This window comes from Arenimonas oryziterrae DSM 21050 = YC6267, from assembly GCF_000420545.1.
In the GTDB taxonomy this organism is placed as follows: domain Bacteria; phylum Pseudomonadota; class Gammaproteobacteria; order Xanthomonadales; family Xanthomonadaceae; genus Arenimonas; species Arenimonas oryziterrae.
Map to the genome: position 1 here is coordinate 111,416 of NZ_ATVD01000005.1, position 56,345 is coordinate 167,760.

Genomic DNA, 56,345 nt, shown 5'->3' on the forward strand with positions numbered 1-56,345 from the left:
CACGATCACCGCTGCGCTCAGCAACAGCGCGCTCATGTTGGTGAAGCGACCGGCGGTGATGTAGGTGTAGGCGTAGTTGCCCAAGCCGAGCAGGGCGAACATCAACGAAGTCGGCAGGAACAGCTTCAAGGGCGAGTACAGCGTGGCGATCTTGAAGATGATCAGCAGAAAACGCAGGCCATCGCGCAAGGGACGGATATGGCTCTTGCCCAGGCGCTTGGCAACCGGAATCGGGTGATAGGCCACGCCATAGGCGCTACGGAAGAACGCCATCGTGATCGTCGTCGGATAGGAGAATCCGTTCGGCAGCAGATGCAGGAATTCCTTGAACTTGTCGGCACGCACGACCCGGAAGCCCGAGGTCAGGTCGGCGACCTGGAAGCCGGTCATCAGGCTGGCGATGCGGTTGTACAGTCCGTTCGCCAGGCCGCGGCCCACGCTGGCCTGACCGTCCCAGCCGCGGGCGCCGACGACCATGTCGTAGCCTTCCTCGAGGCGGGTGATCAGGGCCGGGATCAGGGCGGCATCATGTTGGCCGTCGGCGTCCATGAACATCAGGACGTCGCCGGACGCGGCGCGCGCGCCACGCTTGATGGCGGCGCCGTTTCCCATCGAATACGGCGAGCTGAGCACGGTCGCACCATGTTCGCGGGCCACGGTCGCGGTTTCGTCGGTGGACCCGTCGTCGACTACGATCAACTCGGCATCGGGCAGCAGCGCGCGGATCCCCGGGAGTGTCCGGCGCAGGCCCTCGGCCTCGTTTTTCGCTGGCAGAATCAATGATATGCGCATGGTCCCTCAGCCCCCTCGGCAAGCCACAGGGTATCCTGAACAGGGGGCGGGAGCCACGCCGGGCGGGGGTCGCCGGGTGGTGCTACGCCAGATTAGAAAATTGCGGTAAAGTCCGGGTGCTACTGGGGAAAAGTCCGCCATGAATGTTGCCACCGCAAACCTTGCAGGCATCACCGGCATCACCCGCCGGCTGGTGCTGGACGGCGCCCTGAGCGAGGCCGACGCCCGCAAGGCTCTCGACGAAGCCACCAAATCCAAGAAGCAGGCGCACGCCTACCTGCTTGAGCAACGCCTGGTCACCTCGGCGCAGATCGCTGCGGCCAATTCGGTCGAATTCGGCATGCCGCTGTTCGACCCCTCGGCCATGGACATGCGCTTCTCCGCGTCCAAGGTCGTCAGCGAGGAACTGGTGCACAAGCACCAGGCCCTGCCCCTGTTCAAGCGTGGCAGCCGCCTGTACGTGGGCATCGCCGACCCGACCAATACCCGGGCGCTGGACGAGATCAAGTTCGCAGCCAACCTCACGGTCGAACCGATCCTGGTCGACGAAGAGCGCCTGCGCAAAGCCATCGACGCGGCGCTGAACTCCAGCGACACGATGGATTCGGGCATGGACGACGACGAGGGGCTGGAGAACCTCGAATCGACCGGCGGCGAAGACGAACCCGACAACGCGATGGACACCAAGGGTGGCGACGACACCCCGGTGGTGCGTTTCGTCAACAAGGTGCTGCTCGACGCGATCAAGCGCGGCGCTTCGGACATCCACTTCGAACCCTACGAAAACGACTTCCGCGTCCGCCTGCGCATGGACGGCATCCTGCGCGGCGTCGCCAAGGCACCGGTCAAGCTGCATCCGCGCATTTCCGCGCGCCTGAAGGTCATGGCGCAGCTCGACATCGCCGAGCGCCGCGTGCCGCAGGACGGACGCATCAAGCTCAACATCTCCAAAACCAAGCAGATGGACTTCCGCGTCAGCACCTGTCCGACGCTGTTCGGCGAGAAGATCGTGCTGCGTCTGCTCGACGGCTCGGCCGCGAAACTGGGCATCGACAAGCTCGGTTACGAGGACGACCAGAAACAGCTGTACATGGACGCGCTCGCCAAGCCCTACGGCATGATCCTGGTGACGGGACCGACCGGCTCGGGCAAGACGGTGTCGCTGTACACGGGTCTGAACATCCTCAATACCGAAGAGCGCAACATTTCCACGGCCGAAGATCCGGTGGAAATCCGCGTGCCCGGCATCAACCAGGTGCAGATGAGCCAGAAGAAGGGCATGACCTTCGCGGTCGCCCTGCGCTCCTTCCTGCGTCAGGACCCGGACGTGATCATGGTCGGCGAAATCCGCGACCTCGAGACGGCGGAAATCGCCGTCAAGGCCGCGCAGACCGGCCACATGGTGCTCTCCACGCTGCACACCAACGATGCGCCGCAGACGATCTCGCGTCTGATGAACATGGGCATCGCGCCCTACAACATCACCAGCTCGGTCACCCTGGTCATCGCCCAGCGCCTCGCGCGCCGGCTGCACGATGCCTGCAAGAAGGAAACCCATCTGCCCGACGCCGCCCTGCGCGCGGAAGGCTACCGGGACGACGAAATCAAGGCCGGCATCACCCTGTACGAACCCGGGGGTTGCTCGGATTGCAACGAAGGCTACAAGGGCCGAACCGGTATCTACCAGGTCATGCCCATGTCCGAAGAAATCCAGAAGATCATCCTGGAGGGCGGCAACTCGATGCAGATTGCCGAAGCCGCATTGAGGTCGGGAGTGCGGGATCTCCGCCTCTCCGCCCTGCTCAAGGCCAAGAACGGCGTCACCAGCTTGGCCGAAATCAACCGCGTCACCAAGGACTAAGCCATGGCAACCACGAAAGCCGCCGCCGCGACCGCCCCCCGCGCCAACCCGTTCGAGGTCTTCGTCTGGGAGGGAACCGACAAACGCGGCGTCAAGCTCAAAGGTGAATCGCAATCCAAGAGCGCCAATCTGGTGCGCGCGGAACTGCGCAAACAGGGCATCAACCCGACCATCGTCAAGCCCAAGCCCAAGCCCCTGTTCGGCAAGGCCGGCAAGCGCATCAGCGCGCTCGACATCGCGGTGTTCAGCCGTCAGATCGCCACGATGCTGCAGTCGGGCGTACCGATGGTGCAGAGCTTCGAAATCCTCTCGGGCGGCCAGAAGAATCCGCGCATGAAGGACATGCTCGAGGACATCCGCAACAGCATCTCCGGCGGCTCCAGCCTGTTCGAGTCGCTGGGCCGGCATCCGGTGCAGTTCGACGAGCTCTATCGCAACCTGGTCCGCGCCGGTGAAGGCGCCGGTGTGCTCGACACCGTACTGGACACGCTGGCGACCTACAAGGAGCGCATCGAAGCGCTGAAGGGCAAGATCAAGAAAGCGCTGTTCTATCCGATCGGCGTCATGGTGATCGCCATCTTGGTGTCGGCGATCCTGCTGATCTTCGTGATCCCGCAGTTCGAAGAGGTCTTCAAGAACTTCGGTGCGGAGCTGCCCGCCTTCACCATGATGTACGTACATGCTTCGCGCTTCATGGTGTCCTACTGGTGGCTGGTGCTCGCCATCGTCGCCGGCGCCGGTTTCGCCTTCTTCACGATCTTCCAGCGCTCGGAAAAAGTGCAGCACATGGTCGATCGCATCATGTTGAAGCTGCCGATCATCGGCCAGATCCTGCATCAGTCGGCGATCGCGCGCTTCGCACGCACGCTCGCGCTGACGTTCAAGGCCGGTGTGCCCCTGGTGGAGGCGCTCGAGATCACCGGCGGCGCCACCGGCAGCATCGTCTACAACGAGGCGGTCAAACGCATCGGCAAGGACGTGGCCGTCGGCTACCAGCTCAACATGGCGATGAAGCAGGTCGACGTATTCCCGCACATGGTCACGCAGATGACCGCGATCGGCGAAGAATCCGGCGCGCTCGACACCATGCTGTTCAAGGTCGCGGAATTCTACGAACAGGAAGTCAACAACGCCGTCGACGCCCTCGCCAGCCTGTTGGAGCCCTTCATCATGGTGATCATCGGCGGCCTGGTCGGCTCGATGGTGCTCGCCATGTACCTGCCCATCTTCAAGCTCGCCGCGACGATCTGATCCCGGATGTTTGAATTTCTGTTGTCGAACCCGAAGGCGGCCATCTTGGCCGCCTTCGCTTTGGGCCTGCTGATCGGCAGCTTCCTGAACGTGGTGATCCTGCGCCTGCCCAAGCGGCTCGAATGGCAGTGGAAGCACGACAGCCGCGAGTTGCTGGAACTGACCGAACCTTACGATCCGGCACCGCCAGGCATCGTCATCGAGTCCTCGCACTGCCCGCATTGCGCCCACAAGCTCGCCGCCTGGGAGAACATCCCGCTGCTGAGCTTCCTGGCACTGCGCGGTCGCTGTCGCGCCTGCAAGACGCCGATCAGCTGGCAGTACCCGGCCGTGGAACTCATCACCGGTCTGTTGTTCGCCGCCTGCGTCTGGCGCTTCGGCGTCGGCTGGCCGGCCGGGCTGGGTCTGGTGTTCAGTGCCCTGCTGGTCGTGCTCGCGGGCATCGACCTGCGCACGACCCTGCTGCCCGATCAGCTGACCTATCCCCTGCTCTGGCTGGGCCTGCTGGCGAGCGTCGCCGGCATCTATGTCGATCCCACCGCCGCCCTGCTCGGCGCGGCGGCCGGCTACCTGAGTCTGTGGAGCGTGTATTGGCTGTTCAAGCTGATCACCGGCAAGGAAGGCATGGGCTATGGCGACTTCAAGTTGCTCGCCGCGCTCGGTGCCTGGTGCGGCATCAAGGCGGTGCTGCCGATCCTGCTGATGTCGTCGCTCGTGGGCGCGGTCATCGGTTCGGTCTGGCTGCTGATCAAAGGGCGCGATCGCGCGACGCCGATTCCGTTCGGTCCCTATCTGGCGATCGCCGGCTGGATCCATTTCATCCTTGCCACCGATCTGCTCGGCCTGTTCCTGAAATGGATCGCACCGCACTGACGATGGCGACCTTCGTGGTGGCCATCACCGGCGGCGTGGCATCGGGCAAGAGCGAGCTCGCGCGGCGCTTCGCCGATCTGGGCATTGCGATCGCCGACGCCGATGTCGTCGCACGACAGATCGTCGCGCCCGGGCAGGAAGCCTTGGCGTTGATCGCCGAACGATTTGGCGCCGGCATCCTGCGCGAGGACGGTGCGCTCGATCGCGGCCAGTTGCGCGAACGCATTTTCGCCGACCCGGCCGCACGTCGCGACCTCGAAACGATCACGCATCCGCGCATTCGCCGCGAACTGATGTCGCAATGCGCGGCGGCGACCGGCGTTTACGCGATGGTTGCGATTCCCCTGCTCACCGAGGCCGGTGGCAGAACCGGCTATCCCTGGCTGCAACGCATCCTCGTGGTGGATGCGCCGGAGCAGGTGCAGCGCGCGCGCCTGATGGCCCGCGACCAGGCCAGCCGCGAACTGGCCGAACGCATGATTCGGGCGCAGGCCGACCGGCAACAGCGGCTGGCGCTGGCGGACGACGTGGTCATCAACGATGCGGCGACGGCGGCTCTCGATGCCCCGGTCGCGCGACTGGATGCGCTCTACCGCCGTCTGGCGGCTGCACGCGGCGGCTGAGCGGGCCATAGGCCGCGAATCGCGGCGATGCCCTGGGCGCCGTGACGACGTGCCGTGGCGAGATCCGCCGGACCCAATCCGCCAATCGCATAAAGCGGCAGGGACGCACCTTCGCGCAGGCCCGAGAACGCGCGCCAACCCAGGGGCGACTGCTCCGGATGCGTCGCGGTTTTCGCGACCGGGCCAACAACGGCAAAGTCCAGATCCAGCGCCTGCGCCAATCGCAGTTCTTCCGCGTCGTGACACGAGGCGGCGACCGGCTGGCCGGCCGGCAGTGGCCGGGCCGTCAAGGTGCGCAGCTGCGCGGCGGGCAGATGCAGGCCGCAGTTCAATTCCAGCGCCAACGCCATCTCGCCGTTGATCAACATCTGTGCGCCCTGGCGGTCGCAGCGCTGCTTGACCGCGATCGCCAGCGCACGCAAGGACGCGGCATCGAGGCTGCGAACGCGCAACTGCACGCGCGTCACGCCCGCGGCGAGCGCCGCGTCGATCTGTCGCAGGAACACGTCGGGATCGGCACCGGGTTCCGGCTCGGGGGTAACCAGGCAGAGCGACGCCTGCGTCAGCGCGGCGACCACCGGCCGGTCGGCGGGGGGCATCGGATAAGTGGCCAGCTTGTCGGGCGGCGCCCAGGCCAAGGCCTGTTTCTCCAGGCCCTGGGCCTTGCCAGTGAAACTTCCCACCCGATACACGTCGAGCACGATGCGCTTGTCGGGATAGGCCTGGGGAACGGCGATCAGCGGCTCGGCGCGATCGATGCGGATACCCAGTTCTTCGTGCAGCTCGCGATCGAGCGCCTGCAGCGGCGTTTCGCCCGGCTCGACCTTGCCGCCGGGAAATTCCCAGGCACCGGCCAGGTCCCGCCCGGCAGTGCGCCGGGCCAGCAGAATGCGGCCGCGGGCATCGCTGAGGACACCCGCCACCACATGGATCGCACCATCAGCGGCTAGGCGATGGCGGTCGCCGCCCATCAGCCTTGGCTCAGGACAACTGGCCGTGGCACTGCTTGAACTTCTTGCCCGAACCGCAGGGGCAAGGATCGTTGCGGCCGACCTTGGCACCGCGCTGGGCGAGCACGCCCTCGCCGTCGCCGGCCTGGGCCAAGGCCTGTGCAGCTTCCTCTTCGGAACCGTAACCGCCGGTCTCCGGGTGCTGGAACTGCATGCGACCGGCCTGCGCTTCCAGGCGCTGGCGCTCGGCAGCTTCCATCGCCGCAACTTCTTCCTCGTTGCGGATGCGCACGCGCGCCAGCAGGATGATGACTTCGCGCTTCACGCGGTCGAGCATTTCCGAGAACAGCTCGAAGCTCTCGCGCTTGTATTCCTGCTTGGGCTGCTTCTGCGCGAAACCGCGCAGGTGGATGCCCTGGCGCAGGTAATCCATGCGCGCGAGATGTTCCTTCCAGCTCTGGTCGAGGACCTGCAACATCAGGTGCTTCTCGATCTGACGCATGATTTCCGGACCGATCTGCGCTTCCTTGTCGGCGAAATGCTTGTTCGCCGCTTCGATGACGTGACGGGTGATGCCGGCGTCGTCGAGCTCTTCGCTGGCGGCAACGAACTTCTTGAGTTCGACGTCGATGCCGAAATCGTCGGTGAGCGTGCGCTCAAGGCCGTCGAGATCCCACTGCTCGTCGATCGAGTTTTCCGGCACGTAACGGCGCGTATGCTCGGCGATCACGTCTTCGCGGATCGCGTCGATGGATTCCTGAACAGACTCCGATTCCAGCAGTTCGTTGCGCTGCTGGTAGATCACCTTGCGCTGGTCGTTGGCGACGTCGTCGAAATCGAGCAGATTCTTGCGGATGTCGAAGTTGTGCGCTTCGACCTTGCGCTGCGCGTTCTGGATCTGCTTGGTGACCATGCCGCTCTCGATCACCTCGTGTTCCTTCATGCCCATGCGGCGCATGGCCGTCTGCACCCATTCGGCGGCGAAGATGCGCATGAGGTTGTCTTCAAGCGACAGGTAGAAGCGCGAGGAACCCGCGTCGCCCTGACGGCCGGAGCGGCCGCGCAGCTGGTTGTCGATGCGGCGCGATTCGTGGCGTTCGGTACCGATGATGTGCAGGCCGCCGAGCGCGAGCACTTCGTCGTGATGTTTGTTCCACTCGGCCTTGACCCGCGCCTTGTCGATGTCGGAGGCCTCTTCGCCGAGCGCGTGCAGCTCCGCTTCCAGGCTGCCGCCGAGCACGATGTCGGTACCGCGACCGGCCATGTTGGTGGCGATGGTCACGCCCTTGGCACGACCGGCCTGGGCGACGATCTGCGCTTCGCGTTCGTGCTGCTTGGCGTTGAGCACTTCGTGCGGAATGCCGGACTCGGCCAGCTGGCTGGCCAGCAGCTCGGAGGTTTCGATCGACGTGGTGCCGACCAGCACGGGCTGGCCGCGCTGGTAGCAATCCTTGATGTCCTCGATGACCGCGGCGAACTTCGCCTGGCGGGTCAGATAGACGAGATCGGAATGATCCTTGCGCACCATCGGACGATGGGTCGGGATCACCACGACTTCCAGGCCGTAGATCTGCTGGAATTCGTAGGCTTCGGTATCGGCGGTGCCGGTCATGCCCGAGAGCTTGGAATAAAGACGGAAGTAGTTCTGGAACGTGATCGAGGCGAGCGTCTGGTTCTCGCGCTGGATCGGCACGCCTTCCTTCGCTTCGACCGCCTGGTGCAGACCGTCGGACCAGCGACGGCCGGCCAGGGTGCGACCGGTGAATTCGTCGACGATGATGACTTCGCCGTCGCGGACGATGTAGTCAACGTCGCGCTGGTACAGCGCATGCGCGCGCAGGGCGGCATTGAGATGGTGGACGACCGCCAGGTTGTGGCCGGCGTAGAGGCTGTCTTCGCCTTCGATGATGCCGTCCTTGCGCAGCAGCTGCTCGGCGTGTTCCATGCCGCCTTCCGACAGGTGCACCTGCTTCTGCTTCTCGTCGACCCAATAGTCGCCGTCGCCGTCTTCCTTGGTCTGCTTGATCAGGCGCGGCACGATGCGGTTGGTGCGCACGTACAGCTCGGGCGATTCGTCGGCGGGGCCGGAGATGATCAGCGGCGTGCGCGCTTCGTCGATGAGGATGGAGTCGACTTCGTCGACGATCGCGTAGAACTGGCCGCGCTGGAAACGGTCTTCCTTGGCCAGCGCCATGTTGTCGCGCAGGTAGTCGAAACCGTATTCGTTGTTGGTGCCGTAGGTGATGTCGGCGTCGTAGGCGGCTTTCTTGTCCGAATGCGGCATGCCCGGATACACCACGCCGACGGTCATGCCGAGGAACGCGTAGAGCTTGCCCATCCACGCCGAGTCGCGACGCGCCAGGTAATCGTTGACCGTGACCACGTGCACACCCTTGCCGGCGAGCGCGTTGAGGTACGTCGGCAGGGTCGCGACCAGCGTCTTGCCTTCACCGGTGCGCATTTCCGCGATGCGGCCCGAGTGCAGGACCATGCCGCCGATCATCTGTACGTCGTAATGGCGCAGACCGAGCGCGCGGCGCGAACCTTCGCGACAGACAGCAAACGCTTCGGGCAACAACTGGTCGAGAGTCTCACCGGCGGCAATGCGCTTCCTGAACTCGTCCGTCTTGGCACGCAGGGCGGCATCGTTGAGCTTTTCCAGCTCGGGTTCCAGCGCATTGATGCGGGCGACGTTCTTTTGGAACTGGCGCAGAAGGCGTTCGTTGCGGCTGCCGAAAAGGCGGGTGAGCAGACTGTTGAGCATGGATTCGCCGATGGGAAAGGTGCGGAGTACGCGCCACCCAAACCGGGCCGGCGCCAAATGAAAACGGCCACCCTCGCGGATGGCCGCCTAGTTTAACTTGGGGACGGGCCGGGGGATATCAACCGGACCTGCCGGCGGGCCGGATCAGCCGCCGATCTTGTCCAGGAACGGGCGCGGATTGACCTGAACGCCGTTGACGTGGACCTCGAAGTGCACGTGCGGGCCGGTCGAACGACCGGTCGAACCGGCCTTGGCCACTTCCTGACCCGCGCGGACGACATCGCCGACGCGAACCATCAGCTTGGAATTGTGGCCGTACAGGGTGGTGTAGCCATTGCCGTGGTCGATCTCGACCACATTGCCGTAACCGCTCTTGATGCCGGAGTAGCTGACCACGCCATCGGCGGCCGAACGGACCGGGTCGCCGGTATTGGCGTCGAAATCGATGCCCATGTGGTGGGCGCGGCCGCCGGAGAACGGGTCGGAACGCGTGCCGAAACCGGAGGTGATGAAGCCCGGCGAGGGACGGCTGGACGGCGTGCTCTTCAGCTGGACCTGCTGGTTGTACATCATCGCTTCGAGCACGGAGAGCTGGCGCCCGGAGTTGTCGAACTGCGCCTGCAACTGGTTGAGATCTTGAAGCAAGTCTCCGGCCGGTACATCGGAAACCGCTTCCGCACCACCCATGCCGGGGGTACGGTCGAAATTGAACTCGCCATCGGCCAGCTTGCCATCATGGGTCAAGCGCTCGCCAAGGGCATTCAGGCGGTTGGCCTGGGCCTGCAGCTCGCCGACGCGGGCGGCCACGGCATTGATCTCGCGCTGCGCATCTTCGCGTGCGGCCTTGAGGGCTTTTTCCTGCTGGTTCAGCTCGGTCTTGAGCTGGGCGATCTCGGAACGCGCCGCGCCATTGACGCCGCGGGTCGCGAAGCCGGCCGCGAACGCCAGGGCCAGGATGGTCAGGACGATGCCACCGGTGGTGGCCGCGACCTTGGGATTGTCGAACGCCAATTTCTGCGGCGCCCGGAAGAATTTGGATACGATGATCACATTCATCATGTCGAAACGTACTCACTCTCATGATCGTGGCGTCGCCGGGGCGGGTTCGCCGCCGCAAGCCGTGGAGGCTGCCTCGGCGGGACTCGGGTCCCTGATCGCGCGCGCCCAGTGGCTGGACGGGCTCGATCATTTGCTGCGCCAGAGCCTGCCCGCCGCGCTGGCCGGGCAATGTCGCCTGGCGAACGTGGATCAGGACAAACTCGTGTTTCTGGTCAACGCCCCGGTCTGGAAGAACAAGCTGCGGTTGAGCGAAGACGTCCTGTTGGACGCTGCCACCGCGGCCGGCCTTTCGGTCCGCACGCTGGTCGTCAAGGTAGTACCGCCGTCGACGCCGAGTTCCCCCGGACCTGTTTCTGGCAAACCCCTTTCCCAGGCAGTGCGCGAATCGTTGCGCACAACGGCCCAGTCGGTAGAGGACCCGGAGCTCCGGGCCCAACTTCTGAAACTGGCTTCCTTGCCTTGACCCTCACAATCGAGGGGGCATTCTGCCCCAGGAATGGGCCACGTCCGTTAAAAAGCAGTTAAATCAAAAGGATAACTGCGTGATCCGGGTTCCAGAATGGAAGCCGGGGGCCGGGCCGTTCAGGCACCGGCCGGCGCCATCAAAGCGCTTGCGCGGGATGGGCGTAGGAAATGGGCGCGGCCGCCGAGGCTTCTTCATCCTCGAAGGTGACCGCTTCCCAGGCCGACTGGTCGGCCAACAAGGCACGCAACAGCTGGTTGTTGAGGGCGTGGCCGGACTTGTAGCCGTAGAACGCGCCGATCAGGCTGAAGCCGAGCAGATACAGATCGCCGATCGCGTCGAGGATCTTATGCTTCACGAACTCGTCCTCGTAACGCAGGCCGTCTTCGTTCAGGACGCGGTAGTCATCAAGGACGATCGCGTTGTCCATGCTGCCGCCCAGCGCCAGGTTGCGCTCGCGCAGGTACTCGATGTCCTTCATGAAGCCGAAGGTGCGCGCCCGGCTGACTTCCTTGACGAAGGAGGTCGTCGAGAAATCGATCTCGGCGCTGGACGTCGCCTTGTTGAACTGCGGGTGGCTGAAATCGATGGTGAAGCCGACCTTGAAGCCGTCGAAAGGCTCGAAACGCGCCCATTTGTCGCCGGAATCAACCTGGACGGTCTTCTTGATGCGGATGAAACGCTTGGCTTTGTTCTGCTCTTCGATGCCCGCGGACTGCAGCAGGAATACGAAGGGGCCGGCGGAGCCGTCCATGATCGGCACTTCGGCCGTGGACAGGTCCACATACGCGTTATCGATGCCCAGGCCGGCGAAGGCCGAGAGCAGATGTTCGATGGTCTTGACCTGGACGTCGCCCTGGACGAGCGCCGTGCACAGGCTCGTGTCACCCACGAGTTCGGCCTTGGCCTTGATTTCGACCGGCTTCGCGAAGTCCGTACGGCGGAAGACAATGCCCGTATCCACGGCCGCAGGCCGCAGGGTCATGTATACCTTTTCACCGCTGTGCAGACCCACGCCAGTGGCGCGGATGACATTCTTTAATGTGCGCTGTTTGATCATTTTCTACGCGTTCTCCGGGCGGAGGACACAAAACGTTAACGAGGATAGCACAGGCAAACCTGAACACTCTTGAAAACCAGTGTTGCACAGGGTAAGGGAAAGCCGGCGTCTGGACTGTGACCCAGACCGGGGTTCGCGCCCTAAGTTCCTGAATCGGAAGAAAAACCCGCCGGAAGCCCCGGCGGGTTGAAATCACGAAGTCAAAAAGCCGACCACGCCGTCCTGGCATGGCGGGCGGACTGCCGACGCGGGCACACGCGCCGGCAGGGGGATAACACGGGGCTCAATCAGCCTGGCGACGCAGGAAGGCCGGGATGTCGAGGTAGCTGTGATCGGTCGGCAGGTCGCCCAGGGCGGTGGCCGGCGCGGGTTCGCCGCGGCTGGCACGCAGACCCAGGTTGTTGCCGGCGGACGGCGTCGCGACGGTGTTGGCCATCGCGTCGTAGTCCGGCAGACCGGTCGTGGCGTTGCGGACCAGCTTGACCTGCTGACGGACCGGTTCGCGCATCGTCTCGCGCTCGCCGGTGCGGATCGGCTGGCGCGCGGCGGTGCTGCGATTCAGGCCGGTGGCCACGACGGTCACGCGGACCTCGTCGGCCATGTCCGGATCGAGCACGGTGCCGATGACCACCGTCGCGTCCTCGGAAGCGAACTCCTCGATGATGCGGCCGACTTCGTCGAACTCGCGCATCGTGAAATCCGGACCGGCGGTGATGTTGACCAGCACACCGTTGGCGCCGGCGAGGTTGACCTCGTCGAGCAGCGGGTTGCTGATCGCCGATTCGGCGGCCGCCTGGGCGCGGTCGTCGCCGCGGGCGGTGCCGCTGCCCATCATTGCCAGGCCCATCTCGGACATGACAGTGCGGACGTCGGCGAAGTCGACGTTGATCAGACCCGGGCGGACGATCAGGTCCGCGATGCCCTGCACGGCGCCGAGCAGCACGTCGTTGGCGGCGCGGAAGGCCTGCATCATGGTCGCGTCGCGACCGAGCACGGTGATGAGTTTTTCGTTCGGGATGGTGATCAGGGAGTCGCAATGGTTGGCGAGTTCCTCGATGCCCTTGAGCGCCACCTGCATGCGGCGACGACCCTCGAACGGGAAGGGTTTGGTGACCACGGCGACGGTCAGGATGCCGCGCTCCTTGGCGAGCTGGGCCACGACCGGAGCCGCGCCCGTGCCGGTGCCGCCACCCATGCCGGCGGTGATGAACACCATGTCGGCGCCATCGAGCGCCTCGAGGATGCGCTCGCGATCTTCGAGCGCGGCCTGCCGGCCCACCTCGGGATTCGCGCCCGCACCCAGGCCCTTGGTGACGTTGCCGCCGAGCTGGAGCTGCTGTTTCGCGCCGCACTGCTTGATCGCCTGCGAGTCGGTGTTGGCCGTGATGAATTCCACGCCCTCGACGCCGGCGTTGACCATGTGCGCCACGGCGTTACCGCCGCCGCCGCCCACGCCAAACACCTTGATGACGGCGTTCGGAGCCAACTTTTCCACTAGTTCGAAATGTGCCATGTCCTTGTCCTCGTGTTTTTCAGATGGATTTTTTTATTGTTGTTGGGGGGATTGCCGCTAGAACTCACCGCGGTACCAATTCCGCAGCTTGCTGAAAAGGGTGCCGGCCTTGCCGGCGTTGATGCGCGGACGATGCGGATGCTCGACCTGGCTGCCCCAGAGCAGCAGACCGACGCCGGTCGCATGCACCGGGTTGCCGACGACTTCGCCCAGACCGGTGACGTGCTGCGGGATGCCCACGCGCACCGGCATGTGCAACATTTCCTCGGCCAGTTCGACCACGCCTTCCATGCGCGCGGCGCCGCCGGTGAGCACCAGGCCGGCGCGCACGAGCTCCTCGAAACCGGAGCGGCGCAGTTCGGCCTGCACCATCTCGAAGATTTCCTCGTAGCGGTTCTGCACGGCCTCGGCCAGCGCCTGGCGCGCCAGACGCCGCGGCGGACGATCGCCGACGCTCGGCACCTGGATGCTTTCTTCCGCCGTCGCCAGCTGCGCGAGCGCGCAGGCGTAGCGCACCTTGATCTGCTCGGCTTCCGGCGTTGGCGTGCGCAACAGATGCGCGATGTCGTTGGTGACCTGGTCGCCGGCGATCGGCAGGGACGAGGTGTGGCGCAGCGCGCCCTGCACGAAGACCGCGATGTCGGTGGTGCCGGCGCCGATGTCGACGAGTACGACGCCGAGCTCGCGCTCGTCGGCCGTGAGCACGGCCGTGCTCGAGGCGATCGAACTCAGGATCAGGTCGTCGACCTGCAGACCGCAGCGATTGACGCACTTGCTGACATTGGCCGCCGCCGACTGCGCGCCGGTGACGATGTGTGCGCGCACTTCCAGACGCACGCCGGACATGCCGACGGGATTGCGGATGCCTTCCTGGGAGTTGTCGACGATGTACTCCTGCGGGATCGCATGCAGGATCTTCTGGTCGGACGGAATCGCCACGGCGCGCGCGGCCTGCAGCACGTTGTCGAGGTCGCCGTAGGTCACCTCGCCGCTCGCGACCGGCACGATGCCGGGCGAATTGCGGCACTGCGTGTGGCTGCCCGAGATGCTGGCGTAGACGGAACGGATCTCGCAGCCGGCCATCAGCTCGGCCTCCTCGATCGCGCGCTGGATCGACTGCACGGTCGACTCGATGTCCACGACCACGCCGCGTTTCATGCCGCGCGATTCGTGCGAGCCGATGCCGATGACCTCGATCTCCTGCCCGGGCGAGTACTCGCCGACCAGTGCGGTGATCTTGGAAGTGCCGATGTCGAGTCCGACGATCAGCGATTTGTCGCCCTTGCGGTTCATATGCCTGCCTGTGCCTGCGTGTCCGTTGCACCCTGCCCTGCGCTTGCCGCCCGCCAGGTCAGTGCGAATCCATTGGTGTAGCGAAGATCGGCGCGATCGAGCACGCGCGCTTCCTTGTCGCGAAGGCGCGGCAGCATGCGCGCGAAACGCTGCAGCCGCTCCTGCGGGTCGCCGCGACCGACTTCGATGCGGGTACCGTTCGAAAGCACCAGGTTCCAGCTGCCGCGCGCCGTCAGCACGACGGTGTCGACGGTCAGACCGCTGCCCAGGAACAGCGGCCGCGCCTGGCTGTAGAACGACATCAGTTCGCTTGCGCGCGCCTCCGGACCGACGAACTGCGGCAGATCCGCATCAACCGTCGCCGGGGCCGGGAACAGCTCGCCGTGCTCGGAGAGCATTTGTTTTTCGCCCCAATGCGCCAGCGGCCGGAATTCGCTGATGGACACTTCCAGACGATCGGGCCAGCGCTTGCGCACTTCCACGTGCTTGACCCAGGGCAACTTCGCCAGCGCGCCGCGCACCTGCACGAGATCGACCGCGAAGAAGCCATTGCGCACATACGGGAGCACGGCTGCACGCACCTGGGCGTCGCTGACCTGGCCGAACTCGCCGGTCACCGACAGATGCCGCATCGGCCAGCGCGAACCGGCGATCCAGCCGTTCACGACGGCGATCGCCGGCAGCGCGACCAAAGCGATCGCGATGAGCCAGGCAACGATGCGCAGCGCGGCATTCACGAGCGGCCAGCCTCCTTGAACGAGGTTTCCAGGATCGTCCAGCACAAGGTTTCGAAGTCGATGCCGACTTCGCGCGCGGCCTTGGGTACCAGCGAATGACTGGTCATGCCCGGCGCGGTGTTGACCTCGAGCAGGAAGAACTTGCCGGCGCGGTCGCGCATCACGTCGACGCGGCTCCAGCCGCTGCAGCCGACCGCATGGAACGCGGCCAGCGCAAGCTTGCGGATTTCCGCTTCGGCCTCGCCGTCCAGGCCGGGGCAGATGTACTGCGTGTCCTCGGCCACGTATTTCGCGTGGTAGTCGTAATACTCGCCGGCCGGCACGATGCGGATCGACGGCAGCGCGCGATCGATCAGGATGCCGACCGTGAGCTCCTCGCCGACGATCATCTGTTCCATCAACAGCTCGCCGGGATAGCGTGCGGCCAGTTCGACCGCGGCATCGAGGTCGCCGTCATTGAACACGCGGCTCACACCGACGCTCGACCCTTCGCAAGCAGGCTTGACGATGACCGGCAGACCAAGTGCACGCGCTGCGGCATGCACATCGTCGCCCGGCGCCAGGCGCACATAGCGCGGCGTTGGCAGGCCGAGGGTCATCCAGACTTGCTTGGTGCGAATCTTGTCCATCGCCAGCGCCGTACCGAGCACGCCCGATCCGGTGCAGGGAATGCCGAGCGCTTCCAGCAGGCCCTGGAGCACGCCGTCTTCGCCGCCGCCCTTGTTGCCGTGCAGGATGTTGAACACGCGATCGAACTTCTTTTCCGCCAGCGCCGCGACCAGCGCCGGAATGCCGTCCACCGCCTGCGCATCGACGCCGCGCGCACGCAGCGCCTCGAGCACGTTCGCACCGGAATCGAGCGAGACCTCGCGCTCGGAACTGCTCCCGCCCATGAGGACCGCCACGCGGCCGAATTCGCTGGGGTGGACTACCTTCTTCATGCCTTGCTCGCTCCTTCGAAGCCATGCGTGGCGATGTCGCTGGCGACATGACCGATGTCGCCGGCACCCATCATCAAAAGCAGATCGCCGTCATGCAGCACATCGGGCAGCAAGCCCGCCAGTTCGCGCGCGCTGGCGACGACGACGGGGTCGATGCGTCCGCGCGCGCGGATCGCCCGCGCCAGCGACTTCGCATCGGCGCCGGCGATCGCCGTTTCGCCGGCGGCATAGACTTCGGTCAGCACCACGGCGTCGCAGCTCGACAGCACGGCGGCGAAATCGTCGAACAGGTCGCGCGTGCGGCTGTAGCGATGCGGCTGGAACGCCACGACCAGGCGGCGCTCCGGCCAACCGCCGCGGGCCGCGGCAAAAACGGCTTCGAGCTCGCGCGGGTGGTGGCCGTAGTCGTCGACCAGCAGCACCTTGCCCTTGCCGGTGTCGAACTCGCCCTTGAGATTGAAGCGGCGGCCGATGCCCTGGAACTTCTCCAGCGCATGCGCGATCGCCTGCGGATCCACGCCGAGCTGCCAGCCGATCGCGGCGGCGGCGAGCGCGTTTTGCACGTTGTGGCGGCCGGGCAGATTCAGGCTCACGCGCAGAGGCTCGCTTTCGGGCAAGTGCAGCGTGAAATGCATGCTGCCTGCGTCCTGGGTGACGTCGGTGGCGCGGACATCGGCCTGCTCGGCGAAACCGTAGCGCATGAGATGGCGTGGCATCTGTTCAGCCAGCGCCGCCACTTCCGCGTCGTCGATGCACAGCACGGCCAGACCGTAGAACGGCAGGCGATGCAGGAATTCGGAGAAGGCTTCCTTCACGCGATTGAAGTCGCCGCCGTAGTTTTCCAGGTGATCGGCGTCGATGTTGGTCACGACCGCGATCAGCGGATTGAGCCGCAAGAAACTGCCATCGCTCTCGTCGGCTTCCGCCACCAGCCACTGTCCGGTGCCCAGACGCGCGTTCGCTCCGGCCGACAGCAGTTGTCCGCCGATCACGAAGGTCGGATCCATGCCGCCTTCCGACAGCACGCTGGCCACCAGCGAGGTGGTTGTCGTCTTGCCATGGGTGCCGGCAATGGCGATGCCGCGCTTGAAGCGCATCAGTTCGGCGAGCATTTCGGCGCGCGGCACGACCGGGATGCGCTGTTCGCGCGCCGCCACGAGCTCGGGGTTGTCCTGCCGGATCGCGCTGGAGATCACCACGACGTCGACTTGATCGATGTTGCTCGCGGCATGGCCGCGATGCACCTTCGCGCCCATCTGGACCAGGCGCCGCGTGGTCGGCGAGTCGTTCTGGTCGGAACCGGAAATCGTGTAGCCCTGGGTGACCAGCACTTCGGCGATGCCGCTCATGCCCACACCGCCGATGCCGATGAAGTGCACACGACGAAACGCGCGTGCCAGGTCACCGCTGTCGCGAAGCCGACGCTGGATCATGCCCTTGCCTCCTGCATCACGATGTCAGCCACGGCGTCCGCCGCGCGGGGAAAGCTGGCCGCGCGCGCGGCCTCGGCCATGCGCAGCAGGTGCGCGCGATTGCCGGCGAACGCCTGCAGATGCGCGCGCAGTTCGACATCGAGATTGCCGTCCTGGCGCAGCCAGTCTCCGCCGCCGCGTTCCTTGAGATAGTCGGCATTGCGCGCCTGGTGGTCGTCGACCGCGCCCGGGAATGGCACCAGCACGCTGGCGACACCCGCAGCACACAATTCGGCGATGGTCAGCGCCCCGGCGCGACCGATCACGAGGTCGGCCCAGCCGTAGGCCGCGGCCATGTCGGTGATGAAGGTCTCGACACTCGCTTCCACACCGGCCGCGGCGTACGACTGCACGGCCTCGTCGCGCATTTTTTCGCCGCACTGATGACGAACCTCGAACGGCGTCGCCGCCTGCAGCGCCGCGATCACTTTCGGCACCGCGGTATTGAGCGCGCGCGCGCCTTGGCTGCCGCCGAGCACAAGCAGACGCAAGGGGCCGCTGCGACCGGCGAAGCGCTCTGCCGGCGGCGGCAGGGCCGCGATTTCCGGCCGCACGGGGTTGCCGACGGTTTCATTGACCACGCCCGCAAAGCTGTCCGGAAATCCGCAGAGCACGCGCCGCGCGAGACGCGCGAGCACGCGATTGGTCATGCCCGGTGCACGATTCTGTTCGTGCACGATCAACGGACGGCGCAGCAACCAGGCCGCCAGGCCGCCCGGACCGGCGGCGAATCCGCCGAAACTCACGACCGCGCGCGGCTGCGCGCGACGCAGCACAGAAAGCGCCTGCCACACCGAACGCAGGACGACGAACGGCGCCATCAACGTGCTCGCGAGATTCTTGCCGCGCAGACCGCGGACCGCGATCGTTTCGATCGGCACGTCGTTGGCGGGCACCAGGCGCGTTTCCATGCCGCCGTTCGCGCCGAGCCACAGCACCGGCACGTCGCGGGCGCGCAGGGCGCGCGCGACCGCGAGCCCCGGAAAGATGTGACCGCCGGTTCCGCCTGCGAGAATCATTACCGGCGATTTCGACACGACGGCGTTCATCGCTGCGCTCCGAGACGCGGTTCGATCCGCGCGCGATTGCCGCGCGTGGCCGGCATCGTCGTGGTCGGACCAAGCCGGGCTGCCGCCGCCGCGCCACGCGGGGCGGTTTCGTACAGCTCCTCGTCGGACACGGCGTCGCTCGCCGGCGCCTGCGCGCGAAGCTTGGCTTTCTGCCGCTCGGCGCGATCGAGCTCGTAGCTCACGCGCAACAGCAGACCCATCGCCACGCAGGTCATCAACACGCTAGAACCACCCGAAGACACCAGCGGCAGCGTCAGGCCCTTGGTCGGCAGGATGCCGAGATTCACGCCCATCGACACGAAAGCCTGAAGGCTGATCCACAGACCGATGCCGAAGGCGCAATAGCCGCTGAAATGACGGCGCATTTCGATGCAGCGCAGGCCCAGGCGCAGCGCACGCCAGGTGAACAGCGCGAACAGGCCGATGATGCAGCACACGCCGACGAAACCCAGCTCCTCGGCGGTGACCGAGAAGATGAAGTCGGTATGCGCTTCCGGCAGATAGTCGAGCTTGAGAATGCTGCCGCCTAGACCGACGCCGGTCAGGTCGCCGCGGCCGATCGCGATCAGCGCCTGCACGAGCTGGTAGCCGCTGTCCTGCGCATCCGCCCACGGATTGCTGAAGGAAGCCAGACGCTTCACACGATACGGTTCCAGCATCACGATAAAGGACATCGCGGCCAGGCCCGCCAAGGTCGGCAAGGCGAGATTGCGGATGCGCGCGCCGCCGAGCCAGACCATGCCGCCGGTGATCGCGAGGATCAACGAGGCCGAGCCGAAGTCCGGCTGCAGCAAAAGCAGACCGACCAGGGCGCCGGCAACGATCAGCGGCTTGAACAAAGCCTTCCAGCTGTTGCCGATCTCGTCGCGGAAACGCACGAGATAGCTGGCCAGCCAGACGATGAGCATCAGCTTCACTGCCTCGACGACCTGGAAATTGGAAATGCCCAGATTGATCCAGCGCCTGGCGCCGTTGACCGACTTGCCGATGCCCGGCACCAGCACCGCCAGCAACATCGCAAAGCACAGCAGCAGGATGATCTGGCTGTGCTGCTCGATGCGCTTTATTTCGGTCCGCATGACCGTCAACGCCAGCACACCGCCGAGTGCGAGGAAGACAAGGTGGCGATTGAGGTAGTAGAACGGCCCGACGCCATTGCTCATCGCGTAGGGCATCGAACTCGACGCGACCATGACCACGCCCAGACCGGCCAGCACCAGGGCAATGCCGATCAGCCAGGCGTCGAAACGACCTTCGAGGTCGTCGAAGCGCAGGGCTTGGCTGGCGCGGTCGCGCAGCGTGATCATCAGCGCACCTTCAAGGTCGCGAGACCCACGAGGACGAGCACGACGGAAATGATCCAGAAGCGCACGATCACGCGCGGTTCCGGCCAACCCTTGAGCTCGAAGTGGTGATGGATCGGCGCCATGCGGAACACCCGCTTGCCGGTGAGCTTGAAGCTGGCGACCTGGATCATCACCGACAGCGTTTCGATAACGAAGATGCCGCCCATGACCAGCAGGATCGCTTCCTGTCGAACGATGACTGCGATCGTGCCCAAGGCCGCGCCGAGTGCCAGCGCGCCGATGTCGCCCATGAACACCATCGCCGGATAGGTGTTGAACCACAGGAAGCCGAGACCGGCACCGGCGACCGCCGCGCAGAAGATCGTCAGCTCGCCCGCACCGCGTACCGCCGGGATACCGAGGTAGTCGGAGAACACGACATTGCCCGAGGCGTAGGCGAAGACACCCAGGGCCGCCGCCACCAGCACTGTCGGCATGATCGCCAGACCATCGAGACCATCGGTGAGATTGACCGCGTTGGAGAACCCGACGATCCAGAAATACGCCAGCACGATGAAGCCCAGACCCATCGGCCAGGCGAAGTTCTTCAGCAGCGGCAGATACAGCGTCGTCGCCGCCGGCACATCGGCCGTCGCGTACAGGAAGACCGCCGCAGCCAGACCGAACAAGGACTGCAAGGCGTACTTGTGCCGCGACTTGAGACCATTGGGATCGCGACGCACGATCTTGATCCAGTCGTCGAGCCAACCGATCGCGCCGAACGACACGAGCACGCCGAGCAGTACCCAGACGTAGCGGTTGCGCAGATCGCCCCAGAGCAAAGTCGACAGCGTGATCGTGAGCAGGATCAGCGCCCCGCCCATCGTCGGCGTACCGGCCTTGGAGAAATGGCTCTGCGGACCATCGCTGCGGATCGGCTGGCCGCCCTTGAGCGTGGCCAGACGCGCAATCACGCTCGGACCCAAGAGGAGCGACAAGGCGAGCGCGGTGAGCGCGCTGAGGATCGCGCGCATCGTGATGTAGTCGAACAGCGCGAAGAATCGCGCCAGTCCCTGCAGCCAGCGCGCCAGTTCAAGCAGCATGCCCGGTGTCTCCCCTGTCCTGCGCGAGCAGCGCATTGACGATGTTGTCCATCGCGCTCGAGCGCGACCCCTTGACCAGGCAGCGCACGCCGGCGCGCAGTTCGGTTTGCAGTGCGGCCACGAGGGCGCCCTGGTCAATGAAATGACGTCCGCCTTCCCCGAAGGCGACGCTGGCTTCGCGCGCAAGATCGCCGACCGACCACAGACGCTTGAGCCCCGCACGCTTGGCCTGAGCGCCGACCTCGGCATGCAATTGCGCCGAGGTTTCGCCGAGTTCGCCCATGTTGCCGAACACCAGCCACGCGTCCTCTCCCGCCTGCGCCAGCGTGGCAATGGCAGCAGCGACCGATCCGGGATTGGCGTTGTAGCTGTCGTCGATGAGCACGGCGCCGCTATGCAAACGGTGCGCGATCTGCCGGCCCTTCACCTGCTCGGCGTTCGCGAGGCCCTCGACGATCGCCTCGAACGGGGCACCGGCGGCGAGCGCCAGCGCCGTGGCGGCGAGCGCGTTCAGCACATTGTGGCGGCCAGGCAAGGGCAACACGATCTCGGCATTCCCCGCAGGGGTATGCAGATGGAAACGCGACCGCTCCGCGCCCGTCACGATGCGACTGGCGCGCACATCGGCATTGTTCTCGATGCCAAAGCGGAAACTGCGGCGAGCACCGACGATCTGGGCGAAGAAGGGCGCGAACGCGTCGTCGGCATTGATTACCGCCACGCCGTCGTCGGGCAAGGCTTCGTAGATCGCCGCCTTGGTCTCGGCGATGCCCAGCAGGCTGCCCATGCGCTCCATGTGCGCCGGCGCGATGTTGTTGACCAGGGCGACCTGCGGCGGCGCGATGCTGGCCAGATAGGCGATGTCGCCGGGCTTGCCCGCGCCCATCTCGTAGATCGCGAACTGCGCGTCTTCCGGCGCATCGAGCACCGCCAGCGGCAGGCCGATCTCGTTGTTGCGATTGCCCGGATTGAAATAGGTGCGGCCCGCGCGCGAAAGGATGCCCTGGATGAGCGTCTTTACCGAAGTCTTGCCATTGCTGCCGGTCAGCGCGACGACGACGGCCGGGCGTCCACGCTGGATGCCGGCGGCGAGTTCGCCGAGTGCTTCTTCGGTGTCCGCGCACAGCACCTGCGGCAGGGTCGAATCGACTTCGCGATGCACCAGCAGGGCGGCGGCGCCGCGATGCTGCGCCTCGGCAACCATGTCGTGCGCGTCGAAACGCTCGCCACGCAGGGCCACGAACAGCGCGCCGGGCGCGATCGTACGCGTATCGGTGCTGACCGCGCTGATCTCCACGTCGTCGCCGAGGTGACGGCCTTCGCACCAGCTGGCGATCTGCGACAGCATGACCGGCCTCATGCGCGTGCTCCCAGCAGGCGCTGCGCGACGGCGAGATCGTCGAACGGATGTTTGACCCCAGCGACTTCCTGGTAGGTCTCGTGACCCTTGCCGGCGATCAGGATGATGTCCTGCGCGGTCGCACCGGTCAGCGCCTGCGCGATCGCGCGTTCGCGATCACGCTCGAACTCGATGCGTTCCGGGTGACGGAAACCGGCGCGGATGTCGGCGACGATCGCGTCGCCGCTTTCGCTGCGCGGATTATCGTCGGTGACGATGACGCGGTCGGCGCGCTGTTCAGCGATCGCAGCCATCTGCGGACGCTTGCCGCGATCGCGGTCGCCACCGCAGCCGAACACGCAGATCAGACGACCGGGGGTGTGCTCGCGCAGGGTCGACAAGGCCTGCTCAAGTGCGTCGGGCGTATGCGCATAGTCGACCACCAGCAGGGGCTGTCCGGCGTCACCGCCGACGCGACTCATGCGCCCGCCGACCGGCGAGAGCACGGGCAGGACGCGCGCGACCTTCTCCAGGTTCCAGTCCAGCCCGCGCAAGGCGCCGGCGACTGCGAGCAGGTTGTCGACGTTGAACCGTCCCAGCAGCGGCGACGCGATCGCGAAGGATTGCCCGCCTTCGCTGAGCGTGAAGCGCAGACCTTCCGGCGACAGCGACAGGCCGTCCGCCTTCAGGGTAGCGCCGGCATGGCCGCGCGAACTGAAACCGATGCGCTGCACGCCATCGGCGAGGTCGCCGATCAATGCGGCGCCGAAGGCATCGTCGAGATTGATCACCGCCGCGCGCAGGGTCGGCCACGCGAACAGTTTGCGCTTGGCCGCCCCGTAGGCTTCCATCGTGCCATGGAAGTCGAGATGGTCGCGCGTGAGATTGGTGAACACCGCCACGCGGAACGCGACCTCGTCGACGCGCCCGAGTTCGAGTCCGTGCGAGGACACTTCCATCGCCACCTGCGTCGCGCCTTCGTCGCGCATCTGCGCAAGCAGACGGTGCACGGGAATGACGTCGGGCGTGGTGCGTTCGTGCGCGACGATGCGTCCGTACAGGCCCGCGCCGAGCGTACCGATCGTGCCGACCGTTTCGCCCTGCGAAGCCAGCGCCTGTGCGATCAGTTGCACGGTCGAGGTCTTGCCATTGGTGCCGGTGACGCCGGTCATCGTCATCGTCTTCGACGGCGAGCCGTAGAAACGATCGGCCAGCCGGCCGAGCTTGTGGCGCAAGTCACTCACGCCGATCGCGTTGGCAGGCACGACGACATCCTGCGGCGCCGGCAGTTCGAACAGGATCGCCGCGACCTGCGCCGCTTGCGCTTTGTCGACGAAGTTCAGGCCGTGCGTGCTGGCGCCGGCCAGCGCGACGAAAGCATCGCCGGCACCGAGCTCGCGACTGTCTGCGGACAGCCCGCGAATCATCGGATTGAAAGACGGCAAAGCCGGCACTTCGCCGGCGAGAAGATCATGCAGGGGCATGGCGCGGCTCATCGGAGCGCTCCGGGTGCCAGCGCGGCCGCCGTTGCCGGGGCCTCGGCGGCGGGCGCGGCCGGCGCGGCCGGCGCCTCGTCGATGACATTGCCATCCGCGACATCGGCGATCGTCGGTGCGGCCACGGGCGCCGGCTGCTGCGCATACCACTCTTCGACCTTGTCCGGCGGCACATCCATGAGGCGCAGCGCGCCGTCCATGACGTTGTGGAAGACCGGCGCGGAAACCAGGCCGCCGTAGTAGTCGCGGCCGTTCGGCTCGTTGATGACCACGACCATCGCGAACTTCGGATGATCCAGCGGCACGACACCAGCGAACAGCGACACGTAACGCTTCTGATAGCCGCCAGCACTGGCCTTGCGCGAGGTGCCGGTCTTGCCGGCGACGTGGTAGCCGGTGACCGCCGCTTTCGGCGCGGAACCGCCGGCACGCGTGACGCTCTCGAGCATCAGCAGCACTTGTCGCGCGATGCGCGGATCCATGACCTGGCGACCACTGCCCTCGCCTCCGCGAATAAAGGTCGGCGGCATCAGACGCCCCTCATTGGCCATCGCCGCGTACGCCTGGGCAAGCTGCAACGGCGTTACGGAAACACCGTAGCCGTAGGCGATCGTGGCTTTTTCGACCGGGCCCCAGCTGCGCGCCGGCGCGAGCACGCCGGCCGACTCGCCGGGAAAGCCCGAGCCGGTGCTGGTGCCAAAGCCGAAACGATGCAGCACGTCGTAGAAATGGTCGTTGCTCATGCCCATGCCGAGCTTGGCCGCGCCGATGTTCGACGAGTGCTGCAACAGGCCTTCGAGCGTGACCACGCCGTGGTTGCTGGTATCGCGAATCGGATACTTGCCCAGCATCATGATGCCGGGATTGGTGTCGAGCGTGATGTTGGGATCCACGCCGTTTTCCAGCGCCGCCATCACCGTCATCGCCTTCATCACCGAGCCGGGCTCGACGACGTCGGTGACCGCGCGGTTGCGATGCACGCCGGGTTCGGCGGCTTCGCGGGCGTTCGGGTTGTAGGACGGCTGGTTGACCATGGCGAGGATTTCGCCGGTCGGCACGTCGAGCACGACCACCGAACCGCTGCGCGCATGATTGGCGAGCAGCGCGGCCTTGAGCTCGCGATAGGCCAGATACTGGATGCGCCGGTCGATCGACAGCGTGATGTCCTTGCCCGGCTGCGCAGCGCGGATCAGGTCGACGTTCTCGACGATGCGGCCGCGACGATCGCGAATCACGCGCTGCGCGCCCGGCTTGCCGGTCAGCCAGTCGTTGAACGCGAGTTCGACGCCTTCCTGGCCCTGATCGTCGATGTTGGTGAAGCCCAGCACGTGCGCCATGACTTCGCCGTGCGGGTAGAACCGGCGGAACTCGCGCTGCGAATACACACCCGGAATGCCGCGCGCGACCACGGCCTGGGCGTCGTCGGGATTGATGTGCCTGCGCAGGAACACGAATTCCTTGCCCGAACGCTGCGCGATGCGCTGCGTCAGCACGTCTTCGGGAATGCCCAGGGCCTTGGCCAGCTCGGGCAGACGCTCGGGATGCTGCAGCAGTTCCTTGGGGTTGGCCCACACCGACTCGACCGGCGTGGACACCGCCAGGGGTTCGCCGTTGCGGTCCATGATCATGCCGCGCGAGGTCGCGATCGGCACTTCGCGCAGGAAGCGCGCGTCGCCCTCATGCTGGTAGAAATCGTTGTCGAGCAGCTGCATATGCGCCGCGCGACCGACCAGCACGACGCCGCAGCAGCCGAGCACGGCGCCGAGGATGGTCAAGCGTAGTTTGAGATCGTAGGGACGGGCGCGGGTTTTCATGGCGTCAGCACCACCACGTCCGAGCCTTGCGGGAAGCCCATGCCCAGGCGCTCGGTGGCGACCTGCTCGATGCGATTGGTTTCCGACCACGTCGCCTGCTCCAGCTGCAGACGACTGAATTCGATGTTGAGTTCGTCGCGCGCGCGTTCGAGCCGGGTCAGCTCGACATAGGCCTGGCGATGCTGCTGGCGCGCATAGACCACGGCGATGCCGCTGCCGAGCACGGCCGCGATCATCAGTGCGAACAGGAATACGCGCAGGCTCATGCGGCCGTCTCCTGCACTTTTTCCGCGACCCGCAGCACGGCGCTGCGCGAGCGCGGATTGCGCGAGATTTCCTCGTCGAACGCGCGCTGCGCGCCGCCGATGTCGAGCAGGCTCGCGGTGAATTCGGCCGCGACCGGCATGCGCCGGTTGCCCGGCGGCGCCTTGGCATGCGCGGCGATGAAGCGTTTGACGATGCGGTCTTCCAGCGAATGGAAGCTGATCACGGCGAGGCGCCCGCCCGGCTTGAGGCGCTCATGCGCCGCGGCGAGACCTTTTTCCAGGTCCTCGAGCTCGCGGTTGATGAAGATGCGGATCGCCTGGAAGCTGCGCGTGGCCGGATGGATCTTGCCGTCGCCGCGCGGCACGCAGCCGGAAATGAGCTCGGCGAGCTGCGCGGTGCGGGTCAGCGGTTCTTCGCTGCGGCGTGCCAGGATCGTGCGGGCGATGCGACGGCTGAGTTTTTCCTCGCCGTAGATCCACAGCACGTCGGCGATTTCGCGTTCGCTGGCACGCGCCAGCCACTGGGCCGCGCTCTCGCCCGAATCGGGATCCATGCGCATGTCGAGCGGGCCGTCGGCGCGGAAACTGAATCCGCGTTCGGCGACGTCCAGCTGCGGAGAAGAGACGCCGAGGTCAAACAGCACGCCATCCAGGCCCTCGGCGGTTTCGCTCCAGTTCCCCAAATCCGCGAACGAGCCGCGTCGGACGGCGACGCGCGCATCGCTGCCGAAAAGTTCGGCGGCGGTGGCGATCGCTTCGGGGTCCTTGTCCATCAACAACAGCCTTCCTGCCGGACCAAGCCGGTCGAGTACGCCGCGCGCGTGACCGCCACGCCCGAACGTGCCATCCAAATACTTGCCATCCTTGAGCACGCGCAGGCCGTCCATCACCTGCGTCCACATCACCGGAAGATGGCTGGGGGTCTGCGTCTCCACAGATTTCCCGGCCGTCACCGGTCAGAGCCTCAGATCGAGCATGTCGTCGCTGATCTCGTCTTCGGCAATCGTCTGACGGATCTGCGCGAGGTGCGCCTGCTCGCTCCACAACTCGAACTTGCTGCCCATGCCCAGCAACACGGCCTTTTTCTCGATGCCCGCCGCATTGCGGTGGCTGGGCGGAACGAGGAGACGGCCGCTGCCATCGGGCTCGACAAGCGTGGCCGCGCCGACCAGCTTGAGCTGGAGGTTGCGATGCACGCGCTTGGCATTGGGCAGGGCATTGACCTGGTCGCGGACTTTTTCCCAGCCCGATTCCGGGTACAGCCAGAGACAGCCGGACTCGTAGGGGTTGTAGGTGATGACCAGACGGTTGCCGCAAGCACGCGCGACGAGGTCCCGGTAGGCGGTAGGAATCGCCAGACGGCCCTTGTCGTCGATCGTGATCGCGGTTTCACCCTGAAACATACCCACCAAACCCCACAAAAAACCCGAAATTCCCTCGGAAGCCCACGTTAGACCTGAGCCTGGGGGCTGTCAAGAACAAAAACAGGGGAAATTCACTAGGGGAATCAAGACCTTGCAGCGAACTTCAGAGTCTTGTTTAAGAAGCGTTCGGGAAGTGTTGTTTCACATGGATTTGATGCAGAGGCGTGCGCTGGTTCGCAGTCTCTTCGGGGAAGAGACTCCCCGGGCCCCTGGCGGCCGAGCGGACGCGTGGAACAGCCCCGACTGCGCGGGTCAAGCCGCTCGGAGGCGTTCTCGGGATATTTCGACGCGGCGGCGGGTTCGCTCGCCCGGAGGGCGTCCGGACGCGGATTTCCTGGGCCGGGATGGACAGAAGTGGCGGAGCCGACCAGTAAGCCGGGTTCTGTCGTGGACAACCATTCCTCTCGGCCTTGCCTCGCGGCAAGGCTCAAGCAGCGCACCCGGGGACGGGTCGAGCCAACCCATAGTCCCCCTATTTGGCCTTGCTCCGGGTGGGGTTTGCCGTGCCATGCGGCGTTAGCCCCGCATGCGGTGAGCTCTTACCTCGCCGTTTCGCCCTTACCACGCACTCTTTCGAGCCGTTCGGCGGTTTGTTTTCTGTTGCACTTTCCGTCGGCTCGCGCCGCCCAGGCGTTACCTGGCACCCTGCTCTGTGGAGCCCGGACTTTCCTCGGCGCGATCAAGTCGCGACGCGGTTGTCTTGGCCGACTCCGCCATGCGCATTGTCTCACACGCGCGCTTCATTCGCCGCCGTACAGCGCTTTTCTCGGGGCGCCGCTGAGTTCCGCAGCGAGCTTCGCCGCCTGCGAGGGCTTGAGGTATTCCACGAGCCGCGCATACAGACGCTGGCCTTCGATGAGCGAGGCATCGGCATCGTCCGCGCAACCGCGCACGATCAGTACGAATTCGCCCTTGCGTTGATTGTCGTCGGCGCGGACGCGCTCCAGCAGCGCGCCCAGCGTGTCGCCGAGTACGGTCTCGAACAACTTCGTCAGTTCGCGCGCGATCACCGCCTCGCGCGTCGCGCCGAAGATCGCGACGAAATCCGCGAGCGACTCCTCGATGCGATGTGCGCTTTCATAGAACACCAGGGTGCGGGTTTCTTTCGCCAGACCACTCAGACGTTCGCGACGACCGGAGGCTTTCGCTGGCAGAAACCCCTCGAAACAGAAACGATCACTGGGAATGCCGGCGACCGACAACGCCGCGATCGCCGCGCAGGCACCAGGAATCGGACTGGCGCTGAAGCCGGCCGCACGCACTTCGCGCACGAGACGGTAGCCGGGATCCGACACCAGCGGCGTGCCCGCGTCGGACACCAGGGCCAGGGTATCGCCCGCGCGCAGACGTTCGACCAGACGTGCCGCCATCTCGCCTTCGTTGTGCTCGTGCAGGGCGACGAGCGGCTTGTCCAGGCCGAAGGCCGACAGCAACTGGCGCGTGTGCCGGGTGTCCTCGGCACAAATCGCGTCGACGGCCGCCAGCACCTCGCGCGCACGCGGCGTGAGGTCGGCGAGGTTGCCGATCGGGGTGGCCACCACATAGAGCGTGCCGGCTTTGATGGCGCCCATGGCGGCCTTCCTGTGCTTGAACGGTCGGTCGACCGGGTATCATCTTAGCGGCATCGCCCCCCGGAACCGACCCATGCGCGCACGACTGTTGCCCCTGATCCTGATCCCGCTGCTGATGGCCGGCTGCGCCACCGTCAGCACCACCCCCGCCGTCACCCCGGCGGAACAGGCCGCCGGCGCCCTGCTCGACAACGGCAAATATCGCGAGGCCGCGCAAGCCTATCTGCAGATCGCCAACGAACCGCGCAGTGCCGTGCGCGATCGCGCCCTCGTGCATGCCGCCGAAGCCTTCGAGCGCGCCGGCGACGGCGCCGCTGCGCGTCAGACGCTGGCGCAGTCGAATCGTCGCAAGCTCGTTGGCGAAGACGCGTTCAATCACGATCTGCTCAATGCGCAATTCCTGATCGAAGACGGCCGCGGCCGCGACGCGCTCGCCCTGCTCGGCCAGAACCCCGGCAGCGTGCCCGATGCGATCCGCTGGCACAGCCTGCGTGCACGCGCATTTACCGCCGCCGGCCAGCCCTTCGATGTCGCGATCGAAACCGCGGCCCTGCTGCAACCGAATGCGCCCGCGAAAGAACGCGCGGCGAATGCGCGCAATGTCGAACGCCTGCTCGCCGGCGTCGACAACGGCACGCTGAGTGCGCGCAGCGCGGCGCTCGCCGGCAACGATCCGCTGTATCCGTTCGCTGCCCGCGAATTGGCCAAGCGCGGCCTGCCCTTGCCGCATCCGCTCGACCGCAGCGCCCAGGTGCGCACGCAGGCATTCCCACCGGCCGACAGCGACGGCTACCGTCCGCCACTGCAGCTGGCCGTGTTGCTGCCATCGACGGGCTCGCTCGCCGGCGCCGGCGCTGGCGTGCGCGACGGCATTCTCGCGGCGTACTACGCCGAAACCCGTCGTCGTCCCAACATCAAGTTCTACGACACCAACGGCACCGCCGCCGGTGCACAGAGCGCCGCCGCCCAGGCCAATGCCGACGGTGCGCAACTCATTCTCGGCCCCTTGAGCCGCGACGAGATCAATGCCGTGTTCGCGCAGAACGTCAGCGGCGCGCCGATCATCGCGCTCAACCGCGGCGTGTCGGCGCCGCCGCCGGGCAGCATCAGCTTCGCGCTGTCTCCCGACGACGAGGGCCTGTTCGCCGCCGACCGTCTGGCCAATCGCGGGCAGTTGAAGGTACTGGTCTTCACGCAACGCGACGACGGCGGCCAGCGCGCGCTGGCGGCGTTCCGCGAACAACTGCGTGCACGTGGCGGCGATGTCGTCGGCGAAGTCGTGGTGGACGATGGCATCGTCGATGTCGGCCCGTTGCTCGCCGCGCAAACCGGCGCTGGCCACACCGCGCCGACGGCCGTGCTACTCGTGCTCAAGGCGCCGCAGGCGCGTCTGGTCGCGGCACAGCTCAAAGTCTCGCCGTTCTCGGTGCTGCCGCGCGTCTCGACGTCGCTGATCCTCAACGGCGCGAATGCACGTCAGGACGTCGAACTCGACGGCATCGAATTTCCCGAACTGCCCTGGCTGCTCGATCGTCGTCCCGATCTGATCGATGCCGACGCACTCGCCGCCGAACTGGGTACCGCGCGGGGTCCGTCGCAGCGTCTGTTCGCTTTCGGCATGGACGCGTGGAAACTCGCGGCCTATCTCGACCGCCTCGGCACCGATCCGGGCTACACGCTGCGCGGTGCCACCGGCGATCTGCGCCTGGACAGCTTCGGCATCATCCAGCGCGATCCGAGCTGGGCCGTGTTCAGCGGTGGCCGACCGCGCGCCGCGCCGGACGGTGGCCTGCAGACGAATGCCGCGTCCGCCACGCGCTGATACCCAGCGCCTCGGTGCCGAGGCCGAACAGGCCGCTTGCGCCCTGCTGCAGGCGCGTGGCTTGCAGCTGCTGGCGCGCAACGTGCGCTATCCCTTCGGTGAAATCGACCTGATCATGCGCGACGGCGCGACCGTCGCCTTCGTGGAAGTGCGGCGGCGGAAAAACTTCGCTTTCGGCGGCGCGGCCGCGTCGGTGGATGCGCGCAAGCGCCGCAAGATCGCGCTCGCCGCGCAGGCCTGGCTGTCGGGCACGCCGGCGTATCGCCAAGCCGCCTGCCGCTTCGATGTCGTCGCCGTGCAGGAAGAGCCCGACGGCCTGAGCTGCGAATGGCTGCCCGCGGCATTCACGCTCAACGACGTCGTCTGACGTGCCTACGATCTTCACCCACGCGGTCGTTCCGCTCGCAGCCGCCGTCGCCTTGGGTGGACAACGCCTCCCCTGGCGCCTGACTGCGGTCGCGATGGCGGCGGCGGTATTGCCCGATCTCGACACGATCGCCTTCGCGTTCGGCATTCCCTATGCCGACGACTTCGGTCATCGCGGCGCATCGCATTCCCTGGTGTTCGCGATGTTGGTGGGTTTGTGCGCGATGGTCTTCGCGACGTCCTTGCGCCGTTCGCCGATGACCGTTTTTTGTTTCGTCGCGATCGCCTGCGCCTCGCATCCGCTGCTGGATGCCTTCACCAGTGGCGGGCTCGGCGTCGCGCTGTTCTGGCCGTTCGACGCGACCCGCCATTTCGCGCCTTGGCGACCGATTCTGGTTTCTCCGATCGGCGCCGGTTTTTTCAGTGCACGCGGACTGTCGGTGTTGCTGTCGGAGATGCAGTGGGTATGGCTGCCAGCGATCGGGCTGGCGTGTTTCGGGCGATGGCTGGGAGGCAGGGCTAGAATCGCGCCATGAGCCCTTCCCTGCCCGCGCCGCTGATTTCCGCTCTGCAGCGTTTGCTCGGCGAGCACGGACTGCTGCTCGATGCCTCCGAGCGCGTGGCTTATGGCTACGACAATTCGCGCCGGCAGGCCTTGCCTGACGCGGTGGCGCTGCCCACGACGCGCGACCAGGTGCTCGAGCTCGTGCGTCTGTGCCGCAGCCACCGCGTGGCGATTACCGCGCGCGGACGCGGCACCAATACCACCGGCGCCAGCGTACCCGTGCACGGCGGCTTGGTCGTGAGTTTCGAACGCATGAATCGCCTGCTCGCAATACGGCCCGGCGATCGCGTCGCGGTCGTCGAACCAGGTTTGTTGAACGGCGATCTGCAGCAGGCCCTGCAGGCCCACGGTTTGTTCTGGCCGCCCGACCCCACCAGCGCGCCGTATTGCACCGTCGGCGGCAATCTCGCCTGCAATGCCGGCGGCCCACGCGCGGTGAAATACGGCGCGACGCGCGACAACGTGCTCGCGCTGACCGCCGTCACCGGCCAGGGCGAACTGGTGAGCTTCGGCGCAGCGACCACGAAAGGCGCGACCGGCTACGACCTGTCACGACTGTTGATCGGCTCGGAAGGCACGCTCGCGCTGATCGTCGAAGCGACCTTGAAGCTCACACCGATCGCCCCGCACCGACGCGCCCTGCGCGCCTTGTACCGCGATGTCGACAGCGCCGCCGCGGCGGTGGCGCGACTCATGGCGCAAGCAGTCACGCCCTCGATGCTCGAATTCATGGACGGCGAATGCGTGCGTCTGGCGCGCGAGGTCGGCGGTGCCGATCTGCCGACCGCCGGCGCCTTGCTGATGATCGAAGCCGATGGCGATGAAGCGGTGCTGGCTGCGGCCGAACGCGCACTGCGCCAGGCCGCAGACGGCGACGGCTGCCTTGCCATCGATGCCGCACCCGATGAAGCCACGCGCGAAAAACTCTGGGCTGCCCGCAAGGCGTTGTCGCCGGCCCTGCGCACGATCGCACCGGGGAAGATCAACGAGGACGTGGTCGTGCCGGTGTCGCGCATTCCCGATCTCGTCGCCGGGGTCGGCGTCATCGCCAAGGCGCGGCAGACGAAGATCGTGTGTTTCGGGCATGCCGGCAACGGCAACCTGCACGTCAATCTGTTGTTCGATCCCGCCGAGGCCGATCAGGCAGCGCGCGCCGAGGCGGCGTTGGCGGAGGTTTTCGCGACGGTCATCGCGCTGGGCGGGCAATTGTCCGGCGAACATGGCATCGGCCTGGCCAAGCGCGATTTCCTGCCGCTGGCGATCGATGCCGCCACTTTGGCGGCGATGCGCGCGATCAAGCACGCGTTCGACCCCGACGGCCTGCTCAATCCCGGCAAGATCCTGCCGGACTGAGCTCAGCGCAGAAAATACGCGGCCGCCTGCAGGACCAGCAGCGCGTACACCCCGGCGAGCACATCGTCGAACATCGCACCGAAACCGCCATGCAGTTTGTCGTCGGCCCAACGCACCGGCCACGGTTTCCAGATATCGAACAGACGGAACAAGGCGAAACCGGCGACCAGCCAACCCAGCCCGACCGGCGCGAACCACAAGGCGATCCACTGGCCGATGAATTCGTCCCAGACGACGACACCGGGATCCTCGATGCGCGTCTTGCCGATGACCCAGCCCGCCGCCCACACGCCGATCGCAAAACCGGCCGCGATCACCAGCAAATAGATCGGCCAAGGCTGGTGCTGCAACCACAGCCACCACGGAATCAGCGCCGCGAGCGAGCCGCAGGTGCCGGCTGCTTTCGGCGACAGGCCGACGCCGAACCCGCTGGCGATCCAACCCGCCGGATGCGTGAGCACCACGCGTGGCGGCGACGGCGTGTCGTTCATGTCGGCTCCCGGAAATGTTCGAAGCCCGCCTGCGGCAGCACGAAAGCCTCGCCTTCGGGCGTATTCAGACGCAGGCCCAGCGCCGACGAAATCTGTCCGACCACGGTCGCCGTGAGGTCGAGCGCGGCGAACGCCTGCTCGATCGCCAGCGCATCGGCGGGCGCCGCGGTGAAACACAACTCGTAGTCGTCGCCGCCGGTCAGCTGCAAGGTCCAGCGCTCGGCTTCGCCGGGAAAATGATCGGCGAGACTGCGCGAGGTCGGCAGGCGGCCGAGGTCGAGATCGGCACCGACGCCGCTCTGCCTCAGCATGTGACCCAGATCGGCGGCGAGGCCGTCGCTCAGGTCGATCGCGGCATGGGCCAGGCCGCGCACGGCGAGCGCCGCTTCGTTGCGCGGCGTCGGCCGGTCGAGACGGTGACGCAGTTTCGCCGACATCAGGCCCTGCCGTTGCCATTGCGCGAGACCGCCGGCGGCATCGCCGATCGTGCCGGTCACCCAGATATCGTCGCCGGCTTTCGCACCGCTGCGGCGCAAAGCCTGACCGGCGGGGGCGAAGCCGTGGACGGTGACGGAAATCGACAGCGGACCGCGCGTGGTGTCGCCGCCGACCAAGGCGACATCGTGCTGGGCCGCCAGTTCGAGGAAGCCGTCGAGAAAGGCGTCGACCCAGTCCTCGTGTGCCTGCGGCAAGGTCAGGCACAGCGTCGCCCAGGCCGGCTTCGCGGCCATCGCGGCGAGGTCGCTGAGATTGACCGCGAGCGCCTTCCAGCCGATGTCGGCGGCTGCGGTGTCGTCCGGAAAATGCACGCCGGCCACGAGTGTGTCGGCACTGACGACCAGCAAGGCATCGGGCGGTACCCGCAACAGCGCGGCATCGTCACCGATGCCCAGAATCACGTCGGCGCGCTGGCCCGCGCGTTGCCGGAAGCGCTCGATGAGGTCGAATTCGGCCACGACGCCCTTACCGGCGCGAGGCCTGGATTTCGGTGGCGCGCCACTCGGCGGCGGCATGGTCGAGCACGCCGTTGACATAGGTATGGCCGTGGTCGGCACCGAAGCGCTTGGTGGTCTCGATCGCTTCGTTGATCACCACGCGATACGGCACGTCCGGACGATGCAGCAGTTCGAACGCGGCGATGCGCAACACCGCACGCTCGATCGGGTCGACCTGGGCGATGCCGCGATCGATGAACTTCGACAGCTCGGCATCGAGCGCCTCGGTGTTGCCGGCGACGCCGCGCACGAGCGCCTCGAAATATTCGAGGTCGGCGATCTCCATGTCCTGTTCGCTGCGGAACTGCTCGATGACCTTCTCGATCGCCGAATGCGACATCTGCCAGGCGTACAGCGCCTGCAACGCACGGCGACGGGCACGCGAGCGCGCGGCGGGATCGATGCCATCGGTACGGTGCGGCTTCATGCGTTGGATTCGCTCAATTGGTGCAGCAGGTGGGCCATTTCCATCGCCGCGAGTGCGGCTTCCTCGCCCTTGTTGCCGTGGTTGCCGCCGGCGCGCGCTTCCGCATGCGCATGCTCCTCGACAGCGAGCACGCCGTTGGCGACCGGCAGGCGGTAGTCGAGCGAGACGCGCATGAGGCCACGCGCGCATTCGTCGGCGACGTGTTCGTAGTGACGGGTCTCGCCGCGCACGACACAACCGAGCGCGATCAGGGCGGCGTACTTTCCGTTGGCGGCGAGTGCCGCCGCGGCCGTCGGCAATTCCCAGGCGCCGGGCACGCGAATCACGTCGACCAGACCGGCGTCCGCCCCGTTGTCGACCAGGGCGCGGCGCGCGCCATCGACCAGTACTTCGGTGATGCGCGGATTCCAGCGGCTGGCGAGGATGGCGTAACGCGCGCCGGGCAGCGGGCGGAGGTCGCCTTCGAATCGGGGCATGGTCGGGTCAGGGCTCGGTGGGGGTGCAGTTTAACAGGCCAGACCCCGCCGGCCCGGCCGGGCGTCGGGTCGGGGTTGAGGCCTGCTCAGGCCGTATGCGAGGTCGCGGCCACGTAGTCGACCACTTCCAGGCCATAGCCGGCCAGGCCGACCTGACGGCGCGGCGTGCCGATCACGCGCAGGCGCTTGAGACCCAGTTCCGCGAGGATCTGCGCACCGGCGCCATTGCGCCGCCACTCGGCGACTTTCGGCGCGTCGCCGGCTTCGCGTTCGGTGATGCGTGCCAACAGCGCATCGGCGGACACGGGGGCGGCCAGCACGACCACCACGCCGCTGCCGGCGGCGGCGACCTGGGCCATTGCATCGGCCGCGCTCAGGCCGAAATCGGCGCGCTGCCAATGCAGCACGTCCGACAGCGGATTCTTCACGTGCACGCGCACCAGGGTCGGCGTATCGGCCACGGGCGTGCCGCGCACCAGCGCGAAATGCAGCTCGCGGCTCAATCGATCGCGATAGGTCACCAGCCGGAACGGCCCGTGCGCGGTGTCGATGTCACGTTCGTCGACGCGGTCGATGGTGTGTTCGGTTTCCAGACGATAACGGATCAGGTCTTCGATCGAACCGATACGCAGACCATGCTCGGCCGCGAACGCCTCGAGTTCAGGGCGGCGCGCCATGCTGCCGTCGGCATTGAGGATCTCCACGAGCACGCCGGCCGGTTCCAGACCCGCGAGCAGGGCCAGATCGGTCGCTGCCTCGGTGTGTCCGGTGCGCGTGAGCACGCCGCCGGGCTGGGCCATCAGCGGAAAGATGTGCCCAGGCTGGGTGAGGTGCTCGGGCGCGGCGTCCGGGCGTACGGCCGTGCGGATCGTATGCGCGCGGTCGTAGGCGGAGATGCCGGTGGTCACGCCTTCCGCCGCTTCGATGCTGACGGTGAAATTGGTCTGGTACGGCGAATTGTTGTCGCTGACCATCAGCGGCAGATTCAGTTGCCGGCAACGCTCGCGCGTCAGCGACAGACACACCAGGCCGCGCGCGTGCGTGACCATGAAATTGATGTCCGACGGCCGCACGAGTTCGGCGGCCATGATCAGGTCGCCTTCGTTTTCGCGGTCTTCGTCGTCGACGATGACGACCATGCGGCCGGCGCGGATGTCGTCGAGGATGTCGGGAACGGAGGCGAAGGGCATGGCGTGGGATTCTCGGAGAACGGTGGCAGGAGGAAAGCGGCGCGCGGCGAGCGTTAGTCGGCGGGCGTGCCGGACGACAGCAGGCGTTCGACGTAACGCGCGACCAGGTCCACTTCCAGATTCACGGCATCGCCGGCGCGGCTCGCCGAAAACGCCGTGTGGGCGACGGTATGGGGCACGAGATTGACCTCGAAACCTTCGGCATCTGCGGCATTCACCGTCAGGCTCACGCCGTCCACGCAGATCGATCCCTTGACCGCGATGTAGCGCAACAGGCCGCGCGCGGCCGTGAACCGCCAGCGCTGCGAACGGCCGTCGTCCCAGATCTTCTGCACATGACCGATCCCGTCGACGTGACCGGCGACCAGGTGTCCGCCGAGACGGGTGGTCGGCAACAACGCCCGTTCCAGGTTCACCGGCGCCCCGATCGCGAGCCCACCGAGCGTGGTCAACGCGAGCGTTTCGTTGGAGACGTCGGCGACGAAACCTGCGCCGTCGAATTCGACCACGGTCAGGCACACGCCCGAAACCGCGATGCTTTCGCCCAGTTGTACGTCCTGCATCGGCAGCACGCCGGTCGCGATGCCCAAACGCAGGTCCCCGCCGCGCGCGAGTTTGCTTTCGATGTGGCCGACGGCCTGGATCAGTCCGGTGAACATGGGCGTTCGATACTCGTGCAGGAAATTCGCGACGGGCAGCCGCGGACAGAGAAAACGACCGTCATCGGGGACGAGCGCGCGATCACGCGCGGCTCCGCACCGGCCGCAGCAGCAGCCGCAGGTCCGGACCGACGTGACGGGAATCGACGATCTCCAGACCCAGGCGCTCGGACATCACGGAAATATCCAGCCCGCCGAGCAGCGGGCGTCCGCGATCGCCAAGGATCACCGGTGCGATGTACAGCAGCAGTTCGTCGACGAGCCCGGCCTCGATGAGACTGCCGGCCAAGGTTGCGCCGGCTTCGACCTGCACTTCGTTGATCGCGCGTTGCCCCAGCTGCGCGAGCATCGCACCCAGGTCCAGGCGCCCTTTCACGCGCGGCACCGAATACGCGGCGATGTCGTCGCCGTAGTCGGGCACCATGTCGACCGCATGCACGGCCAGGGTCGGCGCACTGGCGTCGAACACGCGCGCACGTGTCGGCACGCGGCCGCGCGTATCGAGCACGACGCGCAAGGGTGCGACCGCTTCTTCGCCATCCGGCAAGCGCGCAGTCAACTGCGGATTGTCGGCCAGCACCGTGCCGCTAGCGGTGAGAATCGCCGCACTACGAGCACGCCAGCGCTGCACGTCGGCGCGTGCGGCTTCGGAGGTGATCCATTTCGACTCGCCGCTGGCGAGCGCGGTGCGGCCATCGAGGCTCATCGCGAGTTTCAGGCGCACCCAGGGACGCCCGCGTTCGATGCGCGAGAAAAAGCCGCGGTTGAGTTCCCGCGCCGCAGTTTCCATCAGGCCGGTGTCGACGACGACGCCGGATGCGGTGAGCTTGCGGAAGCCTTCGCCGGAGACCTGCACATAGGGATCGCGACTCGCGGCGACCACGCGCGTGATGCCGGCGGCGACCAGCGCGTTCGCGCAAGGCGGCGTGCGTCCGTGGTGCGCGCAGGGCTCGAGCGTGACATAGGCCGTCGCACCCATCGCGGCTGCGCCCGCATGTTGCAACGCGTGCACTTCCGCATGCGGCTCGCCGGCGCGTACATGCCAGCCTTCGCCGACGACGCGGTCGCCCTGCGCGATCACGCAACCGACCATGGGATTGGGCTTGGTGGTGTAGGCGCCGCGTTCGGCCAATCGCAGCGCGCGTGCCATCAGGGCGTGATCGGTAGCGTTGAATTCGGTCATTGCGCTCGGCTGCGGGGAACGATCGCCATCACGGTGACGGCCGTTCCATTGAGTTGGGTCGATTCGACCGCTTCCCAACCCAGTTGTTCGTAGAACGCAGCATGTTCGGGCGTGAACAGGAACAGACGCTCGACGCCGTTGAGCGCCGCGAGTTCGACGGCCGCTTCGACCAGGGCCTGGCCCAGACCCTGCCCGCGCGCGTCCTCGTCGACATACAGGCTCGCCAGCCAGGGACTGCCGCGATCCTTCAGCTCCGCCGCGTCTTCATGCACGACGCTGACCGAGCCGAGCAAGGTGTCGCCGTCGAGCAGGACCAGGGTGGTCGGCAACGTGCGCCGCGTCGCGTGGTCCTGCAGCTCGGCCGTCGCGACCTCCAGGGTCCAGCCGCTATACAGATGCCCCCATTCGGCGTGATGCCAGGCGGCGAGTGCCGGCACGCGGCCGGGATGGTTGCTCAGATAATCCAGGCGCATGTCAGCGTTTCTTGCTCGCGGGCTGCCCGTCGAGCAGGGGCAGCTGTTCGGTGGACAGGCCGGGCAGATCGCGCTCGAGACGTTCAATTTCCTCGCGGAAATCGGCGACGTCCTCGAACTTGCGATACACCGACGCGAAGCGCACGTAGGCGACCTGATCGAGTTTCTTGAGTTCGTCCATGACGAACACGCCGACCTTGCGCGAAGGCAGCTCGCGTTCGCCGGTCATGCGCAACGCATGGATCACGCCGCGCACCGCCGTATCGATCTGCTCGGCCGACACCGGGCGCTTCTGCAGCGAGCGTTCGAAGCCGGTGCGCAGCTTGCGTTCGTCGAAGGCTTCGCGCCGGCCGTCGCTCTTGATCAGCGAAGGCAGCTTGAGTTCGGCCGTCTCGAAGGTGTTAAAGCGCTCGCCGCAGGCTTCGCATTCGCGGCGGCGCCGGATCGTCGCGCCGTCTTCAGAGACGCGCGAGTCGATGACGCGGGTGTCTTCGTGCTGGCAGAAAGGACAGTGCAAGTCCGGCCCTAGCGCTTGAACTGCAGTGGCACGATGACGACGTTCTTCACCGGCTTGCCCTGCACGGTCGCGACATTGAGCTTGGCGTCGGCCAGGCCGTCCAGGATCGGCGCGACGTATTTTTCCGAAGTCGCACAGGCGACGATGACCTCGGCGACGCTGCCGTCCTCGTTGACCAGCAAGGTCGCGGTCGCAGCGCCGTAGCGCGGGAAATCGCGGTCGCGGCGCGAATAGCGCTCGAGCGAAATGCGCGGCAGCACCGGTGCGTGTTGGTTGGCCGGCACCGGATCAAGTCGGTCCTTGTCGGCATCGAAGGGCTTGACCTTGCGGTCGAAATCGTCAGCGCTGATCAGGCCTTTCTGGCCGGCCGGGCATCCGATCATCGCCGGGGTCGCCGTCGCAGTTGCGGCCGCGGTCGTATCGTCCGCCGCGCGTGCGTTGGATACGACTGCGCTTGTCAGAACGATGCCCAGCGCGGCGATGCGTGCAGTGGTCGTGAGCATCAGGCGTCTCCGTAGACCGGGAACTGCTTGCACTGCAGCGTGACATTGCCACGCACGCCGGCGATGACCCGGTCGTCTCCCGGGGCGTCGAGCACATCGCAGATCCAGTTCGCGAGCGCGACGCAGTCGGGCTCCTTGTAGCCACGCGTGGTGACCGCCGGCGTGCCGATGCGCAGGCCCGAGGTCACGAACGGCGAACGCGGGTCGTTGGGCACGGCATTCTTGTTGACGGTGATGTGGGCCTTGCCGAGCGCCGCTTCCGCGTCCTTGCCACTGACGTCGCGACCGATCAGGTCGATCAGCATGAGGTGGTTCTCGGTGCCGCCGGAGACGATCTTGTAGCCGCGCGAGATCAAGGTCTTCGCCATCGCCTGCGCGTTCTTCACGACCTGCGCCTGGTAGTCCTTGAACGAGGGTTCGAGTGCTTCCTTGAACGCGACGGCCTTCGCGGCGATCACATGCATCAGCGGACCGCCCTGGATGCCGGGGAACACGATGCTCTGCAGCTTCTTGGTCAAGTCCTCGGATGCGCCCTTGGCGACGATGATGCCGCCGCGCGGTCCGCGCAGCGTCTTGTGCGTCGTGGAGGTGACCACGTGCGCGTGCTCGATCGGGCTCGGGTACACGCCCGCCGCGATCAGGCCGGCGACGTGCGCCATGTCGACGAAGAAGATCGCGCCGACCGAGTCGGCGATCGCGCGCATGCGCGCCCAGTCGACGACCTGCGAGTAGGCGCTGAAGCCGCCGATCAGCATCTTCGGCTGATGCTCGGTCGCGAGGCGCTGCACTTCGTCATAGTCGATCATGCCGTTCGCGTCGACGCCGTACTGCACGGCGTTGAAGAGCTTTCCGCTGACATTGACCTTCGCGCCATGGGTGAGGTGGCCGCCGTGCGCCAGGCTCATGCCCAGAATCGTGTCGCCCGGCTGCAGCAGGGCCAGGAACACCGCCTGGTTCGCCTGCGAGCCCGAATGCGGCTGCACATTGGCGTAGTCCGCGCCGAACAACTGCTTGACGCGCTCGATCGCCAGCGCCTCGGCGATGTCGACGTACTCGCAGCCGCCGTAATAGCGCTTGCCCGGATAACCTTCCGCGTACTTGTTGGTCAGCACGCTGCCCTGGGCCTCGAGCACGCGCGGACTGGCGTAGTTTTCCGAGGCGATCAGCTCGACGTGATCCTCCTGGCGCTGGCGTTCGGATTCGATGGCCTGGGCCAGGGTGTCGTCGTAACCGGCAATGCGCATGTCGCGGGGGAACATTCGGACCTCGGGGAGGGGGCGGGACAGACACAAATTGTAGCCCCGGCGCGGGTTTAGGGCCACAACAGGGTGGCATCGGACGGCGTCATCCGGGATAATCGACGGCTTATCGCCACCCCTCCCCGCCGACCCGCCTTGGGCCGCCGGGCGTGCGCGACTTCGCTCGAGGAGCCTCTCCCATGCAATACATCTACACCATGATCGGCGTGTCCAAGGTCGTGCCGCCGAAGCGCGAAATCATCAAGGACATCTCCCTCAGCTTCTATCCGGGCGCGAAGATCGGCCTGCTCGGCCTGAACGGCGCCGGCAAGTCGACCGTGCTGCGCATCATGGCGGGCGTGGACACCGACTTCCTCGGCGAAGCCCGTCCGCAACCGGGCATCAAGATCGGCTATCTCGAGCAGGAGCCGAAGCTCAATCCCGCGCATACCGTGCGCGAAGCGGTCGAGGAAGGCGTCGGCGACCTGCTGCATGCGCAGTCCCTGCTCGACGCGGTGTATGCCGCCTATGCCGAAGAAGACGCGGATTTCGACAAGCTCGCGGCCGAACAACAGCGCCTGGAAGCGATCCTCGCCACGGGCGACGCCGATACGCTGGAGCTGCAGCTGGAAATCGCCGCCGACGCCCTGCGTCTGCCGCCGTGGGACGCCAATGTGGGCAAGCTGTCGGGCGGTGAAAAGCGCCGCGTCGCACTGTGCCGCCTGCTGCTGTCCAAACCCGACATGCTGCTGCTCGACGAACCGACCAACCATCTCGACGCCGAATCGGTCGAATGGCTCGAACAGTTCCTGACGCGATTCCCCGGCACCGTCGTCGCGGTCACCCACGATCGCTACTTCCTCGACAACGCCGCCGAATGGATTCTCGAACTCGACCGTGGCCGCGGCATTCCGTGGAAGGGCAACTACAGCGACTGGCTGAGCCAGAAGAGCGAACGCCTGAAGCTGGAAGAGTCGCAGGAAAAGTCGCGCCAGAAGGCCCTGGCCAAGGAACTCGAATGGGTCCGCCAGAACGCCAAGGGCGGCCGCTCGAAGGGCAAGGCGCGTCTGGCCCGCTTCGAGGAGCTGAACTCGCAGGAATACCAGAAGCGCAATGAAACCAACGAGATTTTCATTCCGCCGGGCGAGCGCCTGGGCGACAAGGTCATTGAATTCAAGAACGTCACCAAGAGCTTCGGCGATCGCTTGCTGATCGACGATCTGAGCTTCCAGGTGCCGCCGGGCGCGATCGTCGGCATCATCGGCCCGAACGGCGCCGGCAAGTCGACGTTCTTCAAGATGATCACCGGTATGGAAAAACCCGATTCGGGCGAGGTCAACATCGGCCACACGGTGAAGATCGCCTACGTCGACCAGAGCCGCGACAAGCTCGAGGGCAACAAGAACGTCTGGCAGGAAGTGTCGGGTGGCTCGGACATCCTGACGATCGGCAAGGTCGAGATCCAGTCGCGCGCCTACATCGGCCGCTTCAACTTCAAGGGCGCGGACCAGCAGAAACTCGTGGGCACGCTCTCGGGCGGTGAACGCGGTCGTCTGCACCTGGCCAAGACCCTGCTGCAGGGCGGCAACGTGCTGCTGCTCGACGAACCCTCCAACGATCTCGATATCGAAACCCTGCGCGCGCTCGAAGACGCGCTGCTCGAGTTCCCCGGCTGCGTCATGGTCATTTCCCATGACCGCTGGTTCCTCGACCGCATCGCGACGCACATCCTCGCGTTCGAAGGCGATTCGCACGTCGAGTTCTTCCCGGGCAATTACCGCGAATACGAAGAAGACAAGCGCCGCCGCCTCGGCGAAGAAGGCGCGAAGCCGCATCGTCTGCGTTACAAGGCGCTGAAGTAACAGGAAACATCCTCCCCCTGCCCGCAGGGGGAGTCAGTCTGGACGGAGAGGAGATCGTGATGGCGACGAGGTTCATGGACGCGTTGCGCAAGCGCTGGTCAGCCGCCAACTCCCTGGTCTGCGTCGGCCTCGATCCGGAACCGGCGAAGTTCCCGGCGCATCTGCGCAGCACGCCTGACGCAGTATTCGAATTCAACCGCGCGATCATCGACGCTACCGCCGACCTGGTCTGCTGTTTCAAGCCGCAGATCGCCCACTTCGCCGCGCTGCGCGCCGAAGACGCGCTCGAGCGCCTGATCGCGCATATCCATGCCGCGCATCCCGGCATCCCGGTGATCCTGGACGCCAAGCGCGGCGACATCGGCAGCACCGCCGCGAACTACGTCATCGAAGCCTTCGACCGTTACGGCGCCGACGCGGTGACGGTCAATCCGTATCTGGGCCGCGACTCCGTGCAGCCTTTCCTCGACCGCGCCGACAAGGGCGTGATCGTGTTGTGCCGGACCTCGAATCCGGGCGCGGGCGATCTGCAGGACCTGCCCGTCGACGGCCGTCCGCTGTACCAGCATGTGGCCGAAAAAGTCGCGCGGGAATGGAACAGCCACGGCAACTGTGCCCTCGTCGTCGGCGCGACCTGGCCGACGCAACTGCGCGAAGTGCGTGGGATCGTCGGCGCCCTGCCCTTCCTCGTGCCGGGCGTCGGCGCGCAGGGCGGCGATGTCGAACAGATGGTCGGCCATGCCAAGACCGGCGACGGCACAGGACTGATGATCAGCTCCTCGCGTGCGATTCTCTATGCCGGCCAGGGCGAAGACTTCGCCGCCGCAGCGCGCGCGGCCACCCTGAGTCTGCGCGACGCGATCAACCGCTGCCGCTGATCCGCGGAGTCAGCGTCACGCGCGCGGCCGCCCACAGGCAATGGCTCCACAGCCCCAGCCATAGCAGGGGCTTGAGCCAGTCGTCGGTCTGCGCCGCCTCGAATTTCTGGAAATACCGCCACAGACTGCGGTGCTTCTGCCACTCGACCCAGACCGGGCGCGTGCGGCTGGACACACCGCGCACATGCACGACGCGGATGTCGTTGGCGACCAAGACCTCATAACCATGCTCGCGCACGCGCCGGCACAGGTCGATGTCCTCGACATGCAAACGATAGGTTTCGTCGAAGCCTTCCAGGCGCAGAAATAGCCCCAGCGGCATCAGCATCAGGGCGCCGGAGAGTGCTTCGACCGGCTGCAGGTCCAGGCGCGGATCACGGCCCAGATACAGATCATCGCGTTTGCCCAGGCGCGCCAACCACTCGCGCAGGGACGGATCGCGACGGCGCGCCGATGGGTCGCTGACGCCGTTGACGTCCACCAGTTCCACGCCGAGCATGCCCGCGCCCGCGCGCTGGATGCCCATCGACACCAGGCGCGACAGCGTGTTCGCCTCGACATAACAGTCGGGATTGACGAAGGCGACCCAGGGCGTATCGAGCGCACTCGCGCCCTGGTTGCACGCGGCGGCATAGCCGGAGTTTTCGCTGTTGCGCACCAGCTGCAGGCGGGAATCGCGACTGGCCAGCACGCGTACGCGCTCGCAGGTATCGTCGCCCGAGGCATTGTCGACGACGACGATGCGGGTAATCGACTTGGCACCGAGCAATTCTTTCAGGCAACGCTCGATTGTACTCGCCGAATGGTAGGTGACCACGACGACGCCGACATCGGTCGCGCCCTGCGAACGGCCGAAGCCGATCAGGCGACCCTGGAATGAGTGGCGCGATTCGGTCATGGACCGGGCGACTCCGGCGACGCCGCGGCGACCTGCGCGCGCAGACGTTCGACTTCCTGCTCCAGCCACGCGATATGCCGCGCGGCAGCCTGGTTGCTGCGCACGTTCTGGTTGTAGTCGGCGTAGACCGATTCGTCGGCGTCCACATACAGGGCCAGGCCCGGCAGGCGGTCGAGCACCGCCGCCTCGTGCGCGCAGGCGGCGAGGAAGTACATCGGCGCCAGATCCAGCGTCTCGCGCATCGCGTCGCCGTCGTGCAGGCTTTCGTGCACGCCCTGCCCTGCCCCGTCCAGCGAACGCAGCAGGGAAACGAAAGCGAGCTTCTGCCCGAACAGCCGTCGCGCGGAAAACCGCGGCGCCAGCAGCGCCTCGAATTCCTCGCGATAAAGTTCGCGCACATGGTGCGGATTGGTCACGCCGGTCGCGTCGGTGTACTGGCGTTTGTCGGGTGTGGACACCAGCAGCAGGCCGCCCGGTGCGAGCAGTCGCGCGAACCCATCGAGCAGCTGCTCCTGCGCCTGCACGTGCTCGAGCGTCTCGAAGCTGACGATGAGATCGAAACTCGCCGAGGGCAGAGCATCGAGCATGGTCGCATCGGCGACGTCGAAGCGCAGGTTGTCGGCGGCACCGTAACGGGCGCGCGCATGCGCGACGGTGACCGTATCGATGTCCACGCCGAGCACCGAAACGGCCGTTCCCGCGAGCAGTGCGCTGCCAAAGCCCTCACCACAGGCGGCATCGAGCACGCGGCGACCGCGCGCCAGCGTCCGCGCGAACGCATAGCGATGCCAGTGTTCGTACGCGATTTCGCGCACGCACTCGGGGGTGAAGCGTTCGCCGGTGAATGGCAGGATGGCGTCGCTCATGAGCTCCTCAACCGAAAAGGTCGCGTTGCGGTCCGCCGCGCTCGATCTGCAGCAGGCGCTCGGCCAGGCGATCGCGCAGCGGGCGCAGCGGATCGGCGAGGATGAAGCGCGCAACCAGCTCATGATAATCCGGCCAGCGCGCCAGCAGTCGCTGGAGGTTCTCGCCGCCCGGCCCCTGCCCCAGCGGACCGAAAGAGGCATTGCCGGCGTGCACGACGTAGGCGCCGTCGCACAGGACATTGCGCCAGCCCATCGCGGCGACACGGCGGCAGAAGTCGTTTTCCTCGCCATAGCCCCGGCCGAAGGTCGCGGCATCGAAGCCGCCGACCTGGCGCAAGGCGGCGCGGCGCACGAACATGCAAAAACCGACCGCCGTGGGCAGCTCGGGATACTCGTGCACCGGCAGGCTGGCCGCCGCTTCCGCCAACCGGTCGGCATCGGCGGGTGCCGGCGCCGGGTTGTTCTCCAGGAAGCGCGGGAAAGAACAGATCTCGGCATTGTTGGACCAGGGCGTGATGGTGGCGATGCGCGCATCGCTGGCCGCACAGCGCACGATCTGCGCCAGCCAGCCCGGCGTGGCGACGGCGTCGGAGTTGAACAGCACGACATCGGCGTCGCCGGTTTCGGCGAACGCGGCATTACAGTTGGCGGGGAAGCCGAGATTGACCTCGCGCCGCACATAACGCGCCTGTCCGCCGCTGCGCTCGCACCAGGCGCGGGCCAGCGTCGCCACCTGCGGATCGCTGGAGGCGTCGTCGGCGATCAGCACTGGCACGTCGCGCGGCAGGGTGCGCGTCAACGACGCCAGACAGGCGTCGAGCTCGGCCAGTGCATTGAACACCGGCACCACCACGGTCGGAAAACTCATGGCGCTTCGTCCGGCCCGAGCCAGCGGTGCGGCAGGCGTACGACCCCCAGCTCGCGGGTCGCGCCCTGGATCACGATGCTGCGCTCGCTGGTGCAGAACAGGCGCAGCGCTTCGGCATCGAGCACGTGCGTGCGCAGCTGGTAGCTGCCCGGCAACAGCGGCAACGCATCGAAATGCAGGCGGAAGCGGAAACGGTCGTCGCCCAGCGGTTCGCCGGCAACCTGGGCCATCTCCGAACTCAGGCCGTAAACGGGCGTGCCATCGGCACGCACCCAACCGCACATCAACACCGGCGCAACACCGGCCGGCGCACGCAATACCACCTCGTGCAACAAGGACGCCCCCTGCTCCAGATACTGCGCAGGCGCGTCTTGCGGCGGCGCGCCGGCGACGCTTTCGATTTCGTATCCGCCGGACTGCACGGGCGCAGTGGCTTCACCGTTCGGATCGCGCTGCCGGCTTTCATGCCAGGCCAGGTACTGCTGGCAGACATCGAAGACGTCGCCATGCTTCTCGATGCGGCCCTCGTGCAGCCACAGGGCCTGCCGGCAGAGCTTCTGCACGTGGTACATGCTGTGCGAAACCAGCAGCAAGGTGCCACCACCGGCGAGGTATTCGTCGATCCAGCGCGTGCACTTGCGCTGGAAACTCTCGTCGCCGACGCTGAGGATCTCGTCGGTGATCAGCAGCGCAGGCCGCACCGCCGCGATTACCGCGAAGCCCAGGCGCACGACCATGCCGGTGGAATAGTGTTTGACCGGCTCGTCGATGTAGGCGCCGATGTCGGCGAAGGCCTCGATCTCGGGCAGGCGCCGCGCGAGTTCAGCGTCGTCGAGGCCGTGCAGGGCCGCGGCCATGCGCACGTTTTCGCGACCGGAGTATTCGGGGTGGAAGCCGGCGCCGAGTTCGATCAGGGCGCCGATGCTGCCGCGCGTGGTGATGCTGCCCGCGCTCGGCGTCAGCACGCCGGTCACGAGCTTGAGCAGGGTCGACTTGCCCGCGCCATTTTCGCCGATGATCGCCAGCGACTGTCCTGCATGGACTTCGAAGCTGACGCCGTCGAGCACGACGACCTGCCGTTGCGGCGGCCGGCCGCGCACCATGTCCCACAGCGCGTGCACGCGATCGCCGGCGTGACCGAGGACCGGGTAGCGCTTGCACAGCCCGTCGGCGCGAATCAGCGGCGCGCTCACAGGAAATCCTCGAGGTGCGCACGCGTCCGCTCCGTCAGCCACCATGCCAAAGCGACCAGGGCGAGCGCGGCCAGCGCCGAACAGCCGAGCGGCGCCCAGGCGACCGGTTCACCGAGCAGGCCGTGACGCACGGCTTCGATCGGTGCGGTGAACGGATTGAAGCCGAGCGCGTCGCGCACCGGCGGCGGCAATTGCGCGCGGTCGTAGATGATCGGCGTGAGGAAAAATCCCAGCGACAACAACTGACCGACCGCGGACGCGACATCGCGCAGAAACACCTGCAGCACCGCGACGATGTGCGAGGCGCCGAGCGTGAACAACAACAGCACCGCCAGACCGGCTGTCATCGCCGGCAGACCACCGACATGCAGGGGCACGCCGAGCAGCGCCACGACCACCAGCACGAGGGCGAACCCGGCGAGATCGACGAGCACGCTCGCCGCCATGCGCGCATTGATGTACAGCGAATACGGCACCGCGATCTTGCCGATCAGCGACGCGTTGTCGATGAGCACGGTGACATTGCGGCCGACCGCGTTCGAGAACAGGCTCCACGGCCACAGCGCCAGCGCGAGGAACACGCCGTAAGGCACCGACGAGGCTGCGCGTGCCGGCAACAGGCTGCCGAACACCCAGGCCAGCACGGCCAGCTGCACCAGCGGCAGCACGATGTACCAGCCGCCTCCCAACAGGGTCCAGCGATAGCGCTCGCCGAGTTCGCGGCGCAGCAGCTCGCGGAAAACGGAGCGACGGGCCGGCGTCATCGCTGCGGTGCGGGCTTCTCCGCCGCTTTACGCAGGGGCTCCAGCGCGCGGAAGCGCTGGCCGTACTCGTCGGTCAGCTGACGGGCTTCGGCCGGATTGCGAACGATGGTCGGCGTGACCAGCACCAGGACTTCCGTGCGGTTGTTGTCGCGCTTCTGTTGACCGAACAGCGCCCCGACGAAGGGAATGCGGCTCAGGCCGGGCAGGCCCGCCGAGCCCTTGCCGTTCTCGGTCTTGATCAGGCCGGCAAGCAACACTGTCTCGCCGCTGCGCACGCCGACTTCGGTATGCAGCTTGCGCGTATCCACGCTGACATTGCCCGCGACGGTCGGCGTCTCGGGACTGTCGACCGCGGGCGAACTCACTTCCTGGGTGATTTCCATGAACACCATGCCGTCGCTGCTCACGCGCGGCTTGACCTTGAGGCTGATGCCGGTCTGGCGGAACTGCACCTGGCTGTAGGTATTGTCGGTGTTGGTATTGCCGCCGTTGTTGATGATCGTGCTGGCGACCGGGATCTGCGTACCGGAATTGAAATCGGCTTCGACGTTGTTGCGCACGAGCACCGACGGCGCCGACAGCACGTGCAGCTCGGACACCGAATCGAGCGTGGACACGATCGCCTGCGCGCTCGGGCCGAGGAAGGTGAAGCTGGCCGCACCGGGCGTCGTGCCGGGCGAGACCGAGGAACCGGAATTCTTCCAGTCGTCGAGCACCGAGGTGATCGCCTGCGTCGCGCTGTCGATGGAATTGCCGAAGAACCAGCTCACGCCGTACTGCAGCTTGTCGATCAGCTTGACCTCGACGACCTGCGCCTCGATGTGCACCTGCAGCGGCATGGTGTCGAGCCGATCGATCGCGCGACGGATCGACTCCCACTGCGCCGGACTCGCCCGCACGAGCAGGGAATTGCTTTCTTCGACCGCGCTGATGCCGACGTCGCCGCCGGCGATGTTCAGGGTCTGATTGCCGCCACCGCTGTTGCCGGTCGCGGCCGGCGTGTTCGTCGCAGGCTTGGTTGCCGGCGGCATGTCGGTGGTGCGCACTTCGACCGGATCCAGGCCCGGCATCAGGGATGCCGGCGCACTGTTGTTGCGGCTGCTGCCGTTGCCGAACACGGTGCCGAGCTGATCGGCGAGATCGGTCGCCTTGACGTATTTGACTTCGTAGACGTACAGACGCGCGCCGTCGCCACCGGCGTCCATGCGTTCGATCCAGCTCTGCACTTCGCGCAGGTAGCTGGCCTGCGGCGTGATGACCATGACGGCGTTCTGCCCTTCCAGCGGCATGAAGCGGAACATGCCGGCGATCGGCGTCTTGCCGCCTTCGCCGAAAATCTTCTCCAGCTCGCCGACGACTTTCGAAGCCTCGGCCGACTGCAGCGGGAACACGCCGACCGACATGCCGGCGAGCCAGTCGACATCGAAGATCTCGATCGTGCGCAGGTAGTTCTGCAACTCGGCGCGGGTACCGGCCAGCACGATGAGATTGCGCGAATTGTCCACCTGCACGACGGCATTGGTGCGTGCATACGGCTTGAGCAGCTTTTCCATTTCCGCCGCGGCGATGTACTTCAGCGGCACCGCGCGCACTTCGAAGCCGCGGGCATTCGCCGGCGAACCGGTGCGCGGCGACAGATTGCCGGCGACCGCCTGGTCGGACGGCAACACGTTGTAGCGACCGTCGCTCCAGACCAGACGCGCGTTGTTCCAGCCCAGCACCATTTCCAGCAGGGACAGCGCCTGGGCATTGTCGACCGGACGCGGCGTCGCCAGCGTCACGGTGCCCTGCACGCCCGGAGCGATCACGTAGTTCTGCTGCAGCAGGTCGCCGAGGATGACCTTGACCACCGTGTGCACCGACTCGCCTTCGAAATTGAAGGTCGCTTCGCCGCTCGATCCCAGGTTCGGCGGCGGCGTCGCAGCCACGCGCTGGTTGATCAGCTGGCCATTGCCGGCACGGATGCGCGGACGCACTTCGGACGGCGCGCTGTCGGAGCTCGGGCCGGTCGGCACGACGTGGCCGTTGACGATCACGGGCGGCGACGACGGTGCGGATTCGGCGTTGGCCGGCGGCATCGGCGTGTTGTTGCGTTCCATGCGCGGCACGGAGGGCGTCGCGCAGGCGGCAAGCACGCTGAGCAAGGCGAGAAGAACTACCGGACGGATCGCAAGAGTCATCTTGTCACTTTACCTTCTGTCGTCGGTGTCGCGGGGGGGCTGGGCGCGCAACTGCGCGCGCCGGGCTTCGATGCGACGGCGGATCGCTTCAACCTGTTCTTCCTGCGTCATGGCCTTTTCGCCGGGCGCGGGCATCAATGCGGACATCGGCTGGCTCGGCGGCGCAGGCGTGGCCTGGGCTTCGGGCGGACTGCCCGGTGCCGAAGTTGCGACCGGCGCCACGGCAGACGCCTCGGTCGCCGCGCTCTCGACGCGGGTCGGCGGCACACCGCCCTTGCCGTCGAACACGCGCAAGGGGAAGGTCTGCTGCCCGCTCGGGCCCTCGAACGTCGCCTGCCGCGGTTTGAGCGCAAGCAGACGCCATTGCGTGCCTTCGACGTTTTCGCCCACGCGCACACGGCGACTCTGCCCGCCTTCGTTCATCGTCAGCACCGCCATCTGCAGGCGCGGCGTGATCAGGATGCTGGTGACGATCGCATCGAGCGTGGCGCTGCCGGCGTCGCCTGCAACAGCGGAAACCGCATGCGGACGACGGTCGGCGCTGAGCAGCGGTCGCGCACCGACTTCCGCGAACGACGGCAGCGGACCGAGTCGCGATTGACCCTGGGTCAGATGCAGGGCGCGCAAAGGCGGCGGTGGTTCGCCGCCCTCGGTGATCGGCGCGATGCGGCCGCCAAGACCGGCCATCGTCAGCGCGAGCAAGGTCAGTGCCCACAGGCACAGCGTGCCGAGCAACAGGGTCACGGGGCGTTGTGCTTCAAGCACGCGGCACCTCGGGCGTGGTGGCGAGCGGGAGGTAGCCGTACAGATCGAAACTGACATCGACGCCACCGCCGCCGGCATCGCTGCCCGGCACGAGGTAGCTGCCGCGCGAGAGCAACTCGAGGTTGTCGATGAACAACTGCGGGCGGCCGCTTTCCAGCGCATGCATCACGGCAGCGATTTCGCCCATGCCGCAGCGCAGGCGCACCTGCACGACCACGCGCTGGAACGGCTGTTTTTCGCTCGCCGGTTCCGCCGGCGTGCGCGAGGTGATCTGGCAGGCCGCCGGATTGGAGCTGGCGGCGCTGACCACGCGTTCCAGACGCTCGACCAGGGCGGCGATCGCCAGACCACGATTGGCTTCGGGCAGGAAGCCGGGATTGTCGGCTTCGAACGCGCGCACCTGCGCGAGCTGTTTTTCGATGTCCGCACGCTGCGCCGCTTCCGCACGCAGACTGGCTTCCTGCGTACGCAGCGCGTCGATCTCTTCGCCCATGGTCAGCATCGGCGCGGTGAACCACCAATGCACGAGCACGAGGTAGGCCACCAGCACGGCGAGCGCGACGCCGCCGAGCACGCGCCAACGCGGCGGCAGACTATCGGGCTTTGCCATCTTCGGCCTCCTGGGCTGAGCCGGCGACGGTCGCCATGAGGGTGAATCGCTCTTTCTTCGTGCGCGGATCGGCCTGCACGGGACCGACCAGGCCCGGCGAGCGCAGCACCGGCGAGGACTGCAACATGCCCACCAGCGCCGAGGCCTGGCTGCTTTCGCCGACGACGGTCACGCGTCCGGCGATCACCGACACTTTTTCCAGATAGGTGTCGTCGGGCATGCGCTTGGTCAGATCAGCGACCAGTTCGAGCATCGTCGGCTGTTGCGCGCGCTGCTTGGCGAGGAAATTTGCCGCCTGCACGGAGGCGTCGAGCGCATGGCGCAGCTTGCGCACTTCCCGCGCCTGCTGGTTCGCCGTCGCGAGCTGCGTGGTGTAGGCGTCGAGCGTGGCCTGGCGATTGGCCAGGGCCAGCCACATCGCCGCGAACAGGGACGTCGTGAGCACCAGGGCGAGCACCAGATTGATGCGCAACGCGCGATCCACGCCCGCACCGCGCTGCGTCGCCGGCAGCAGGTTCACGCCCAGGCGCTGTCCGTCGGGCTCGCGCACATCCACACCGGCCAGGCCCTGGGCCATCGGACCCAGCGCGGCGAGCGCCGCGTCGAGGCGGGCTTTCGGCAACACCACCAGTTCGACGCGAACGAGTTTGCTCACGGCATCGCGCGACAGCACGCGCGCCTCGAAACTGACCTGGTCGGCGGCAAACGGCGTCTGCCGATCGATCTCGTGCATCAGCACATCGCGCAAACGCGTTTCGGCCGAAGCCGGCAAGCTCAGGCTGCGACGCAGTGCCTGCGATGGATCGATCAGAAGCCAGCGCGGCACGCCGCCGGCATTGTCGTCCAGGCGCAGGCGCAGGTTGGTCAGCAGCTCGGCATCGTCTAGCGGCACGCTGCCGATCGTCTGCAGGCTGCCGTCGAGACTGGCGTGCAGGCGCAATTCGTTGTCGGACAACTGCAGCAGCAACAAACGTTGCTGCGCTCCCAGCTGCTGGCGCAGGCGCGCCGGCAGCAGGCCGAGCACGGCCTCGCCCGCCATCCGCCACCAGCCGGGAATCGGGCTGTCGAGATAGCGCAGGCGGAGGGGTTCCAGAGCTTGGAAAAAGGCGTGGTCGGCAGGCATCAGTCGGGTTCTCCCACCCGCCAGGAGAGTGGCGTGTAAAGCTGGCCAAACCCGCCGCTGCCGCCGGTGCGGAGGGTGGCGGTGACTTGGGCCTGCGTGCCGTCGTTGCGGGTGGCGCGGCTGGAAATACTATACGTGCCCGACCCTTGGGCCGATAGCACGGCCCCGTCAGGCAGGACCGGCGGGGGCATGCCCGGCCGCCAGCTGCCGCGCTGGGCGATCACCTGGGCGATTTGCGGGTCGCTCAGGCCGAGCGAGCGCAGCACCGGTTCGGCCGCATAGGCCGGGTTGGGCCGCGCCAGCCCGGTGTAGACGGTCAGGTAGGGCGCGAGCCGGTGGTAGCTGTCCGCGTCCATGCCCAGGATCTGCTGCAGCTCGGCGACGGTCTCGAACGGACGATCCTTGGCGCCGTAAGGCCGCCCGGCCTGCGCGTAGTCGCGGTCCTCGGCGCCGCCGGGTCCGCTGAGCAGGTCGTCGGGGTCGCGCCAGTCGGCGATCGCGGCGGTCAGCTGCGCGGCGCGCGCGGCATCGATGCCCACGGCCTGCATGAGGCCGGTGAGCAGGTCCGGCGTCGCGACGTTTAGGTCGAGCTTGCCGGTCTCGTCGACGATGCGCACATCGATGCGGAAGCCTTCGAACTCGAATGCATTCGCGCGCCCGTCGGGCACCCAATGACGGGTCTCTTCGGCGTCCTGCACGCGATACATCGCCAGCTCCAGCCCCGCTTCCGCCGCCTGGCGCGCGGCACCGCTGCGCTCGAAGAAGCGGCTTTGCAGTGCTTCGGTGCGCGCGGTCAGCGCGAACACCGACACCAGCCCGGTCAGCAGCACGAGCAGCCACAGCACCAGCAGCAAGGCGGCACCGCGGGACGACTTCATTCCTTGCCTCCGAGGCTCGAGGGCACCGGCTGGCCTTCGCCGCCAACGACCACGCCCGTGCCGGTGAACGCCGCGCCCAGGCGCAGGGCGACGACCAGATCCGGCCACTGTTCTCGGGAATCGTTGAAGCGCAATTTCAATCGCATCAGCGGTGGCATCTGACCACGCGCCTGCCAGTCCGACCGCCAGTCGCCGGCGCTGCCCTGGTCGTTGATCGTGCGGAATTCGAAACCGCCGTCGGCGATGCCGTCGAGCAGGACTTTCGGTTCACGCTCGGCATCGAGCGGGCCGTCGGGCGTGAGCAGGCGGAAACTGAAAACCAGCTGCTTGCCCTCGCGGCCGGGACGCAATTCCAGCGTCTGCAGATACGGCCCACCACGCGACAGATACCCCGGCATGGCCGCGACGAATTCCAGGCGCTGCGCGTCGCCGCGCACGTAACGGCCCTCGCCCGTGGCCGGATCGATTTCGTAGGCGATCGGCAACGCGCCGCCAGCCTGCGTGCGCACGAACCCCTGCACCGCACGCAGGCGCTCACTGCGCGCCGCGGTGGCATCGGCGCGTTCGGTCGCTCGGCTGGCACCGCGCAGGGTGCCGAAGGTCAACGCCAGTCCGAACGCGAGCAGGCTCAAGGCCACGACGACTTCGATCAAGGTGAAGCCGGCGGCCTGTCGACGGTGTGCGGAGGCTTTCATCGCGCAGCCCCCGGCAATACCACCGGCTTGCGTGCGCGCAGGGTCACCAGATGCAGACGCTGGTCGCGCGTCGCCGCGCCCCAGCTGACATCGAGCACGACGCGGTACAGGCGCGCGGCATCCAGCGCCTCCACCGGCGCCTGCGTGGATCCGTCAGGCGACGGGTCGGTGATTTCCTCGACTTGCAGTCGGTAGCGATAGCGGCCCTCGCCGAACTCGCCTTCGCGGCTGTCGGGAAGCACGGGCGCGAGCATGCCGAATTCGTCTAGGTAGGACTGCGCGTACATCATCGCCTCGCTCGCACTCTGCGAACGCTGCACTTGTTTGAGACCGCGCGAGAGCATCGCGATGACCAGGCCCATCGCCGCGGCGAGCAGGACGAAGGCGAGCATGACTTCGAGCAGGGTGAAACCGCGCATGCGCTTCATGGCGGGGCCTCGGCGCGCGTCATGCTCACCTGACCGGTCAGCCAGTCGACATCGAGTTGCCAGGCCGCGTGTTCGCGCGAAAGCGTGATGCGGCCGCCGGTCGAGGCGCCTTCGGGAAAAAACCGGATCGCTGCGATGCCCGCGCTCGGTTGTTCGATGCCGGCGGCGGTCGCGTGGATCGCGATCGCGGCGGGGACCTGGCCGTGCCGCCGATCGGGCGCGAGCCATTCGCGCGTGCGCGTGTCGAGCGTGAACACCTGCGGCTTGCCGGTGACGATCGCCTGCGCCCGCGTGTAGCGGATCTGCGCGGCGAGCTCGCGCGTGCTGTTGCGCAGTTGTTGTCCGGGCAGCCCCGAGCGCATCGCGACCGCCGCCATCGCCGTGGTCGCGGCGATCAGCACGATCACGACCAGCAGCTCAAGCAGGGAAAAGCCGCGGGCCTGGCGCATCGGAACGGCGCGCTCAGGGCGCGACGATGTCCTTGTCGACGCCATCGCCACCGGGTTTGCCGTCGACGCCGAGGCTCTTCAATTCGAAGGGCGCGTCGTTGTCGCCGGGTTTGCGGTATTCGATCGGGCGGTGCCAGGGATCCTGCAGATCTTCTTTCTTCGTAACGTAGGGACCCAGCCAGCCCGTGGCGTTGGCCGGCGCGGTGATCAGTTGCTCAAGCGAATCGGGATACTGTCCGACATCGGACTGGTAGCCTTCGATCGTGCCGGCGAGAGACTTCAGCTGGGTATCGGCGAGCTTTGCGTTGGCACGATCTCTGTTGGCGATGATCTTGCCGCCCACCACCGCCAACACGCCGCCGATCAACACGATCACGACGACCAGCTCGAGCAGACTCATGCCGCGCTCGCGACGCGGCGACGGGGAATGGGTGAAACGCGGATTCATCGGACGGTTCATCAGCCTAGGCTTCCAGTGAGGTCGTAAATGGGCAGGAGGACGGAAAGAATGATCGCGCCGACGACCACGGTCATCAGCAAGGTCAGCGCCGGCACCAACAGGGCCAGCAAACGGTCGAGCGCATTGCGGGTTTCGATATCGAACGTGTC

At 66.6% G+C, this 56,345-nt stretch carries 56 protein-coding genes, 1 other RNA gene and 1 pseudogene (2 of these 58 running past the window's edge); 11 read left to right on the forward strand and 47 right to left on the reverse strand.

Annotation, left to right across the window (positions count from 1 at the left end; translation table 11 throughout):
* Window positions 1-792, reverse strand: partial view of a glycosyltransferase family 2 protein gene (locus G467_RS0112565; protein WP_033397852.1) — the 5' portion only. The gene continues 90 nt to the left of window position 1, outside the view; the window shows 792 of its 882 coding nt (coding positions 1-792); the start codon lies at window positions 790-792; its stop codon lies off the left edge, out of view.
* A gap of 139 nt (window positions 793-931) precedes the next feature.
* On the opposite strand from G467_RS0112565, the gene pilB reads away from it, so the two are divergent.
* From pilB to coaE, 4 genes are read left to right on the forward strand one after another with little or no spacing between them, the layout of a single operon-like run.
* On the forward strand, window positions 932-2,653 hold the full coding sequence (pilB, locus tag G467_RS0112570; protein WP_022970094.1) for a type IV-A pilus assembly ATPase PilB: 1,722 nt from the start codon (window positions 932-934) through the stop codon (window positions 2,651-2,653).
* A gap of 3 nt (window positions 2,654-2,656) precedes the next feature.
* The gene (locus G467_RS0112575) at window positions 2,657-3,904 is read left to right on the forward strand and encodes a type II secretion system F family protein (protein ID WP_022970095.1); all 1,248 of its coding nucleotides are present in this window, start codon (window positions 2,657-2,659) and stop codon (window positions 3,902-3,904) included.
* A 6-nt stretch (window positions 3,905-3,910) separates the two neighbouring features.
* The gene (locus tag G467_RS0112580; protein ID WP_022970096.1) at window positions 3,911-4,777 is read left to right on the forward strand and encodes a prepilin peptidase; all 867 of its coding nucleotides are present in this window, start codon (window positions 3,911-3,913) and stop codon (window positions 4,775-4,777) included.
* Window positions 4,778-4,779: 2 nt separating this feature from the next.
* Window positions 4,780-5,400, forward strand: a complete 621-nt coding sequence (gene coaE / locus G467_RS0112585; protein ID WP_026802657.1) for a dephospho-CoA kinase — start codon at window positions 4,780-4,782, stop codon at window positions 5,398-5,400.
* Here the strand turns inward: coaE and G467_RS0112590 are convergent.
* The 3 genes from G467_RS0112590 to G467_RS0112600 all read right to left on the reverse strand — a co-directional run bounded on the left by G467_RS0112590 (window position 5,367) and on the right by G467_RS0112600 (window position 10,173).
* Complete coding sequence (locus tag G467_RS0112590; protein WP_022970098.1) at window positions 5,367-6,371, reverse strand: Nudix family hydrolase; 1,005 nt, start codon at window positions 6,369-6,371, stop codon at window positions 5,367-5,369. The two genes, coaE and G467_RS0112590, sit on opposite strands and share 34 nt — an antisense overlap.
* A gap of 10 nt (window positions 6,372-6,381) precedes the next feature.
* Entirely contained in the window at window positions 6,382-9,114 is a 2,733-nt protein-coding gene (secA, locus tag G467_RS0112595) for a preprotein translocase subunit SecA (RefSeq protein WP_022970099.1), read from the reverse strand.
* 144 nt (window positions 9,115-9,258) lie between these two features.
* Complete coding sequence (locus tag G467_RS0112600; protein ID WP_022970100.1) at window positions 9,259-10,173, reverse strand: M23 family metallopeptidase; 915 nt, start codon at window positions 10,171-10,173, stop codon at window positions 9,259-9,261.
* On the opposite strand from G467_RS0112600, the gene G467_RS16760 reads away from it, so the two are divergent.
* Window positions 10,157-10,636, forward strand: coding sequence for a DciA family protein (locus tag G467_RS16760; RefSeq protein WP_162140760.1), 480 nt, complete (start codon window positions 10,157-10,159; stop codon window positions 10,634-10,636). The genes G467_RS0112600 and G467_RS16760 overlap by 17 nt on opposite strands.
* Window positions 10,637-10,775: 139 nt before the next feature.
* On the opposite strand, the gene lpxC is transcribed toward G467_RS16760, so the two are convergent.
* The 17 genes and pseudogenes from lpxC to rsmI form a co-directional block, all read right to left on the reverse strand.
* Window positions 10,776-11,696 (reverse strand): UDP-3-O-acyl-N-acetylglucosamine deacetylase, encoded by a 921-nt coding sequence (gene lpxC / locus G467_RS0112610; RefSeq protein ID WP_022970102.1) that lies wholly within the window; start codon window positions 11,694-11,696, stop codon window positions 10,776-10,778.
* Between the two features lie 283 nt (window positions 11,697-11,979).
* Window positions 11,980-13,209 (reverse strand): cell division protein FtsZ, encoded by a 1,230-nt coding sequence (ftsZ, locus tag G467_RS0112615; RefSeq protein WP_022970103.1) that lies wholly within the window; start codon window positions 13,207-13,209, stop codon window positions 11,980-11,982.
* A 57-nt stretch (window positions 13,210-13,266) separates the two neighbouring features.
* Window positions 13,267-14,502, reverse strand: coding sequence for a cell division protein FtsA (gene ftsA / locus G467_RS0112620; protein WP_022970104.1), 1,236 nt, complete (start codon window positions 14,500-14,502; stop codon window positions 13,267-13,269).
* Entirely contained in the window at window positions 14,499-15,239 is a 741-nt protein-coding gene (locus tag G467_RS16765) for a cell division protein FtsQ/DivIB (RefSeq protein ID WP_022970105.1), read from the reverse strand. The genes ftsA and G467_RS16765 overlap by 4 nt, the downstream gene beginning before the upstream one ends.
* Window positions 15,236-16,180, reverse strand: coding sequence for a D-alanine--D-alanine ligase (locus G467_RS0112630; RefSeq protein ID WP_022970106.1), 945 nt, complete (start codon window positions 16,178-16,180; stop codon window positions 15,236-15,238). The genes G467_RS16765 and G467_RS0112630 overlap by 4 nt, the downstream gene beginning before the upstream one ends.
* The gene (murC, locus tag G467_RS0112635) at window positions 16,177-17,610 is read right to left on the reverse strand and encodes a UDP-N-acetylmuramate--L-alanine ligase (RefSeq protein WP_026802660.1); all 1,434 of its coding nucleotides are present in this window, start codon (window positions 17,608-17,610) and stop codon (window positions 16,177-16,179) included. Before murC ends, G467_RS0112630 begins: the two co-directional genes overlap by 4 nt.
* 8 nt (window positions 17,611-17,618) lie before the next feature.
* Window positions 17,619-18,701 (reverse strand): annotated as a pseudogene (murG, locus tag G467_RS16770) (undecaprenyldiphospho-muramoylpentapeptide beta-N-acetylglucosaminyltransferase); the annotation flags it as partial.
* Window positions 18,698-20,020 carry a putative lipid II flippase FtsW gene (gene ftsW, locus G467_RS0112645; protein WP_026802661.1) on the reverse strand — a complete coding sequence of 441 codons (1,323 nt, stop codon included), beginning with the start codon at window positions 20,018-20,020 and terminating at the stop codon, window positions 18,698-18,700. The pseudogene murG and the gene ftsW, both read right to left, overlap by 4 nt.
* 8 nt (window positions 20,021-20,028) lie before the next feature.
* Window positions 20,029-21,111 carry a phospho-N-acetylmuramoyl-pentapeptide-transferase gene (mraY, locus tag G467_RS0112650; RefSeq protein ID WP_022970110.1) on the reverse strand — a complete coding sequence of 361 codons (1,083 nt, stop codon included), beginning with the start codon at window positions 21,109-21,111 and terminating at the stop codon, window positions 20,029-20,031.
* Complete coding sequence (locus G467_RS0112655; RefSeq protein WP_022970111.1) at window positions 21,101-22,471, reverse strand: UDP-N-acetylmuramoyl-tripeptide--D-alanyl-D-alanine ligase; 1,371 nt, start codon at window positions 22,469-22,471, stop codon at window positions 21,101-21,103. Before G467_RS0112655 ends, mraY begins: the two co-directional genes overlap by 11 nt.
* A complete protein-coding gene (locus G467_RS0112660; protein WP_022970112.1) occupies window positions 22,468-23,946 on the reverse strand; it encodes a UDP-N-acetylmuramoyl-L-alanyl-D-glutamate--2,6-diaminopimelate ligase in 1,479 nt (492 codons plus the stop codon). Before G467_RS0112660 ends, G467_RS0112655 begins: the two co-directional genes overlap by 4 nt.
* Window positions 23,943-25,760, reverse strand: coding sequence for a peptidoglycan D,D-transpeptidase FtsI family protein (locus G467_RS0112665; protein WP_022970113.1), 1,818 nt, complete (start codon window positions 25,758-25,760; stop codon window positions 23,943-23,945). Before G467_RS0112665 ends, G467_RS0112660 begins: the two co-directional genes overlap by 4 nt.
* Window positions 25,757-26,026, reverse strand: coding sequence for a cell division protein FtsL (ftsL, locus tag G467_RS0112670; RefSeq protein ID WP_022970114.1), 270 nt, complete (start codon window positions 26,024-26,026; stop codon window positions 25,757-25,759). The genes G467_RS0112665 and ftsL overlap by 4 nt, the downstream gene beginning before the upstream one ends.
* Window positions 26,023-26,961 carry a 16S rRNA (cytosine(1402)-N(4))-methyltransferase RsmH gene (gene rsmH / locus G467_RS0112675; RefSeq protein WP_022970115.1) on the reverse strand — a complete coding sequence of 313 codons (939 nt, stop codon included), beginning with the start codon at window positions 26,959-26,961 and terminating at the stop codon, window positions 26,023-26,025. The genes ftsL and rsmH overlap by 4 nt, the downstream gene beginning before the upstream one ends.
* Before the next feature lie 21 nt (window positions 26,962-26,982).
* Window positions 26,983-27,438 carry a division/cell wall cluster transcriptional repressor MraZ gene (gene mraZ / locus G467_RS0112680; protein WP_211214068.1) on the reverse strand — a complete coding sequence of 152 codons (456 nt, stop codon included), beginning with the start codon at window positions 27,436-27,438 and terminating at the stop codon, window positions 26,983-26,985.
* A gap of 367 nt (window positions 27,439-27,805) precedes the next feature.
* An RNA gene (gene rnpB / locus G467_RS17640) (RNase P RNA component class A) lies at window positions 27,806-28,162 on the reverse strand.
* A gap of 28 nt (window positions 28,163-28,190) precedes the next feature.
* Window positions 28,191-29,021, reverse strand: coding sequence for a 16S rRNA (cytidine(1402)-2'-O)-methyltransferase (rsmI, locus tag G467_RS0112685; protein WP_022970117.1), 831 nt, complete (start codon window positions 29,019-29,021; stop codon window positions 28,191-28,193).
* A 73-nt stretch (window positions 29,022-29,094) separates the two neighbouring features.
* Between rsmI and G467_RS16775 the strand changes: the two genes are divergently transcribed.
* Genes G467_RS16775 through G467_RS0112705 form a run of 4 tightly spaced genes read left to right on the forward strand, consistent with a single transcriptional unit; the run spans window position 29,095 to window position 33,127 of the window.
* On the forward strand, window positions 29,095-30,843 hold the full coding sequence (locus G467_RS16775; RefSeq protein ID WP_022970118.1) for a penicillin-binding protein activator: 1,749 nt from the start codon (window positions 29,095-29,097) through the stop codon (window positions 30,841-30,843).
* Window positions 30,821-31,210, forward strand: a complete 390-nt coding sequence (locus G467_RS0112695) for a YraN family protein (protein ID WP_022970119.1) — start codon at window positions 30,821-30,823, stop codon at window positions 31,208-31,210. Before G467_RS16775 ends, G467_RS0112695 begins: the two co-directional genes overlap by 23 nt.
* A 1-nt stretch (window position 31,211) precedes the next feature.
* Complete coding sequence (locus G467_RS16780; protein ID WP_022970120.1) at window positions 31,212-31,745, forward strand: metal-dependent hydrolase; 534 nt, start codon at window positions 31,212-31,214, stop codon at window positions 31,743-31,745.
* On the forward strand, window positions 31,742-33,127 hold the full coding sequence (locus G467_RS0112705; RefSeq protein WP_022970121.1) for an FAD-binding oxidoreductase: 1,386 nt from the start codon (window positions 31,742-31,744) through the stop codon (window positions 33,125-33,127). The genes G467_RS16780 and G467_RS0112705 overlap by 4 nt, the downstream gene beginning before the upstream one ends.
* Window positions 33,128-33,129: 2 nt before the next feature.
* Here G467_RS0112705 and G467_RS0112710 read toward each other — a convergent pair whose 3' ends face one another.
* The 11 genes from G467_RS0112710 to glyA all read right to left on the reverse strand — a co-directional run bounded on the left by G467_RS0112710 (window position 33,130) and on the right by glyA (window position 41,300).
* Window positions 33,130-33,618 carry a phosphatidylglycerophosphatase A family protein gene (locus G467_RS0112710; protein WP_022970122.1) on the reverse strand — a complete coding sequence of 163 codons (489 nt, stop codon included), beginning with the start codon at window positions 33,616-33,618 and terminating at the stop codon, window positions 33,130-33,132.
* Window positions 33,615-34,574 (reverse strand): thiamine-phosphate kinase, encoded by a 960-nt coding sequence (gene thiL / locus G467_RS0112715; RefSeq protein ID WP_022970123.1) that lies wholly within the window; start codon window positions 34,572-34,574, stop codon window positions 33,615-33,617. Before thiL ends, G467_RS0112710 begins: the two co-directional genes overlap by 4 nt.
* A gap of 7 nt (window positions 34,575-34,581) precedes the next feature.
* Window positions 34,582-35,040 (reverse strand): transcription antitermination factor NusB, encoded by a 459-nt coding sequence (nusB, locus tag G467_RS0112720; protein WP_022970124.1) that lies wholly within the window; start codon window positions 35,038-35,040, stop codon window positions 34,582-34,584.
* Window positions 35,037-35,516 (reverse strand): 6,7-dimethyl-8-ribityllumazine synthase, encoded by a 480-nt coding sequence (ribH, locus tag G467_RS0112725; protein ID WP_022970125.1) that lies wholly within the window; start codon window positions 35,514-35,516, stop codon window positions 35,037-35,039. Before ribH ends, nusB begins: the two co-directional genes overlap by 4 nt.
* An 86-nt stretch (window positions 35,517-35,602) precedes the next feature.
* Window positions 35,603-36,706, reverse strand: coding sequence for a bifunctional 3,4-dihydroxy-2-butanone-4-phosphate synthase/GTP cyclohydrolase II (locus G467_RS0112730; RefSeq protein WP_022970126.1), 1,104 nt, complete (start codon window positions 36,704-36,706; stop codon window positions 35,603-35,605).
* Window positions 36,707-36,759: 53 nt separating this feature from the next.
* Window positions 36,760-37,365, reverse strand: a complete 606-nt coding sequence (locus tag G467_RS0112735) for a riboflavin synthase (protein ID WP_022970127.1) — start codon at window positions 37,363-37,365, stop codon at window positions 36,760-36,762.
* An 82-nt stretch (window positions 37,366-37,447) separates the two neighbouring features.
* A complete protein-coding gene (gene ribD, locus G467_RS0112740) occupies window positions 37,448-38,548 on the reverse strand; it encodes a bifunctional diaminohydroxyphosphoribosylaminopyrimidine deaminase/5-amino-6-(5-phosphoribosylamino)uracil reductase RibD (protein ID WP_022970128.1) in 1,101 nt (366 codons plus the stop codon).
* The gene (locus tag G467_RS0112745) at window positions 38,545-39,021 is read right to left on the reverse strand and encodes a GNAT family N-acetyltransferase (protein ID WP_022970129.1); all 477 of its coding nucleotides are present in this window, start codon (window positions 39,019-39,021) and stop codon (window positions 38,545-38,547) included. Before G467_RS0112745 ends, ribD begins: the two co-directional genes overlap by 4 nt.
* A 1-nt stretch (window position 39,022) precedes the next feature.
* Entirely contained in the window at window positions 39,023-39,538 is a 516-nt protein-coding gene (gene nrdR / locus G467_RS0112750) for a transcriptional regulator NrdR (protein ID WP_022970130.1), read from the reverse strand.
* Between the two features lie 8 nt (window positions 39,539-39,546).
* Window positions 39,547-40,041 (reverse strand): hypothetical protein, encoded by a 495-nt coding sequence (locus tag G467_RS0112755; protein WP_022970131.1) that lies wholly within the window; start codon window positions 40,039-40,041, stop codon window positions 39,547-39,549.
* Window positions 40,041-41,300 (reverse strand): serine hydroxymethyltransferase, encoded by a 1,260-nt coding sequence (glyA, locus tag G467_RS0112760; protein ID WP_022970132.1) that lies wholly within the window; start codon window positions 41,298-41,300, stop codon window positions 40,041-40,043. Before glyA ends, G467_RS0112755 begins: the two co-directional genes overlap by 1 nt.
* A gap of 179 nt (window positions 41,301-41,479) precedes the next feature.
* Between glyA and ettA the strand changes: the two genes are divergently transcribed.
* Together ettA and pyrF are read left to right on the forward strand one after the other, a co-directional pair.
* Entirely contained in the window at window positions 41,480-43,141 is a 1,662-nt protein-coding gene (gene ettA / locus G467_RS0112765) for an energy-dependent translational throttle protein EttA (RefSeq protein WP_022970133.1), read from the forward strand.
* Between the two features lie 59 nt (window positions 43,142-43,200).
* Window positions 43,201-44,019: an orotidine-5'-phosphate decarboxylase gene (gene pyrF / locus G467_RS0112770; RefSeq protein WP_033397855.1), complete on the forward strand. Its 819-nt coding sequence runs from the start codon at window positions 43,201-43,203 to the stop codon at window positions 44,017-44,019.
* Here pyrF and G467_RS0112775 read toward each other — a convergent pair.
* The 15 genes in view from G467_RS0112775 to G467_RS0112845 are tightly spaced (at most 13 nt apart) and all read right to left on the reverse strand, a layout consistent with a single transcriptional unit that may run on beyond the window.
* Complete coding sequence (locus G467_RS0112775; RefSeq protein WP_022970135.1) at window positions 44,003-44,917, reverse strand: glycosyltransferase family 2 protein; 915 nt, start codon at window positions 44,915-44,917, stop codon at window positions 44,003-44,005. The genes pyrF and G467_RS0112775 overlap by 17 nt on opposite strands.
* Complete coding sequence (locus G467_RS16785; protein WP_022970136.1) at window positions 44,914-45,783, reverse strand: class I SAM-dependent methyltransferase; 870 nt, start codon at window positions 45,781-45,783, stop codon at window positions 44,914-44,916. Before G467_RS16785 ends, G467_RS0112775 begins: the two co-directional genes overlap by 4 nt.
* A 7-nt stretch (window positions 45,784-45,790) precedes the next feature.
* Window positions 45,791-46,651, reverse strand: a complete 861-nt coding sequence (locus tag G467_RS0112785) for a glycosyltransferase family 2 protein (RefSeq protein WP_022970137.1) — start codon at window positions 46,649-46,651, stop codon at window positions 45,791-45,793.
* Window positions 46,648-47,844: an ABC transporter ATP-binding protein gene (locus G467_RS0112790; RefSeq protein ID WP_022970138.1), complete on the reverse strand. Its 1,197-nt coding sequence runs from the start codon at window positions 47,842-47,844 to the stop codon at window positions 46,648-46,650. Before G467_RS0112790 ends, G467_RS0112785 begins: the two co-directional genes overlap by 4 nt.
* Window positions 47,841-48,608, reverse strand: coding sequence for an ABC transporter permease (locus tag G467_RS0112795; protein WP_022970139.1), 768 nt, complete (start codon window positions 48,606-48,608; stop codon window positions 47,841-47,843). The genes G467_RS0112790 and G467_RS0112795 overlap by 4 nt, the downstream gene beginning before the upstream one ends.
* Complete coding sequence (gene gspD / locus G467_RS0112800; protein WP_026802665.1) at window positions 48,605-50,788, reverse strand: type II secretion system secretin GspD; 2,184 nt, start codon at window positions 50,786-50,788, stop codon at window positions 48,605-48,607. The genes G467_RS0112795 and gspD overlap by 4 nt, the downstream gene beginning before the upstream one ends.
* A 9-nt stretch (window positions 50,789-50,797) precedes the next feature.
* Window positions 50,798-51,532 carry a hypothetical protein gene (locus tag G467_RS0112805; RefSeq protein ID WP_022970141.1) on the reverse strand — a complete coding sequence of 245 codons (735 nt, stop codon included), beginning with the start codon at window positions 51,530-51,532 and terminating at the stop codon, window positions 50,798-50,800.
* A gap of 13 nt (window positions 51,533-51,545) precedes the next feature.
* Window positions 51,546-52,163, reverse strand: a complete 618-nt coding sequence (gene gspM, locus G467_RS16790; RefSeq protein ID WP_022970142.1) for a type II secretion system protein GspM — start codon at window positions 52,161-52,163, stop codon at window positions 51,546-51,548.
* Complete coding sequence (locus G467_RS0112815) at window positions 52,147-53,286, reverse strand: PilN domain-containing protein (RefSeq protein WP_022970143.1); 1,140 nt, start codon at window positions 53,284-53,286, stop codon at window positions 52,147-52,149. Before G467_RS0112815 ends, gspM begins: the two co-directional genes overlap by 17 nt.
* Window positions 53,286-54,164, reverse strand: coding sequence for a type II secretion system minor pseudopilin (locus G467_RS0112820; RefSeq protein ID WP_022970144.1), 879 nt, complete (start codon window positions 54,162-54,164; stop codon window positions 53,286-53,288). The genes G467_RS0112815 and G467_RS0112820 overlap by 1 nt, the downstream gene beginning before the upstream one ends.
* Window positions 54,161-54,859: a prepilin-type N-terminal cleavage/methylation domain-containing protein gene (locus G467_RS16795; RefSeq protein WP_022970145.1), complete on the reverse strand. Its 699-nt coding sequence runs from the start codon at window positions 54,857-54,859 to the stop codon at window positions 54,161-54,163. Before G467_RS16795 ends, G467_RS0112820 begins: the two co-directional genes overlap by 4 nt.
* The gene (locus G467_RS17625; protein ID WP_022970146.1) at window positions 54,856-55,287 is read right to left on the reverse strand and encodes a type IV pilus modification PilV family protein; all 432 of its coding nucleotides are present in this window, start codon (window positions 55,285-55,287) and stop codon (window positions 54,856-54,858) included. Before G467_RS17625 ends, G467_RS16795 begins: the two co-directional genes overlap by 4 nt.
* Entirely contained in the window at window positions 55,284-55,736 is a 453-nt protein-coding gene (xpsH, locus tag G467_RS0112835; protein WP_022970147.1) for a type II secretion system protein XpsH, read from the reverse strand. Before xpsH ends, G467_RS17625 begins: the two co-directional genes overlap by 4 nt.
* 13 nt (window positions 55,737-55,749) lie before the next feature.
* Complete coding sequence (gspG, locus tag G467_RS0112840) at window positions 55,750-56,196, reverse strand: type II secretion system major pseudopilin GspG (RefSeq protein ID WP_022970148.1); 447 nt, start codon at window positions 56,194-56,196, stop codon at window positions 55,750-55,752.
* On the reverse strand, window positions 56,196-56,345 hold the 3' end of the coding sequence (locus G467_RS0112845) for a type II secretion system F family protein (RefSeq protein ID WP_022970149.1). The gene runs 1,068 nt beyond the window's last position; only the last 150 of its 1,218 coding nucleotides appear in the window; its start codon lies off the right edge, out of view; its stop codon occupies window positions 56,196-56,198. The genes gspG and G467_RS0112845 overlap by 1 nt, the downstream gene beginning before the upstream one ends.

Coding starts and splice junctions, on each gene's coding strand:
- pilB (WP_022970094.1), top strand. CDS start 932: ATGAATGTTGCCACCGCAAACCTTGCAGGCATCACCGGCATCACCCGC.
- G467_RS0112575 (WP_022970095.1), top strand. CDS start 2,657: ATGGCAACCACGAAAGCCGCCGCCGCGACCGCCCCCCGCGCCAACCCG.
- G467_RS0112580 (WP_022970096.1), top strand. CDS start 3,911: ATGTTTGAATTTCTGTTGTCGAACCCGAAGGCGGCCATCTTGGCCGCC.
- coaE (WP_026802657.1), top strand. CDS start 4,780: ATGGCGACCTTCGTGGTGGCCATCACCGGCGGCGTGGCATCGGGCAAG.
- G467_RS0112590 (WP_022970098.1), bottom strand. CDS start 6,371: ATGGGCGGCGACCGCCATCGCCTAGCCGCTGATGGTGCGATCCATGTG.
- secA (WP_022970099.1), bottom strand. CDS start 9,114: ATGCTCAACAGTCTGCTCACCCGCCTTTTCGGCAGCCGCAACGAACGC.
- G467_RS16760 (WP_162140760.1), top strand. CDS start 10,157: ATGATCACATTCATCATGTCGAAACGTACTCACTCTCATGATCGTGGC.
- G467_RS0112600 (WP_022970100.1), bottom strand. CDS start 10,173: ATGATGAATGTGATCATCGTATCCAAATTCTTCCGGGCGCCGCAGAAA.
- lpxC (WP_022970102.1), bottom strand. CDS start 11,696: ATGATCAAACAGCGCACATTAAAGAATGTCATCCGCGCCACTGGCGTG.
- ftsZ (WP_022970103.1), bottom strand. CDS start 13,209: ATGGCACATTTCGAACTAGTGGAAAAGTTGGCTCCGAACGCCGTCATC.
- ftsA (WP_022970104.1), bottom strand. CDS start 14,502: ATGAACCGCAAGGGCGACAAATCGCTGATCGTCGGACTCGACATCGGC.
- G467_RS0112630 (WP_022970106.1), bottom strand. CDS start 16,180: ATGAAGAAGGTAGTCCACCCCAGCGAATTCGGCCGCGTGGCGGTCCTC.
- mraY (WP_022970110.1), bottom strand. CDS start 21,111: ATGCTGCTTGAACTGGCGCGCTGGCTGCAGGGACTGGCGCGATTCTTC.
- G467_RS0112655 (WP_022970111.1), bottom strand. CDS start 22,471: ATGAGGCCGGTCATGCTGTCGCAGATCGCCAGCTGGTGCGAAGGCCGT.
- G467_RS0112660 (WP_022970112.1), bottom strand. CDS start 23,946: ATGAGCCGCGCCATGCCCCTGCATGATCTTCTCGCCGGCGAAGTGCCG.
- G467_RS0112665 (WP_022970113.1), bottom strand. CDS start 25,760: ATGAAAACCCGCGCCCGTCCCTACGATCTCAAACTACGCTTGACCATC.
- ftsL (WP_022970114.1), bottom strand. CDS start 26,026: ATGAGCCTGCGCGTATTCCTGTTCGCACTGATGATCGCGGCCGTGCTC.
- rsmI (WP_022970117.1), bottom strand. CDS start 29,021: ATGGGCGCCATCAAAGCCGGCACGCTCTATGTGGTGGCCACCCCGATC.
- G467_RS16775 (WP_022970118.1), top strand. CDS start 29,095: ATGCGCGCACGACTGTTGCCCCTGATCCTGATCCCGCTGCTGATGGCC.
- G467_RS0112695 (WP_022970119.1), top strand. CDS start 30,821: ATGCCGCGTCCGCCACGCGCTGATACCCAGCGCCTCGGTGCCGAGGCC.
- G467_RS0112705 (WP_022970121.1), top strand. CDS start 31,742: ATGAGCCCTTCCCTGCCCGCGCCGCTGATTTCCGCTCTGCAGCGTTTG.
- G467_RS0112710 (WP_022970122.1), bottom strand. CDS start 33,618: ATGAACGACACGCCGTCGCCGCCACGCGTGGTGCTCACGCATCCGGCG.
- nusB (WP_022970124.1), bottom strand. CDS start 35,040: ATGAAGCCGCACCGTACCGATGGCATCGATCCCGCCGCGCGCTCGCGT.
- ribH (WP_022970125.1), bottom strand. CDS start 35,516: ATGCCCCGATTCGAAGGCGACCTCCGCCCGCTGCCCGGCGCGCGTTAC.
- G467_RS0112730 (WP_022970126.1), bottom strand. CDS start 36,706: ATGCCCTTCGCCTCCGTTCCCGACATCCTCGACGACATCCGCGCCGGC.
- G467_RS0112735 (WP_022970127.1), bottom strand. CDS start 37,365: ATGTTCACCGGACTGATCCAGGCCGTCGGCCACATCGAAAGCAAACTC.
- ribD (WP_022970128.1), bottom strand. CDS start 38,548: ATGACCGAATTCAACGCTACCGATCACGCCCTGATGGCACGCGCGCTG.
- G467_RS0112745 (WP_022970129.1), bottom strand. CDS start 39,021: ATGCGCCTGGATTATCTGAGCAACCATCCCGGCCGCGTGCCGGCACTC.
- G467_RS0112755 (WP_022970131.1), bottom strand. CDS start 40,041: ATGCTCACGACCACTGCACGCATCGCCGCGCTGGGCATCGTTCTGACA.
- glyA (WP_022970132.1), bottom strand. CDS start 41,300: ATGTTCCCCCGCGACATGCGCATTGCCGGTTACGACGACACCCTGGCC.
- ettA (WP_022970133.1), top strand. CDS start 41,480: ATGCAATACATCTACACCATGATCGGCGTGTCCAAGGTCGTGCCGCCG.
- pyrF (WP_033397855.1), top strand. CDS start 43,201: ATGGCGACGAGGTTCATGGACGCGTTGCGCAAGCGCTGGTCAGCCGCC.
- G467_RS0112775 (WP_022970135.1), bottom strand. CDS start 44,917: ATGACCGAATCGCGCCACTCATTCCAGGGTCGCCTGATCGGCTTCGGC.
- G467_RS16785 (WP_022970136.1), bottom strand. CDS start 45,783: ATGAGCGACGCCATCCTGCCATTCACCGGCGAACGCTTCACCCCCGAG.
- G467_RS0112785 (WP_022970137.1), bottom strand. CDS start 46,651: ATGAGTTTTCCGACCGTGGTGGTGCCGGTGTTCAATGCACTGGCCGAG.
- G467_RS0112795 (WP_022970139.1), bottom strand. CDS start 48,608: ATGACGCCGGCCCGTCGCTCCGTTTTCCGCGAGCTGCTGCGCCGCGAA.
- gspD (WP_026802665.1), bottom strand. CDS start 50,788: ATGACTCTTGCGATCCGTCCGGTAGTTCTTCTCGCCTTGCTCAGCGTG.
- gspM (WP_022970142.1), bottom strand. CDS start 52,163: ATGGCAAAGCCCGATAGTCTGCCGCCGCGTTGGCGCGTGCTCGGCGGC.
- G467_RS0112815 (WP_022970143.1), bottom strand. CDS start 53,286: ATGCCTGCCGACCACGCCTTTTTCCAAGCTCTGGAACCCCTCCGCCTG.
- G467_RS0112820 (WP_022970144.1), bottom strand. CDS start 54,164: ATGAAGTCGTCCCGCGGTGCCGCCTTGCTGCTGGTGCTGTGGCTGCTC.
- G467_RS16795 (WP_022970145.1), bottom strand. CDS start 54,859: ATGAAAGCCTCCGCACACCGTCGACAGGCCGCCGGCTTCACCTTGATC.
- G467_RS17625 (WP_022970146.1), bottom strand. CDS start 55,287: ATGAAGCGCATGCGCGGTTTCACCCTGCTCGAAGTCATGCTCGCCTTC.
- xpsH (WP_022970147.1), bottom strand. CDS start 55,736: ATGCGCCAGGCCCGCGGCTTTTCCCTGCTTGAGCTGCTGGTCGTGATC.
- gspG (WP_022970148.1), bottom strand. CDS start 56,196: ATGAACCGTCCGATGAATCCGCGTTTCACCCATTCCCCGTCGCCGCGT.